Origin of the sequence: Enterococcus crotali, from assembly GCF_000633635.1 — a bacterium.
Taxonomy (GTDB): Bacteria; Bacillota; Bacilli; order Lactobacillales; family Enterococcaceae; genus Enterococcus_L; species Enterococcus_L crotali.
In genome coordinates this window covers 230,686-288,356 of the sequence record NZ_AYPQ01000007.1, presented here as the reverse complement: position 1 = coordinate 288,356, position 57,671 = coordinate 230,686, and the positions used below count along the sequence as shown (strand labels likewise).

The window sequence follows — 57,671 nt, the reverse complement described above, 5'->3', positions numbered from 1 at the left end:
TAAATGCCAAAGCTTGGAAAAATTCTTCTGTAAGCTCTGTATCAAAATCCCCAAGTTTCGGATTATCAAAAGCTGCATCAAACACTAAATAGGAGCGTCCGCTTAAATCCAATGAGGCCATCCCTAAAGACTCATCCATCGGTACAAAACTGGTCCCATAGCGGTTGATTCCAACTTTATCACCTAGTGCTTCTCGAATACATTGTCCTAAAACAATCCCAACATCTTCTACCGTATGATGACTGTCTACTTCTAAATCACCTTCTACTTTGACTTCTAAAGAAATACGACTGTGACGGGCAAACAAAATCAACATATGATCAAAAAAACCAACTCCCGTCTGAATAGTTACAGGCTCTTGATGATCTAAATCCAGCCGTAACTCAATTTTTGTTTCTGCAGTTTCTCTTTTTAAAGTAGCTGTTCTCATGATCTTTCTCCCTCCAATTTAAAACCTAATCAAGCTAACGAAACAACATAACTTAGGGAAACAATTTCTTTCCCTCACCTCGCACTAAGCCTACTCTTGCGATGAGTATCGTAGGAACAATAAATCTTAACCCATGGTTTCGTTATCTTTCTTGGTACCTTTCAAAGTAAAACGGCATTCAACTGCTCTGGCATGTGCTTCTAGCCCTTCTTTTCTCGCCAAAAGTGCAACTGCATCCTTAGCATCTGCCAACGCTTCTTTCGTATAGTAGGTGACTTGACTATACTTCACAAAATCATATACACCTAATGGAGAATAAAATTTGGCTGTCCCACTTGTGGGCAATACATGGTTGGTTCCAGAAAAATAATCTCCTACAGGTTCTGAGGCATATTCTCCTAAAAAAATAGATCCGGCATTTTTTATATCATGTAAATAGCTGATTGGATCATTTAGCTGTACTTCCAAATGTTCTGGTGCAATCTTATTCATGATCGTAAACATCTCGGTCACAGATGGAGCAATAATGATACGTCCATGATCTTCAATTGCTTTTGCTGCGATTTCCTTACGCGGCAAAGTCTCAAGTTGACTGTATAGTTCTTTTTCCACTTGCTCGGCGAGTACAACTGAATCGGTTACAACTATTGCTCTGGCAAGCGTATCATGTTCCGCTTGGGACAGCAAATCCGCTGCGATATAAACTGGATTTGCATCCTTATCCGCTAAGATCCCGATTTCAGAAGGCCCTGCAATCATATCAATGCCAACTAAACCAAATACTTGCTTCTTGGCTGTAGCCACAAAGATATTACCTGGTCCGACAATTTTATCAACTTTTGGAACCGTTTCTGTTCCTAATGCAAGTGCAGCGATTCCCTGAGCTCCACCGATTTGAAAAATCTTATCCACCCCTGAGATTTTAGCCGCTGCTAAAATCACATCAGGAATTCCAGTAACACAAGGCGGTGTGATCATAACTATCTCTTCGACTCCTGCGATTTTAGCTGGCAAAACGTTCATCAATACAGAAGAAGGATACGCAGCAGTTCCACCTGGAACATAAACGCCCACTCGAGCAAGCGGCAACACTAATTGTCCGCGTAACACACCTGATTTTTCTGTATCCATAAAATCATATTGCTTTTGCTTTTTATGATAACTTATAATATTTTCTTTAGCGGCTTCTAGAGCTTCGATGACTTCTTTTTCTACTCGCTGATACCCTGAATCGATCGTCTCCTTTGAAATAGCTAGATCCTCTAGTTCAACTTGATCAAATTTTTTAGAATAATCCCTCAATGCTTGGTCGCCATTTTTATTCACTTGCTGAATAATTTTTCGGACTTGTTCTTCTACCTCTTGATTGTCTTCAAGCGTAAGCTTACTATCTTCATCCAAAGCGGATAAAATTTCTGCAGTACTTCCTGTTAACCACTTCATATTTTTGCTCCTTCCTCAATCACAGACTCCAATGCATCAAACAATTGAAAAATCGCTTGGCGCTTACGCTTTAGCATTGCTTTATTTACAATGACCCGCGCTGAGACTGGACAAATATCTTCAAAAATTTCTAAGCCATTTTCTTTTAATGTCGTTCCTGTTTCAACAATATCAACAATGGCATCGGCTAAGCCTAAAACAGGCGCGATTTCAACAGAGCCTTCAATTTTAATGATTTCAACATCTTCCCCTTTTTTACGGAAATATTCGGAAGCAACTGTTGGGTATTTTGTTGCAATACGCTTTCGTTTATAATCATCCGGCTGGTAATTTTTAGTGGAGGCAACTGAAAATTTACATGAACCAATCTTTAAATCCAACATTTCATAATAGCCAAATGGATGCTCAAATAAAACGTCTTTGCCAACAATCCCAATATCCGCCACACCATGACGGACATATGTCGTCACATCAGCCGCTTTTACTAAAAGAAACGTAAATCGCTGATCAGGGCTAGTAAAGATCAGCTTTCGTTGTTTGTCCTGCATAAATGAAACATCGATTCCGGCTTGTTCAAATAAGGCTAATGTTTGTTTTTCTAAACGTCCTTTCGTCAATGCAATGGTTATTTGTGTCAAATTGGATCACCAACCTTTATCACCTGTATTTTATCTTGCGTTACTTCGATAATTTGCTGATACTGCCATTTTTCTCCATATTTTAGTGCTTCATCTAATGTTTCAAATAGTGATAATTGGTAAGTAGGATGCTCTTTTACTAGTGCTTCAGCTTTGGCAAGTTGGGTCAAAGAACTGTGAACTAATGTCGTTGGTTGATTTAAAGCTGCCAGATTATTGAGTTGATACTGCAAAGCGACCAATGTATCTAAATTGATTCCTAATCCAACTGCTGGAATCACCGGATGTCCGAATTGCTCTGCCAAATGGTCATAACGTCCACCTCGTAAAAAAATATCTGGAACTAAATCAGCATACCCACTAAACAAAACACCTGTATAATAATCCATCAATGCAACCAATCCCAAATCTACAGTTAGCGAAATTTTTTGATGATAGGTCTTAACAATTCCCATCAACATTTCTAATTCCTCGATGACCTGTATAATGGCTGATTCCTTCGGCAAAAGCGTTTTTGCAATTGAAAGTACCTCATCTGCCTCTCCAAATAGCTTTGGAATTGCACAGATGAATGCATCTAACTCACTTGGATATCTCTCTACAAATTGCTTGAGATCCGTTAAGCTTTTATGATTAAAATAAAGTTCAAGTTCTGTTTTTGCCGCTTCATCTAACCCAAGTGACCGCACAATCAAACGGAAAATTTGAGCATGGCCTAATTCAAAATGAAAATTAGGGATCTGCAGTTCTTCTAAAATTTCAACAGCACAGGTGATACATTCGACTTCTGCTTTTAAAGAAGAATACCCGACCAGTTCAATTCCAGCTTGAGTCAATTCATTTTGCTCTCCTAGCATGTCATCATTTGAGCGAAATACTTTGCCACTATAAGATAATTTGAGCGGAGGCTGAATACCAGTCGTTGCAATCACACGACCAATCGGCATTGTCATATCAGGTCGTAGCACCAATAGCCGACCTTGCTTGTCAAAAAAACGATAAAATTCTTTTTCATTTTTTTCTTCGCTGTAAAACACATCTTCAAATTCGATTACTGGTGTATCAATGCGTTGGTATCCTCTTTTTTTTACAATATCATTGACTTGTTTTTCTAGTTGATAAGCCCCATTTGCTTCTCGGAATAACTTATCTTTTGTTCCTGATGGTAAACTGCGATTCCATTTCATTCCATTCCCTCCTATAATTAAAAGATGAAAGAGCTGACTGAGCTTTGGTAGGTAAATTAAGAACCTGTAACGGAGGTATTTCCCCTCTATTCATTTTTTCCTTTTACCCAAAGTCTTCATTCCTTTGAGTTTTCACTCTTAGAAATTGAAGCAATCGGAAGAAAGCGTAGTGCTAGAGAACACCCAGCTTTCTTCCAACCAATAAAAAACGCCCCCTTGCAAATAAGCCAAGAGGACGAGAAAATTTTCACGTGGTCCCACCTCAGATTCGCTTTCACTTCACAGCAAAAGCCTCTGTTAGTTAGATAAACTAATGAGTGATAACGGACTCTCCGATTTTTCCTACTAGATTTAGAAAAGTGAACAAATCTCGTTACACTAAACTTCTTCGTTCAAAAAAACAACTTACAGGCGTGTTCGATGATGATTCGCTATTTCCTTGCAGCAACCGGAAACTCTCTAAAACGAATCCCTCCATCTACTCTTCTGATCATCGTTATTTCATTTCATTCTCATATATTTCTAAACAATTTATCACGAAAAACAAATATAGTCAATAGTTTTGAGGAAATTTTATATTGCGCACTAGAGGAAACCTTTTTCTTGTTAGAATCATGTATACTCTAATTATTCATGAAAAGAGAGGACAGCCTATGCCACCAGAAGTATTGACTTTGTTATTAAACGAGATTGAAAAAAAACTGCACACCCCACTTACAGCTGAACGTTTAGCGGAGCAAGCAGGTTATTCAGTTTACTATTTTTATCGCCAATTTTCTGCTGCTGTAGGGATGTCTTTATCAGCTTATATTTTAACTCGCAAATTAAAAAGAGGCATCTATGAGATAGCTTCTGGGAAAAAAGCGGTCGATGTTGCTTTTTCTTATGGATTTGATACCTATGCTGGCTTTTATAAAGCGTTTGTGAAAGAGTTTGGTTGTTCTCCTAAAAAATATTTAACCCTTTACAAAAATGAACTGGATAACTCAAAACAAAAGGAGATTTTCTTTATGCACTTAAATAAGCAAGAATTAAAAAACGTTTTAAGCAATTGGAAGCTTGATTGGGCCCCAACAATTGAACAAAGCTCAACAACAAATGGGCTTCACCAACCAAAAATGGTTTGGAAAGTGGGCTCAGATAATTATCTGCATCACACTATAGATCGAAATGGTGAGTTAAAAAACATTGCGATTGCTGAAGCTTTAGACAAACAAGGTTTAGCCTCATCCTTACCTATTCCGACAATTGATGGCCAGCAGTTTATTGAAAATGACGGGCTATTTATTTTAAAAAAAGGCATCAAAGGCGATCCATTAGCGATTCAAACTATTTTCGAAACAGATACCTATGCCTTAGCTTATGGTACCGCGATCGCTCAGCTTCATAATGCTTTTATAGCATTAGAAGAACGCATTTTATGTGATCCTTCTGATTTCTTTAAAACGGTTACACAATGGGCTCTACCTGATGTAAAAAAACAAGTCAAACAATGGTCCTTAGAAATTCCTACCGCTTTTTTTTCAGATTATCCTACTGCGTTTGGTCTGCTGTACTCAAAACTTCCTGTACAAATTATCCATCGTGATCCGAACTTCGAAAATATTTTGTTTTTAGAAAATAAAGTTAACGGTTTTATCGATTTTGATTTAGTTGAGAAAAACATTCGCTTGTTTGATCCTTGTTATTGTGCAACAAGTATCTTGAGCCAAACGCCAGTAGAAGATTATAATGACTGGTTGCCTGTACTCGCGATGATTTTAAAAGGCTATGACCAAAAAAATCCATTAACAAAAGCTGAAAAATCCGCTATTTTTTATGTTATTTGCGGTATCCAAATGATTTGTGTGGCCTATTTTGGTGATAGGGATAATGATGATCTTACGTTTAAAAAATTAGCTAAAGCAAATCGAGAAATGCTAGCGTTTATTATTCGAAAGCAAAAAGAAATTGAGGCTATTTTCACTCAGGATTAAATGACTCAACTACTATTAAGATGAAGTGGCACACTAAAAAAGCACCACTTCATCTTACGTTTTTTACTTTCTAATCAGTCGATTGGCACACAGAATTCACAATTGCCTAAAGCAACTTGCTTTACCGTATATCTTTCTAAAATCGGTCGCTTGAAATCAATCACAAACGAGTTTTCTTCTTGAAGTTTTTTCTTGCTAAACTCTGTCCAAAAATGTTGAACTGCTTCTTTAGTATGCTTCACTTCAAAAATAGCATATTTGCCATTTTCAAGCACGGTCTCCTTCATTCCTTCAATTGGCTTTTGTTCCGCTGCCACAACAACACAAACATCATATAGGCATTTTTCTTTTGGTGTAGCTAAATCACTCCAAGCAATTCCATAAATAATCGTCTCTTGGCCAAACATGTTTTCTTCCTTTAGTTTTTCCTTTAGCCTAATCATCAGCTCCTTATTGGCTTTTCCATAGGGACCGATTCGTCTTAAATAAAAAATTCGTTGGCAGGGTATTCTTTCAATGTTCATTATTTAGCTCCTCTTTTATTTTTTGAGAGGATATTGATCAACGTCGTTCTCAAATACAGCGTAAATCCTATTAAAATAATTTTCAAGGTCTATTTTAAAATTTTTTTAATTTGATGCTTACGAACAAGAAACAGCAATCCAACAGAAAAATTATCTGGCGAATTGCTGTTTTTTGTTACGACTTAATTTATTGCATTCAGAGTGCTACTGGAAAATAAATCTCCACTACGTTTTTATTAGGGTCTGTGGTATTTGGATCGGTTTGATAGATTTCAAAAGGTGCCCCGTTCATTGTATATCCTTGCTCTTCTATCCATTTTAAAATCTTACTGTAGACAGAAGACAATTCTTTGTATGGTCCGGTATACGTAGACATAGCACATAAACTTGCTGGAAAAACTCTTGTTTGTTCATTTTGTTCAGCAATTGGTACGGCTAATTCCATGTCACTATTTTCAGGATCAAAGTCAGGACTATGATAAATCGTTAATGGCGGGCCTGTTGGCGTAAATTTTTCTGTTGTGAGACGACCAAATAATTCCCCTATATATTTCCCGTACTCATTTACATTCATTTGTTTTCTAAAGTACAGAAGATTCATTTCAGGAACCTCCGTAAGTTTGACTTCGATTTCATTTAGATAAGACATTAGTTTGTTTCCCCCTTCTAGCGTTGTTAAATCATCGGTGATCCGCTTCAGCAATAGGGAATAATCATGCATTTTTTGTGAAATTTCGGCTTTTTTCTTATGGATTGTTACTTGAAGCAATGTTTGATCTTGCTCACTTTCCAGGACCTGTTTGATTTCATCTAAAGAAAATGTATATTCTTTTAATCGTTTGATCAAAAGAATCGTTTCAAGTTGTCCCACATCGTAGTAACGATACCCACTTTGGGCATCTATAAAATTTGGTTTCAGTAGATTGATTTCATCATAATAACGAAGCGTTTTAGGTGAAACTTGTGAAACCTTTGAAAAATCACCAATTGATAGCATAATTACCTCCTAAAGTTTGATCTGTATAGATAAATAGGTTGTTCTTTGTCTCGAGACATTCTTATCATATAGCTTCCAGTAAGGGGAGAGTCAACAACTGTTTTACATTCTTTATTTGCCTTTTTCTAAAGTGACAACAGCGTAATTGAACAATTCAATCACTCTTGAAACAAATAAAGCCTTTGTTAGCGGCTTATCCGCTTTAAACACACTATGAGCCTCTTTAAAACGTTTATCGATCGCTTTATAGTGGGGAGAAGCAACATGGAAATGCCCGTTCTTTTCAAGAATTTTATGATATTCACCTTCAAAATCAAGGCTTTTTGCTAGTTTCGTTAACATTTTTGCTGATAGCATGATTGTACTTTGCACGAATTCTTCTTCTACTTCTTCAATAAAATAACTTTGTTGAGCATCGATAAAATATAGGTCGCCATAGACGATGGGATAACTTGTTTCACCAATTTTCAAGAGACCATTTTCAGCAAACAGTTGAATGATCTTAACATTTTCTTGCTGTTCTTTTCGTGAAATCATAGGTGCTTCTGTTTTGTACTCGCACCAAATATCGTTTCTCATAAAAGTGTCCTTCTTTCTTTTAGCATTTATTACTTTTTTAACATAATTTTTTGATTTAAGCAATTAGCTCTGGAATATAAAAAAGGCTGAGATATAACTCTTCTAGTTATATCTCAGTCCCTAAAAGCTACTAAAATATTTGTGACTCAGTCACCTTACTCTGTCACATTAAAGGGTACTTATCTTCCCTTTAAACTCAATATAATCCGTCATAGGTGTAATGAATTTCACTTGATTTTCAGATAGATAGACATTAGGTTTATTTTGATCATCGTAAACGAGCAATTCCAATTCCATACTAATTGCAGCTGCCAAAGATAGATCTGCCGTAGCAAACATAAATGCTTTTGCTTGATCTTCAGTTAATTTACCTAGATCAAACTGAGCCTTGATCAGGTCCCATTCACTACCCTCAAGTCTTTCTCGAATCACTGCGGCATCTGTGATCACTTGACTCGGCTCGCCTAATTTACTGATTACTTGTTCTTTATTATATTGTGAATAGTCTGGAACAAACGCTGATATATTCCCTTCTCCTGATGATTGATAGCTTACTTCCTCGTCATCATCTTCTGGATTTGGTACAAATAGTTGCCCGTCAGTTTCCACTTTTTTAACTTCTTTTTTCTGACTACTTTCGCTCGTAGTAGATGGCTCCGATGTTTTCTTCGCTTTGCTCTTTTTTTTGACGGTTTCTTTCGTTGTGCTCTCAGTCGTACTACTAGAAACACTAGTCTCTGTCGATGTACTGCCAGATGTTGAATCTGCCCCATCTCTCGTTGTGCAGCCACTCATTAAAAGCACAAGCACCCCACAAAATAATACAGTTTTTTTCATTTTTTTCTCCTTTATTAAATAATTATCCAACCCTTAGTCAAGCTTATCATAACTCTAAAATAAAGGAAATAGACGATCACATATAATCAATTAAAAATACAAGACAAGGATCAGGTCGATTTGCCACACATTGAGATGCTTCATTCAAAATTGCTTAGAAATAAGATTGCCTAAGTATCTGCTCTTTTGTTACACTCTTCTTGTTAGATATTAAAAAGAAGGTGCATGTATGAACTATAACTTAATAAATGAGTATCATATTGCTGTCCCAACAGCATTCTATAACGATGAAACCTTAAACATACAAGATACGCTCGGACATATTCTCTATTTACAAGGTGTTGGTGTCCGTTCTGTTTTAGTTTGTGGATCAACTGGAGAGCAGCATAGCCTGACTTTACAAGAAAAAATATCCATGTTAAATGCTATAGAAAAAGAAACCAGAATCAAAAATGACTTTGAAATTATTTTTGGTGTAGCTAGTATCCGTCAAAAGGAAGCTATACTATTGGCAGAGAATATCAATTCCTCAACTAAAATTTCAGGTGTTCTATTAGGTTTCCCTCCTTATATCCTACCTAGTCAAAAAGAAGCTGTTATTTACGTAGAGAAAATTTCAGACATACTTGATAAGCCAATTATTATCTATAATAATCCAAAACGGACTGGATTCGATATATCGACAGATTCACTTGTAGAGGTCTTTCAAAAAGCGAATATCATCGGTCTCAAAGAAGCCGGAGACAGCACTCGTATTCGTGACTTACGTTCTGCAATCAATAAAGAGATTTATATCTATGCTGGTGGTGAGATCGATCTTAAACAAAAAATCGATCTAGGTTTCAACCGCTTATCTTCTATAGGCGGTAATTTATATCCTTTAGAGATAGAACAGTGGTTTAAATCACTTTTGAACGGCTTCAATCAAGAATTTGCTCGTCAAAATGAACTAGACAAACTATTTGAGACTAGTCCATTGGTTTATTTAAAGAAGGAAATATCAGAGAAAGAACACTTATCCATGGGGATTTCTCGCAGCCCTTTAGGAAACTAGTAACGTAAATAGCTGACTAAAACTAAAAATCAATGGAGGAAAATCTAAAAGGTAACTATCGTTTTGTGGTTTCAGTACTAATTTTTAATAGTGCTAGTGAACTACTTATCCAAAAACGCCAATCAACAAAAAAATCATGGGCAAATTACTGGGATTATACTGCCGGCGGTGCTGTTAGTACAGGAGAGGAATTATTTCAAGCAGCCGAACGTGAGCTACTAGAAGAAACTGGCCTCTTGATTGATTTAAAAGACACACCCAGCCGTTTGACCGTGTCATTTGAAGAGGGATGGGATGAGATTTACTTTGTTACAAAAGACGTAACACTTGAGGAGCTCCAGTTACAAGAAGAAGAAGTCTGTGAAATGAAATGGGTAACTGAGAACGAGTATTTGCTTATGCTTGCTCAAAATGAATTCATCCCGTATATTTACGCAAAATCGATTTATGATTTTTATCGTAGTCAGAATGAATACATTCATTAAACGATCATCTTACTACCTAATGTCATTTTTGTAAGGTTTTTGTTCGTTCATTCCCACGCCAAATAAGTTTATTTTTTTTATACTATAAAAAGTTAAAAAAATATATATTTAGGAGAATGAAATGAACGGAAATCAATTAAAACTTATTATGATGGGCTTAATGATGCTTGACCATCTTACACCACTTTTACCCCCACAATTCGATCTACCCATTCACATGTTAACCCGCTGTGTAGCTGTCTTTTTTGCTTTTACAGCAGTTGAAGGATTCCATTATACAAGAAATCGGAAAAACTATTTGCTCCGTCTTTATAGTTGGGCCGCTATCATGCTGATTGGCAATACATTGATCAATACATTGATGATCAAAGATCCAATGTACCAGATACGCAACAATATTTTCCTAACATTAGCGATTGGAGTGTCGATCTTAACACTGATTGATTTCGCTAAACAGAGGAAAGAAGGATTATCAAAAACCATAGCAACTATCCTAGCAATCGTTTTAACACTAGCGGCTTTTATAGGCTTGATCCCAACAGAAGGTGGACCGATCGTTATTCCATTTATGTTGCTGAGTTATTTTTTTAGAGATAATGCGAAAAAAAGAGACATTTCTTATCTCCTTTTTGCCATCCCTTCACTTATAATCCCGGTTCTTGGCTTACCGCACTACTCTTTTGAAATAATCAAGCTACAACTTGAAATGAACCCAGAATTTCTATTTATTACAGTAATTCCTTTTATCCATTTATATAATGGTAAAAAAGGAAGCAATCAGCCAATCTTTAAATATTTATTCTATGTATTTTATCCAGCACATCTATGGATCATCACCTTGGTCAATTTCTATTTAAATCATGCATAACACCTAAAAAAACGTCACTTTAGGACTCTTCTAAAGTGGCGTTTTTATCTTTGGTTAGATGTATTTTATTTGTACTTTTTTAGGTAGCTTTTTTAAGACTAACTCATAAGATCTCTTTAAAAAAATAGCTAGCTGTTCCTCTGTAAATGATGAGTTTTCCAATTTAAACGAGTTCCAATGCGTTTTATTAGCATAGTAACCTGGAACGACATCTGAATATTGTTCTCTTAACAATTCATTTTCCTCTGGATTGCCTTTGACTGTCATTATCTTTTCACCTGCTTTATTCGTTCCAAGCATGCAAAAACATTTCTGCTCGATCGCAAAATAATCACAATCCCAGTCTTCCCGGTATACAACAGTTGCACCTGGCCATTGTTGAGCTTTCTTTTTTAGATACTGAATTTTCTCTTCCATAACTGGATTCCTCCTGACTCGCTCAACTTCTTAATCAATAGCACAAAACAAGCTCAGCAAATTCCCGTTAGGATCTTTGATGATGGCATAATATTGTCCCCAAAAAGCTGCCCAAGGTTCTCTAAATAGTTCATAGCCAAAGTTTTTCATATTCTCACACAATTGATCGATTTCTGTAGCAGATTCACACAAAAAGGCTAATTCGATTTTATCCCCTTCATTTTTGGGTTGAAATCCATAAACCCCTTCGATCATTTTTTTAGTATTTAGTGAGATTCTTATTCCATCATTATTCAGCTCGACATAATCTGCCTCTTTTTCTCCTACAACTTCAAAGCCTAAGCGCTCATAAAATAAAATCGTTTGCTCCATTGATTCGACGATGATTCCTACCATATCTAATTTCATATCAATCTCCCCCAACTTGTTTTCTTTATTATAATCAACGAGTTACTTCATGTCTTGTAAAATACCGACATGTTGACGAATTTCTTGCGGAGTCAAGCCAGTCATTTTTTTCAGTTTCCGACTATAGTGTGCTTGATCAAAAAAACCATATTTTCCAACTAAGTCTAGATGTTTTTTCTGAGGAAAATTGATGAGCTCTTGATAAACCTTTTGAAATCTTAAAACATCAAACGCTTCATAAGGAGATAAACCTGTTTCTTCCCTGAATAAACGCTGCAAACTTCTTTCAGAAAGCGAGCTATTAGCGACAGATTCATTGTAGTTAAGGGAATAATCTTGTCTTGTGATAAATTCATATATAGGAGACGAAATTCTGTTGTCCTTCAAACGGTTTAATTTTTCTAAAAAATAATGATTAGCACTTTTAATGAGTTCGCTTTGCGTTGTTTTACCTGATAAATGATCGATTAGAGCTGCGGCCATCGACTTTTTAATCGACTCTAATTCAACTCGTTGATTCTTTAGCCCATTCAGCGAATGCTTCAGAAATGGGTACATTCCATTTAAATAAAAGCGGATGCCAAAGAACATGGTTGGACGATCCACACGAGAATAAAAAAAGCTTGTATTGGGTCCGCAAATAGTAGCTTCTAAAATATCAAATTCCGGGCTGATCAAAAAAATCAAATCTGAACATAAATCAGGAATGATTCGAGCTGGAGGGCTTAACTTTTCTGCATAAGAAAACCAATAACGATCAATATACAATTGTAAACGCTCATCCGGACAAATTTCTTGATATGATCCTACAAGTGCTTGCCAGCTTTTTGTTTTGTCATTCATCCCTTATCTCTTCCTTTTTTGGGTAAAACATCTATTCTTTTTTCTTATAAGCCATTGTTGCATGCACTGCTCGTTGCCACCCATCATATAATTCGTTTCGTTTTTCTTCAGTGATTCTGGCTTCAAAACGTTTACTACTATGTGCAAACGCACTTATTTCAGCTAAGTCCTTCCAAAAACCTATCGCCAAACCAGCTAAATATGCCACACCTAATGCGGTTGTTTCAGAAAAATCTGCCGCCTCAACAGGCTTATTGATGATATCCGCTTGAAATTGCATTAGCAAGTCATTTTTAGTAGCGCCGCCATCTGCTCTTAATAATTTAATTTCAATATTGGACTCTTTTTCCATCGTGTTGATTACATCTGCGCTTTGATAAGCAATCGATTCTAAAGTCGCACGAATCAGGTGTTCCTTCGTTGTCCCTCTGGTGATCCCGAAAACTGCGCCACGCGCTTCTTGATCCCAGTAAGGAGCGCCTAAGCCAGTAAAAGCCGGAACAACATAGACACCATCTGAATCAGTCACTTGTTCAGCCAACGCTTGTGAGTCACTAGCCTCTTTAAATAGTTTTAATCCGTCACGTAGCCATTGGATAGCAGAACCTGCTACAAATATACTGCCTTCTAAAGCATACGTGATCTGACCATTAATTCCATAGCCAATGGTAGTCAACAAACCCTTTTCAGACAAAATCGCAGACTCTCCGGTATTCATAACGATAAAGGCCCCAGTGCCATAGGTATTTTTGACCATTCCTTTTTCAAAAGCCGCCTGTCCAACTAAAGCAGCCTGTTGATCCCCCGCCATCGCTGCAATAGGAATATTTTCTCCATAAAAATGATAATCTTCAGTATATCCATAGATTTCTGCATTTGAACAAACCTCAGGCAACATCGCTCTAGGAATTCCTAGAATCGCTAAAATTTCTTGATCCCAATCTAGTTTGTGGATATTAAACAGCATCGTCCGACTGGCATTAGTATAATCGGTTTTATGTACCTTGCCACCAGTTAGCTTCCATAATAACCAAGTATCAATCGTACCAAATAAAAGCTGACCAGATTCTGCTTGTTCCTTAGCGCCTTCAACATGATCCAATAACCACTTTACCTTAGTCGCAGAAAAATAAGAGTCAATGATTAAACCCGTTCGTTTTTGAATAAATGCTAGATAGCCACTTGCTTTAAGTTGGTCTGCAATTTCATTGGTTTGTTTTGATTGCCAGACAATAGCACGATGAATGGGCTCTCCTGTTTTTTTATCCCAAACAATTGTGGTTTCACGCTGATTGGTGATCCCAATTGCTTTGATCTGATCTGGCTTTAACTTTGATTCAATCAACACATCTGCAATGACAGATTGGACAGAATTCCAAATCTCGTTTGCATCGTGCTCCACCCAGCCGGGATGTGGAAAGTACTGAGTAAACTCTTTTTGTGCTTTAGCCACTGCTTGCCCATCATGATTAAAAATAATGGCTCTTGAGCTTGTTGTTCCTTGATCTATCGATAAAATGTATTGGTTTTGTTTCACGTCTTGTCCGCTCCTTGAAAATGATACTTTCATTATAAAACAAAGTAGTATTAAAAGTCTCGTTCGATCATAAATAAAAAACATACCCAGACGTATAGTCGAAGCATGTTTTACAGGTAGCTATGCTATTTTCCTTTTCGCATTATGTCTTAACTCTGACAAATATAAATTTGTTTTCTTTGAATAAATCACCTGGGAAAGAACGATTATTCTAATTAGTAATGAATAGAAAGTAACTGGATCAAAATCAAAAATTAGTAATACTCCATTAAGAACACTTATTCCTATTAACACTTTGGTTAAATGATATCCCCAAATACTTCCTTTGAATAACAATACACCTACAATAACAGAAAAAATGACACTGAACAAACTAAGCCACATGATTGTGCCCAATGCCTCATAAACAATCCCGATTCCAAGCTCTGCACCTAATTTAACTAGTCCAAACAAGCCAATCAGAGGAACTACAACAAGAAAACAACCTAACACTTTCCACATTACTGGTACTTTCATTTAACTTCTCCTTTATTTTCGTTACTCTAATCAGTTTAGAGATACTTACTTGAATAGTCAATATCCTTTTAAAGAATAGAAACGATCACAATAAACAATTTTCAGCTTATTCAAAAAAATTCTAATTTATTTTTAACAATTCAACCTCTTGTCATTTAAAACTCGTTATACAAAAAAGCAATTTTGGTTAGCATACGCTAGAAAACGTTATCAATTAAGCGTTTGTTTCTTATTTTCTTCTTCAAATAATAAAACACACATTTTTTTTAAGATTAACATATTATTAAATGGTCAAAAAAACAATTTTCTGATAAACTTATCTTGATGGCTTCTTTGAAAGGATGAACAATATGACCCCCAATCGTGAAGACTACCTAAAGCTGATTTTTGAGCTAGGTGGCGATGAAAATAAAATCAACAATAAGCAAATCGTCTCAGGTTTAGATGTTTCAGCAGCATCTGTTAGTGAGATGATTTCAAAATTAGTAAAAGAAGAGCTGGTTGTACATTCTCCTTACCAAGGTGTCCAACTGACAGAGTTAGGACTGAAAAAAGCAAGTACACTTATTCGCAAGCATCGATTATGGGAAGTATTCTTAGTTGAACATTTAAATTACTCGTGGAACGAAGTTCATGATGATGCAGAGGTCTTAGAACATGTTACTTCCCAAACATTAGCAAATCGTTTATCCGCGTACTTAAATCAGCCCAAATTTTGTCCTCATGGCGGCGTTATCCCAGGAGATAATCAACCTGTCCACGAAGAAAAACGTCAAACATTAATAGACTATCCTGTCGGAACTAAGATTCGTATTGCTCGTGTCTTAGACGAAAAAGAGCTATTGGACTATCTCGTATCGATTGACTTACAGATTCATGAAGAATATACGATCAATGAAATTGCGGCCTATGAGGGGCCGATCAGGATTAGTAATAATAACAAAGAATTGGCGATCAGCTACAAAGCGGCAAGTACGATTTTTGTTGATCAATTATAATAAGAAAGCGGGGAATGAATATGAACGAAAAAATAGCTCTATTTACTATATTTGGCGGTACAGGTGACTTAGCAAAACGAAAACTCTATCCTTCTTTATTCCGTTTATATCGTAAAGGAAGTATAGCAGAACACTTTGCAGTTATTGGTACGGCAAGAAGAGACTGGTCTGATGAACATTACCGGGAAATAGTCCGCGAAACGATCAAGGACTTAAATCCGACAAAAGAAGAAGCAGATGCTTTTTCAAGCCACTTCTATTATCAATCCCACGATGTCAATGATTCTGAGCACTACGATACGCTCAAAGAATTATCTGATACTCTAAATGATAAATATGAATTAGGCGGCAACCACATTTATTATCTGGCAATGGCTCCGCAGTTTTTCGGTACAATCGTGCAGCACTTAAAATCACAGGCAATTTTAACTGATAATGGTTTTGATCGTTTGGTTATCGAGAAACCATTTGGTGCTGATTATGACTCAGCCTATCAATTGAATGAGGAAATTCGGGCAGTTTTCCCTGAAAAGGATATTTTCAGGATCGATCATTACTTAGGGAAAGAAATGATTCAAAATATTTCTGCTATTCGCTTTGCTAATAATATCTTTGAATCTCAATGGAATAATCGCTATATCGACAATGTTCAAATCACATTTGCTGAAAGTCTAGGTGTGGAAGATCGCGGTGGTTACTATGACCATAGCGGGGCATTAAAAGACATGGTTCAAAACCACATTTTACAAGTCGTCTCATTGTTAGCTATGGAACCTCCTGTTGCTTTTTCAGAAGCTGAAATTCGGGCTGAAAAAGTAAAAGCCTTACAAGCGATTCGCCTTTACTCTGAAGAAGAAGCTTTAGAAAACTTTGTCCGTGGCCAATATGGACAAGGGAAACTTGATAATCAAGAATTTGTTAGTTATCGTGAGGAGCCGAATGTCGATGAACATTCTCAAATTGAAACCTTTGTTGCTGGTAAATTTTTAATCGACAATTTCCGTTGGTCCGGCGTACCATTTTATATCCGTACTGGTAAACGTTTAACAGAAAAAGGCACACGTATCAATATTGTCTTTAAACAAGTTCCAGTCAATGTCTTCAAAGATGACATTGATAAATGCGGCGAAAAAACGGATTTGCCCCCAAATGTCTTAACAATCTATATTCAACCAACTGAGGGCTTCTCAATGACTCTCAATGGCAAGGAAATTGGGCAAGGGTTTACAACAACTCCGGTAAAACTAGATTACCGTCATAGCGCAGAGACAACCGGCAATAGTCCAGAAGCTTATGAAAAGCTATTATTGGATAGTTTGAACGGAGATGGCACAAACTTCTCTCATTGGGACGAAGTAGCTCAATCTTGGCGAATTGTTGATATTATTCGTCAGGCTTGGGATAAAACATCTGTAGACTTTCCTAATTACGCAGCAGGCTCAATGGGTCCTGAGGCAGCTTTTGATTTATTAGAAAAAGATGGATTCACCTGGGATTGGCAGCCTGATATCTGGTATCGTGAACGCGGTAAATTAGAATAAAAAAGGACTCTGGAATTTTTTCCAGAGTCCTTTTTTATTACGCTTCAAATCCTTCAGCAACAGCTTCTGGATAATTTTCTTCAACGATTGTGGCACAACGTCCACATAAGTGCGGAAGCTTTTCATCTTCACCAACATCTGTGCGTACCGCACGACAACGTTCACACGTTTCACCTGCTGCTTTTTCTACAAGAATCGACATATCATCGAATTTTTCAACATTTTCAGGAACGGCTGCAGTTACTGCCGCGACCTCAAAATCAGAAACAATCAATAATTGCGCGATATCTGCATCCACAGCTTTTAACAATTCACGGATTTGTTCATTAGGATAAACCGTTACTTTTGCTTCTAACGATTTACCGATCAATTTAGAATTACGCGCTTCTTCCAATGCTTTTAAGACGTTATCTCTAAAGTCCATGAACGCAGCCCACGTATCCAATAACTCTTCTTGGTTTGCAAATTCTTCATAACCTGGGAATTCAGCTAACTGAACATAGTCTTCGTCTTCTTTTAAGAAACTCCAGATTTCCTCAGAAGTATGTGGAATGATCGGTGTTAACAGTTTTGTTAAAGCTACAGCAATTTGATAAAATACTGTTTGCATGCAACGACGTTGGTAATTATCTTCTGCTTCGATATAGACAACATCTTTCGCAAAATCCAAATAAAATGACGATAGATCCACTGTTAAGAAATTCATTACTGAACGATAAATTTGCATGAAATTGTATTTTTCATACCCTTTTTCTCGAATTTCTTGAATCACTTGATTTAATCGAACAACCATGTATTTATCCACAGAACGCAACTCTTCATAAGCAACTGTGTGTTCTTTTGGTTCAAAATCACTTGTATTTGCTAATAAGAAACGCATTGTATTACGGATTTTACGATAAACTTCAGAAACTTGAGTTAAGATATCCATTGAAACACGTACATCTGCTTCATAATCCACACTACTTACCCACAAGCGTAAAATATCCGCACCCATTTGTTTGATCACTTTGTCAGGTAAAATCGTATTCCCCAATGATTTACTCATTTTACGGCCTTCACCATCTAATGTGAATCCTTGAGATAAAACGGCTTTATAAGGTGCCACACCATTGATGGCTACACTTGTTGTAATACTTGAATTAAACCAGCCACGGTATTGATCAGAGCCTTCTAGATACATATCAGCAGGGAAAGTCAGCTCTGGACGTTGGCGTAATACAGCCTCATGTGAAGAACCAGAATCAAACCAAACATCCATGATATCATTTTCTTTTGTAAATTCACCATTTGGAGAACCAGGATGTGTAAATCCATCTGGTAATAATTCTTTAGCCTCACGTTTAAACCAAACATTTGATCCATGCTCAGCAAATAAATTCGCTACATGCTCAATTGTTTCAGGTGTGATGATTGCTTCACCATTTTCAGCATAAAAAATAGGTAGTGGGACACCCCACGCACGTTGACGAGAAATTACCCAATCGCCACGATCACGAATCATATTGTAAAGACGTGTTTTCCCCCAAGGAAGGATCCAATCAACTTTTTCAACTTCATCTAAGATATTTTGGCGGAATTTATCGATTGATGCAAACCATTGCGGTGTTGCACGATAAATGACAGGTTTCTTTGTACGCCAGTCATGTGGATAACTATGTGTAAAGAAATCTAATTTTAACAACGCATCTTTTTCATCAAGCAATGCTGTGATCATCGGATTCGCTTTATCATAGAAGACTCCTTCAAATCCAGGCGCTTCATCTGTAAATACACCACGATTATCCACAGGTGAAAGAACATCTAAATTATATTTTTTCCCTACAATGTAGTCATCTTCACCATGTCCAGGAGCTGTATGAACTAGTCCAGTACCAGCATCTAATGTGACATGATCTCCTAACATAACTAATGATGTACGGTCGTAAAATGGATGTTGAGCTGTCATGTATTCCATGTCTTGACCAGAGATGGTTTCAAGAACTTCAACATCCTCCCAGCCGATTGCTTCTTTAACTGTGTCTAAAAGATCTTTAGCAACAACGTATTTTTTACCATATGCTTGAACAACCACATATTGATACGTAGGATTTACAGAAATCCCTAAGTTTGCTGGAAGTGTCCAAGGTGTTGTCGTCCAAATGATTAATGATGTATCTGTATCCAGGATTCCTTTACCATCAACTACTTTGAATGCAACATAAATAGATGGGGATTTAACATCTTTATATTCAATTTCAGCTTCTGCTAATGAAGACTCGCTAGATGGAGACCAGTAAATTGGTTTTAACCCTTTGTAGATATAGCCTTTTTCAGCCATTTTTCCAAACACACGAATTTCAGCTGCTTCATAAGTTGGATCTAATGTAATATAAGGATGATCCCAATCCCCAGCAACACCTAAACGTTTGAAGTCAGTCCGCTGAGTATCGACTTGTGAACGCGCGTATTCTTCACATTTTTCACGGTATTCAGCAAGCGTCATTTCTTTTCTTTTGATGCCTTTATTTGTCAATACTTGTTCGATTGGCAATCCATGTGTATCCCAGCCAGGAACATAAGGTGAGCGGAATCCAGACATAGATTTTGAACGGATAATGATATCTTTACTGATTTTATTTAACGAATGACCTAAATGGATATTTCCATTGGCATATGGCGGTCCATCATGAAGAACAAAGGTTGGTTTGCCTTCGTTTAATGCTTGACGTTTTTCATAGATTTTTTTCTCTTCCCAATCTTTTTGCCATTCTACCTCACGGTTTGGCAAATTCCCACGCATTGGAAAAGCTGTTTTTCCCAACTGTAATGTTTCTTTCATTTTCATTTTTATTTCCTCGCTTTCATTTGTAGGTCTTTATTAATAAGTAGGACTGTTAATACGTTTTATTCTTCAGCAGATATTTTGGTGATGAACTAGTATGGTCACTTCTCTCACTTACGTTCGCCAAGTACTGTTCATCATCCGCTCTGGAGGAGCCAGTCGCGGTCCTTCAATTCTTGGAGCTTTAGCTCTTAGAAATTGATGTGATCGAAACGGAGTGGAGTGATGAACTAGTATGGTCACTTCTCTCACTTTCGTTCGTCAAGTACTGTTCATCATCCGCTCTGGCGGAGCAAGTCGCGGTCCTTCAATTCTTAGAGCTTTAGCTCTTAGAAATTGATGTGATCGAAACGGAGTGGAGTGATGAACAGCAAAAAAGTACCTCCATCCCAAGGGACGAAAGTACTCGCGTTACCACCCAAATTTAAAATAATTGATACACTCAATTATTTCCTCTGTTAATTGTTAACGAAATTACTCGTCAAGTTTTACTACATTCAAACTTGAGTAAAATAGAGGATCTTTTCAATACCAGGGTCTGTCAATCTTTCACTATCATTGACTCGCTAAAAGAATGGTTATCGACTTTTCTGTTCTATTTATATACGAAATTATTTAGGATCTTTATTTAGTAAATCCAACATTGCTTTTGGATCCATTGCAGCTTGCTCGAGCGTTGGTTGTTCTTCCGTTACAGTTACAGCTTCATCTGCAACAACAACATCATCACTTTTATCAAGTTCTTGTGCTAAGACTTCCTTGATAACTGTATGAGAGTCGCTTACATAACTTGAGAATGGTTTTAACAGTTCATTCCACTCTTCACTCTTCACTTGCTCTAATTGTGCTTCTAACATCAAGCTTAAACGTTGATGGAAAACACGTGTTTTTTTCTTCAAATCATCTGTTTCAGCAGCTAATTGACGAGCACGATCTGTGGCATCTGTCAGAATTTCTTTTGCTTTTTCTTCTGCTGATGTAATCAGATTACTTGAACGTTTTTCAGCAGATGAAATCATTTCATTAGCTGTATTTTCAGCAGACGTAACGATTACTTCTGATTCTTTATTGGCACTCGTTTTTACTTTATCTGCAGTATCTTGTGCAACAATAATTGATTGGTTCAATGCATCTTTTAATTCATTGAAATATTGTAATTTTTCTTCTGCATGTTTTAATGATTTTTCAAGCTCACGTGTTTTTTGAAGAGAATCTTCATAATCTTTCGTTACTTGATCTAAGAAATCATCGACATCGTCTTGGTTGTATCCTCTCATTTTTGTAGAGAAGTTTTTATTTTGAATATCTAATGGAGTTAATGCCATATTCCTTCACCTCTTTGGATTATTTTCGTAGTACTCCCAGTAACAAACGAAACTTGTCCTTTTTCGTCTTCCCCTCTAACTCTTGAATTTGGATACGGCCAAACCCTCTAATAGACACAATATCTAAAAGGTCCACTAGGAAATCAGGTCTTGTATTCTCCGTCCAATTCACTTTGACTTTTCCAGATTCGATCAACTGCTTCGATCTCTGTCTAGATATATTATATACGCTAGAGATCAAATTATCCAGACGCAACGAACTTATTGTTGTTCGTTCATGCGTCCAATCATCTTTAGGCATAATGATCTCTGTATAATTTCTTTTTTCTAATCGTACAGTTATTTTCCCGATTTTTTCTACTTGAGCGACAACAAAATTGGCTATTTCTTTAGCAACAAACACTTGCCAGCGATCACCATCGGAAATAATATCGCCAAAATACTCACGTTTAATCCCAGTATTCACCAAGGTCCCCAAGACCTTTCCATGAGATAATGTTGAGAATTTTATAGGATAAATGATTTCTAGTAATTCTACTTCAAAATCTTCTTCCTTTGGTTGATAGTAATCAGGAAAAATCAGACAGCGTCTTCGCTCAGCATGTTCATACCCACCATAAAACTGAAACTCAAGTTCACTATTTTGCCGTATCAATGTTTCTAAAATATACGCCTGTCTAGGGTCTAAAAAATCAGATAAGTAAGGAGCATATTGGCTTTCGACTTGTTCCAACCAATCACCAACGGAATCAATAAAAGGATGCTCATCTTTTCGAAAATGTTGATACACATTTGCGTTCATAGACAAATCATCCTTTCTTTTATTAATACAATAGTGATTGTAAAATCCGTCCTAATCCACTTGCGGCTAAATTTAATACAATAATTGCAATCATTACATTAAAACCAATCATACCTATGTTCAAGTTTAATCGATCAAATAAGCTTAAATAAGGTTCCGAAATTCTTGAAATCAAACGACCAAACATAGAATCATATGCTCCTGGAAACCAAGATAATAATGCATATACGATTAAAACGCCTGAGTAGATTCGTGCACCTGTATATAATAGAAATATAAATAGAGCGATACTCATTACCTCCTAACTAAAAATCAAACATTTGTTTCTTAGCTAACGATTGAGCCGTAGCACTATCGATTTCAATGTTTGATGGTGTACAAAGAAAAATTTCATCGCCTACACGTTGAATATCTCCATCTAGCGCATAAACAGTCCCAGTAAGAAAGTCAACAATTCTTCTTGCTTGATTTTCTTCCACTAAATGAAAATTAATCAATACGGCGTCACTTGCAATAATGTGCTTTGCAATATTCATCGCCTCAGAATACACTCGTGGTTCAAGAATGGTAATTTTACCTGGTCTTCCTGGACTAGGTGTGTCTTGCGAACGTTTTGAATTTGAGTTATTAGAACTACGCATGGAGACAACCTTTTTCTCATTAAATGCTGTTTCCTGACGGCTTTCTTTTTTATCTTGATGCGTTTCTGTTGAACGATAACGAGCAGATGGTTTTTCGGTTAACGGCTCAGTTACAGTTGGTCTTTGTACCTGCGCTTGTGCTGGTGTTTGCCGAACCGTCTGTCTTGGCGGTTGTTCATTCACAACCTTTTGCTCTTCATATTCATCATAATTATCATATTCATCTTCACCAGATAATCCAAAAAAGCTCGATAACGCATTTTTACTAAAAATTGACATAGATTCCCCTCCTTTACGCACCTCTGAAAATTGCTGTTCCGATTCGTACAAAAGTTGCACCTTCTTCAATAGCGATTGGGAAGTCATTACTCATTCCCATGCTAAGCTCTGTACATGGTGCATATGACAGATGCTGATTATTTATTGCCTTTTGCAATTCTTTTAGCTTAGAAAACACTTCGTGAAGCACTTGCTCAGAAGCTTCTAACGGTGCCATAGTCATTAACCCTACGACTTTTATTCGATCAAACTCAGCTAATTGATGTATAAAATCAAGAACTTCATCTGATTTAAATCCGTGTTTGCTTTTTTCACCAGTGATATTCACTTCAACAAAACAGGAAATTTGCTTCTCTGCCCGCTTCTGGATTTCTTCCGCTAATTTTAAACTGTCTAAAGCGTGAAAATAATCTATCTCATTTATTATTGATTTTACCTTCCTACGCTGTAAATTACCAATCAAATGCCACTTAATAGATGAAAAATTTTTCAGTGCCTCTTTTTTGGCTAGTAATTTATCGACTCGGTTTTCAGCCATATTCTCAATACCAAGTTCAGCAAGCTCCTTGGTAAGCTCATTTCCCACTGATTTAGTCACGGCAATCATTGTTACATCATTGTCTGACCGTGCAGATTTTTGGCATGCTAGCTGAATTTCTTGATTTATATTTTCTAAGTTTTCAACTAGCATGATCAAAATCGCTCCTATCTTTTTCTGCGGAAAATGGTGGTGTGTTTAACTCATCGTCATTGTTTTGTGATGGTTCTTCACGATGAAATGTTTCAAAATCTTTTTTCTCAACATTTTCAAATGTCGTATCTTCAACTTTAGGTCTTACATTTTGCTCACGACGGATATCCCAATCTCCAAACGCACTTGTTTCTTCTTGCGGTTGTGGCTGTGATGGTTTTGATTGTTCCATATCCAGTACTGGCGCTTGCTGTACTGTTTGAATTTGAGTAGGTCTATTTTGACGCGCAGGTTTGCGGTCTTTTTTTGATGGATCGATACCAGTTGCAATAACTGTTACACGAATTTCATCACCTAAATCTTCATTGATAGATGTACCTAAAATAATATTTACATCGCCAGTTGCAGCACTTGTTACAATATCAGAAGCATCTTGTGCTTCAAATAATGTCATGTCCAAGCCACCAGTAATGTTTAATAATACTTGTTCAGCACCATCAATAGAAGTTTCTAATAATGGAGAAGAAATAGCTTTCTTAGTTGCCTCGATCACACGATCTTCACCACTAGCAACACCGATTCCCATCAAAGCAGTTCCTTGATTTTCCATAACAGTCTTCACATCAGCGAAGTCCAAGTTAACATAGCCTGGTGCTGTGATCAAATCTGAGATCCCTTGTACACCTTGACGTAAAACATTATCAGCTTCACGGAAGGCTTCAAGCATTGGTGTCTTCTTATCTACAACTTCTAATAGACGGTTATTTGAAATAATCAATAACGTATCAACGTTTTCTTTTAAAAGAGCAATTCCTTCTGCAGCAAAACGTCCACGTTTTGGTCCTTCAAAGCTAAATGGTCTCGTCACGACACCAACTGTTAAAGCACCTAATTCTTTAGCGATTTTAGCAACTACAGGCGCTGCTCCAGTTCCTGTTCCACCGCCCATACCAGCTGTGATAAAGATCATGTCTGCGCCTTGTAACGCATCTGAAAGTACTTGTTCACTTTCTTCCGCTGATTTTTGACCGACTTCTGGTTGAGATCCAGCACCTAAACCGCGTGTATATTTAGGTCCAAGTTGAATCACTGTTTCTGCTTTTGAGTTTTTAAGGGCTTGTACATCTGTATTTGCAGCGATGAATTCAACGCCTTTAACGTTTTCATCAATCATGCGGTTAACAGCATTACCACCGCCGCCGCCTACACCGATAACTTTGATGACAGCGCCATTGTTAATGTTATTATCTAAAGAAAATTCCATAGTATCGTTTCCTCCTGTTTTAATTGTTAGTCAAAAATGTTTGAGAAGAAGTCTTTGATCTTGCCTGTAACTTTTTCACCAGATTCATGAATTTCAGAATCGTCGTAATCATCTTGAGGTGTATCTGTATAAGTATCATATTGTACTTCTTGTTGAACTGCGATTGGCTGTGATGGTTTGATCTTTTCGCCTGGAATCGCACCTTTAGCAATATGATAAATGTCATTCAGTTGAGCAGAATATTCTACGATACTGATCACATTTGTAAAGACTGGGTTACGTAATCCCATGTGGTTAGGTACGTACAATTTCACACTTGCATCAAAAATTTCCTGTGCTAAATCAACAACACCCGGAAGACTTGCGCCACCGCCTGTTAAGATTACTCCACCTGGAAGTTCTAAAGCATCGATTTCATCCAATACTTCTTTAGATTTTTTAAAGATTTGTTCTACTCTAGCTTCAATCACTTCTGAAAGGTAACGTTCATCAACTTTTACAGGTTCAGACTTACCGATCACATCAACTGGAAATTCTTCACTTACTGATGTTCTTTCAGGATAAGCATCGCCATAATTGATTTTCAATGCTTCAGCGTTATTGAATGATGTATTCAATACGATAGAAACATCTTTCGTAACAAACTCTCCGCCTTCTTGATTTACATGAGTAAATTTCAATTGTTTATCATGCATCACAGAAGTCGTTGTTTGGCCGCCACCCATATCGATCACGATAGTTCCAAAATCTTTTTCACCATCTGAAAGTACTGTTTCTGTTAAAGCTAACGGCATAATTACTAATTCATTGACTGTTAAGCCAGCTTTTTCAACACATTTTCTAGTATTGTGAATAATTGTTTTCGGACCTGTGAAAACTACGCCGAACATTTCTAAACGAACGCCAATCATTCCTCTAGGATCTTTGATCCCTTCGAATCCATCTACTGTAAATTCTTGAGGCAAGATTGCTACGATTTGACGTTCAGGAGGAGTTGAACGAACCAGGGCTGCAGATGCTACGTTTCTAACATCTTCATCAGTGATTTCTTTTGACTCACTACTTACAGCGATCATTCCTTGGCAATTTTCCACTTCAAGTAAGTTTGCTGGTAACCCCACATTCACACTTTTAATTTGAATTCCCGCTTTTTCTTCTGCTTGTCTTACTGCTCTTTGAATCGCATTAACTGTTTTATCTATATCGACAATGATCCCTCGATTTAATCCATCAGATTTTGCGTTTCCTACGCCAATGATATTCATTTGACCTTCGATAAACTCAGCAACTACAACTTTTACTGATGTTGTACCAATATCAAGGCCTACATACATTCCTGTCTTTGCCATGAATGGGGTTCCTCCTCCTATTAATTCCAATATGTAAGCGGGCATAAAACACCCGTTTAAATATATATTTTTTTATGAATACTCACTTCTTTCAATTTTACCATAAACATAGGCTTTTTAGAAAGTAGATTCTACTATTTTATTCTTTTATTTTTCTTAACTTTATTCTAGGGCCTGTGAAGATTCTTCTACACTTTCTTCAGTCTCCTCATTATTAAAAGGATATGAGAAAATCCCGACTTCCATATCGATGATTCCTGGTTTCTCCATTTGGCTCGCTACCTTGCTATAATACGCCATTTTCTCCTCTAATTGAGAGATATTTACGATGACTTGATTGGCATCTTTCATATGAAGATTGATCAATTCTTTGTTTGCATTTGACGGCGCATAACGAATTTCTGAGATATTTTGTTTTATATCCTCAGGAAGTTTGTTATAAGAATTCATTAAATTTTTAATGATCGTCTGATCCTTGAAATTCAGAAAAATCGGCATACCGCTCACAGGTGCTTTCATTTCTTCAGGTAAAATCTTGCCATTTTCCAAAATAGGATGAAAAATATTGTTTACAGATTCTAAAGCAACGACTTTATACTCATCGACTTTTATGTTAAACGAGTTAACACCATTCAAAGAGATTATTGCTTTTTTGATCCGCGGCAATTGACGTTGGATTTTTTCTTCATAAATTTTCCGATCTCCAAATTGCTCCCATAAACTTTTCCCTTGCTCCAGTTTAGATTGAGCAATGATGCTTTGACTATCGACCGATTTATTACCTGAAACGCTGACCTTGCCTAACTTACTAAGTGGAGAAACAAAATAAAGGACAATCAATATCGCCACCAAAAATACTGACACAATTAAAGTTAAGCGACGATATAATCGTTTATTTCTGACTTCTTTTATTTTTGGTAAGCGGTCTGCAAAAGATTCGTAAGTAGTCTTTTGTTTTTCTGGTATTTCGGACTCTTCCAACGAAGATTCTTCTGTTTTTTCTGCTTGATCTTCACCCGAGTCTTCTTCCTGCTCTTCTTCAGTAGACAAAACTGAAGGACTCCAAACTGGCTGATCGCCTTGTGTTTTTAAGTATTCTAGGTTTTCTTTTTGCCAGGGAGTCAAATTTTGCTCGTCTATGTTTTCAGTCTTGTTTGTTTGTTGGTCTTCTGGACCCACTGGATCATCTTTTTTCTTACTAATCTTCCGCACCCCCCATCAAGTTATTTCTTTTACCACTTTGTAAAGTCGTTCACTAGCGTCCGGAATACCTTCTTTTTTAGACGCTGCAGCCATCGCTTGATGCCGTGTTTCGTCAAGTAAAATTGCATCGATCTCCGTTACTAATTTAAGACCTGTAAGCTCTTGGTCAGTGATCATTTCGACTGCTCCAGACTTAACTAAGCTTTGGGCATTCTTTGTCTGGTGATCATTTGTGACATATGGACTTGGAACTAAAATTGCGGGTAATCCTAATGCAGTAAACTCTGCAATAGAGGTTGCCCCAGCACGACCAACCATTAAGTCTGCTGCTGCTAAGACTTCTGCCATTTTATCAATATAAGGCTGAATGCTTATGTTTGTCAATTTCTTTTTGGAAAGATTTAATGTTTCTTGTAATTCTTTATAATATCGCTCTCCTGAAGCATAAAGAACTTGATAATTTCTCTGCTCAAAAAGAGGTAATGCCTCAATAAATGCTTGATTGATTTTTAATGCACCACGGCTCCCGCCGAAAATGACGACCGTTTTCTGCTCAGGATCTAGGCCATATTCTCTTAACACATCTGTTTTTTTGATCATCACAACTTCTTGTGCTCGCGGATTTCCAGTCAAGACTACCTTTTCTTTTGGAAAATACTCAGCAACATCAGGAAAACAAATGGCGATTTTTGTCACATACCTGCTTAAAAATTTATTCGTTATTCCAGGTATACTATTTTGTTCATGGATAATTGTGGGAATTTTTAGCTGCTTTGCAGCATAAACAACTGACCCTGATACATAGCCACCTGTCCCGATCACAACATCTGGTTGAAATTCCTTAATAATTTTTTTGGCTTTTCCAATACTATTTAGGAAAAGATACACGGTTTTGATATTTTGAGGACTAAGCGACCGTTTAAAGCCTTGGATTTTGATTGTCTTAAACGGAATTTTATATTTTGGAACAATTTTACTTTCCAGACCTATTTTGGTTCCCACATACATAAATTCAGTATCGGGCTCTATTTGTTTTACATAGTTAACAAAGGCCAAAGCTGGATAAATGTGTCCACCTGTTCCGCCGCCGGTTATTAATATTTTCATAATTCTCTCACTTTTCTATGTCTTTTAGCTGGTGCATCGCTTGTATAAAAGCATCTCCGCGCAGTTCAAAATTAGGATATTGGTCCCAACTAGCACACGCAGGCGATAATAGAATAGTATCATTTTTTTCAGAAAAATCATAGGCATCCCTTACGGCAGTCTGGACATTTTCTGTCAATTGTATGTTCTTGATACCAGCTTCGATTGCCGCTTTGTGTAACTTATCTTTGGTCTCTCCAAAAAGAATAATTGCTTTGACCCCTCTTAGTGAAGGGATTAACTCATCAAAGCTGTTTCCTCGGTCTAAACCACCAGCTAACAAGATAAGCGAAGAATGATCAAAACCACTTAAAGCCATCTCAGTGGCCAATATATTGGTTGCTTTGGAATCGTTATAAAATTTGCGTCCAGCAACTTCCCCCACATATTGTGTACGATGTGGCACTCCAGTGAAGATCATCAATGACTTTCTGATCGACTCAGTTGAGACACCTTTTAATTTAGCCACAGCAATTGCTGCTAAAGCATTCTCAATATTATGACTGCCGGGCACTCCTAGTTCTACTGCTAACATAATGTACTCATTTTTGTAGTATAATTTTCCTTCTGAGAGATAGGCGCCAGCAACTTCTTCTTTTGTTGAAAAAGGAATAATTGTGGCTTTCGTTGTTTTGCTTAATTCTTGTAGTTCTTGTTGGTTCCAGTTCAACACAAGAAAGTCACTTCGCTCCATGTTTTCTTGAACTGACCACTTTGCTTTTACATATTCTTCTCTTGAACCATGATAATCTAAATGTGCTTCATAAATATTCGTGATAACAGCGATTTGAGGGTGAAACGTTTTAATTCCCATCAATTGGAAACTGGACAACTCCATGACTATATCATCCTCAGCAGCTGCTTTTTCAGCGACTTCACTAGCAGGGTAACCAATATTTCCAGCTAAACGAGCCGTTCCAGTTTTACGATCAGCATTTAGCAGCAACCCGATCATCGTTGTTGTCGTCGTTTTACCGTTAGTTCCAGTAATTCCAATAATAGGACATTCAGCAATTTGATAAGCCAATTCAACTTCTGTCAAGACAGGAAATTTCATGCTCAATGCTTTTTCTACTAGTGGATTTGTATAAGGAATTCCTGGATTTTTTACGATCAGAGAAAAGTCTTCATCTAGTAGTTCAATCGGGTGTCCACCTGTAACAACACGAATACCCAAGGTTAATAAATCTTGGGCTTCCGGGTTCTGATCAAATTGTTTAAAGTCATTAACTGTCACTAATGCGCCTAACTCATGCAGCAACTTTGCAGCACTAACACCGCTTTTAGCAAGTCCAAGAACAAGGACTTTTTTATTTTCATAATCTGTAATTTTTTTCATTATCATTTCCCCTTATCTTAGAAAAGCTGAAAGAAGCGATTAACCTTGCAGAAAATTAGGTCTCTAAAACTGGAACACTATTCGTTCCAGTTTCAGATTATTCATTTTCTAAAAAAAATACTTCCGAAGGCTAGGGCTTAGTTAAATCTCTACTCTTTTTAAAGTACGATCCATAATGTAATAGCCGAACAAATAGCACCTGTCAGCCAAAAGACAATATCGATCTTCCATTCCGACCAGCCACACATCTCAAAATGATGATGGATCGGCGACATTTTAAAAATTCGTTTACCAAACAATTTAAATGAAGTAACTTGCAAAATAACACTTGCTGTTTCACATACATAAACAAGTCCAATCAACAATAACGTCCATTCCTGACGCAAAATGATCGAAATAGCGGCCAACAAACCGCCTAATGCCAGTGAACCAACATCTCCCATGAAAATTTTCGCTGGTTTCTTATTATAAGGAAAGAATCCTAATAAACCACCAATCACACTTAAACAAATGATCACTACATCAAATTGCTGTTGTTTCCAGGCGATGATTGCATAGGTACCAAAGGAAATCGTGCCTAATCCTGCTACTAATCCATCGATTCCATCCGTCAAATTCACTGCATTTGAAAAACCAACTAACCAAAAAATGACAAATACACCATAAAAAATGCCTAATGGTATTGTCACAACACCAAACAAATCAAGCGTATCAGGCAAGCCTTCAGAACGATAAACAAAATAAAATACTAAGCCGCCAATGATTTGACCAATCAATTTTTGACGGGAATTCAGTCCCATATTTCGCTTTTTAAACACTTTGATAAAGTCATCTAAAAAGCCTAACAACCCATAAAGAACTAAAATGAACAAAATAATCAGTAAAGAAGGAGTGAGCTCTTGTTTCCATAACCCTACTAATAATGACGTGATAAAACTTGCAACTAAAAATACTAAACCACCCATCGTTGGCGTACCTGTTTTTACATTATGCCAAGTCGGACCATCTTCGCGCGTTGTTTGTCCTTGTTTCTTCATTTGAAAATAACCGATAAACATCGGCATCACTGCCACTGTTATAGCAAAACTACATACTATGGGAATAAAAATTTGTGTCCACTCCATGATATCTCTCCTAATTGTTTAACTCGTATTGATTTACTTTTCCATTTATTTAGCAGGTTCTACTGTTGGATCAGACTCACTATCGATTGAATCCATCACCAATTGCATCAATGGATTGGCAATTTTAGCAAGTGCCTCTCTTGTATATGTCTGAGGTTTCTTCATTGTAAGATACAAAATGTATTCTGGATTATCTGCTGGCATCATCTCCACAACAGAATAGGTATAATCAGTAAGACCTGCCATATATCCGTTTTCCCCAGTGATTTGAGCTGTACCAGTTTTAGCTGCTATATGATAACCCGGCACTTTATATACGTCATAAGCAATCCCATAATTTGGATCTTCTACAGTGTCGACCATATATGTGCGAATATCACTGGCCGCTTGTGGAGTTATGATTGGTTGTCCTACTTTTTCTGGTTGGGTTACTTTTTCTTCACCAGTATTTTTATCAACGATTTTGCTGATATATTGTGGTTTCAGCATCGATCCGTCATTAGCGATCGCTGTGTAAGCCTGCATCATTTGAAAGTTCGTTACTGAAATAGCTTGTCCAAATGATGACATTGCCAAATCGACCCAGTTATCTACTGGTAGCTCACCAGCAGATTCTCCTGCCAAACCTGAATCTGTCGATTTTCCAAAACCAAATTTTTCTAAATAACTTTTCCAAACTTGACCAGTTTGTCCATAGCTTGCTCTAACGTAAGCATTCCGACATTACTAGACCAAGAAATTGCTTGACGGAATGTCAATGGTCCAACTGCACCGTAATCATGATCATTTACCGTACGGTCGTCAAGCTTATAGCCACCAGCTGGGTAATTAAAGGTTGTGTTGGGGCTGAATTTGCCTTCTTGCATTGCCGCCGCAGCAGTAAAGAGTTTCATAGTGGAACCTGGCTCAAAATTATCTTCTACTAGTATATTACGCCAGACTGTATCTTTTCCTAGACCTTCTTTTGTTTCTGGATTAAAGGATGGGCGTTGAGACATAGCAAGGATTTCACCCGTCTTCGCTTTCATCAGCATCGCCGTCATGTCTTCTGGCTTGTATTCTTCAACAACGGGATCTAATAATGTTTCCAGCTGACTTTGTATGCGACTATCTATTGTTGTATAGATATCTTTACCGTCAACAGCTTGCTTTTCATTTGCAACTGTCCCTGGTAATGGATTTCCGTACACGTCTTTTTCATAATCAATCTTGCCGTCTTGACCTTTTAAAATATCATTATAAGATTTTTCTATCCCCATTTTTCCTACTAAACCTTTTGAATCATCCTCTGCATCAGCAGAATCTGTATAGCCGATGAAATGAGAAGCAAAAACACCATTTGGATAAATTCTTGCTGGATGACCTTCGAAATAGAGTCCTGAAACTTTGTTTTTCTTTAGCTCGTCTTCGATTTTTTGTTTTGTTTCCAGAGTAATATTTTTTCCTTTAGAACCAAACTCAACTTGAAATTTTACAGTGCCGTCTTCATTGACACCATTATTCAGAAAACTTAACGCTTCATTTTTAGTAAGCTCTGTATTTCTATCTAATATTTCTGCTAATGTTTGAAAATCTTTTTTCTGTGCATAAAGCTTTTTATTTTCTTCACCTAAATAGGTCTCAGACAAAATGGCATACACAGAATAAGATGTAGCATCTTCTGCAATCACTACGCCATTGCGGTCTAAAATAGCTCCTCTTTTTGCCTTGACCACACTGCTCCCTTGATAAAGAGCAGCTGTCTTTTCTGGTAAAGAGACACCTGCGACTTTTCCTACAGCCACTATGTACGTTAATCTAAAAGCAAATAAAAAGAACAATCCAATACTCGTAGCAAATAAAATAATGCCTACTTTTTTACGATTGTTCATTGGATTTAAGTTCTTCTTTTTGACAAAATTCTTTATTTTATTTTTTATGCTCATCTATTTCACTCTCTTTATATTTTCAATGTTATCAGATAGACCTTTACTTTTCGCAACATCTTTGATCCGGTCTGCTTTTGATAATTCATTTTTTTGTTGTTCCAATTTCAATGCAGATTCTTCTTTCTCTTGAATCGTCGCTTGCGTTTCAGTAATTTCATTTGTCATTTGTGTAATAGAAGTGCGGACTTGAATGGTGAGAACAGCTATTCCAATAATCGCCACTAACAATAAAAAGCCGATCGTCTTTTCTAAAAGTGAGATATTTCTCAACTTCCTTTTTGGAGATTGGGGTAAGTTACTATTTTTTTGAACTTTAGGTTCATTTTCATGGTCAATGACTGGTTCATCCATCACTGGAATATCGTATTGAAAATCTTCGACTTTTTTTAACTCAGCCATGTCGTTACCCCTTTCTTTATAAGTTTAATTTGACTTTTTCGGCAATTCTTAATTTAGCACTTCGTGAGCGATTATTCTCAGCCAACTCAGTCTCACCTGGTAAAATTGGCTTTCTAGTAATTACTTTTAATTCTGGTTGGAATTCTTCTGGTACTACTGGCAATCCTGGAGGCAAATCCTGGATACTGCTATATTCTTTAAACATGCTTTTCACGATTCGGTCTTCTAATGAATGAAAAGTGATCACACTGATTCGACCGTTTTTGTTTAATAAAGCAATGGCTTGTTCTAAAGATTCTTCTACAACTCGCAGTTCATCATTCACTGCAATTCGAATGGCTTGAAAAATTCGTTTTGCTGGATGTCCGCCTTTGCGTCTAGCAGGCGCTGGAATTGCTGATTTTATAATTTCTACTAATTCACCAGTTGTTTCAATCGGCGCTTTCGCACGTACCCGTTCGATTTCCCTAGCAACTTGTTTAGAGAATTTTTCCTCACCGTAACGAAAGAAAATCTTCACTAATTCATGATAGCTATAGTCGTTAACGACTTGGTAAGCAGATAACTCTGCATCTTGATCCATCCGCATATCAAGCGGTGCATCTTGGTGATAACTAAATCCGCGCTCAGCTTCATCCAACTGAGGCGAAGAAACACCTAAGTCATATAAAATACCATCGACATGATGAATCTCGTGATTTGCTAATTCTTCTTTTAAATGTCGAAAATTCGACTTGATAAAGGTCACCATGCCTTGATCAACATATTTTTTTAATCGTTGCGCTGCAAAATCCAATGCTTTTTGGTCTTGATCGAACGCGTATAAGTGCCCTTGCTCACTCAATTGTGAGAGTAGGTACTCACTATGACCTGCGCCGCCCAATGTGCAATCGACATAGATGCCATCTTCTTTCACATGTAAGCCGTCAACTGTCTCTTTCAGTAAAACAGTATAATGCTGAAACTCCTCTGTCATAATGCTCCTCTTTCTAAAAACCAAAATCAATCATTGTTTCTGCAATTTCATCAAAATTCTCTTCAGCTTCTGTAGAAAATTCTTGCCAACGGGCTTCATCCCAAATCTCGATTCGATTTGAAACACCGATGATCACACAAGCCTTCTCCAAACTACCATGTGTTCTTAAAGCAGCAGGAATATTGATCCTACCTTGTTTATCGATTTCACATTCTGTAGCGGCCGAATAAAAAAAGCGGACAAATGTACGGGCATCCTTCTTAGCTAAGGGCATTTCTTTCAGCTTTTCTTCTAGCTGTTCCCATTCGGACATTGGATAGCCAAATAAACAACCATCCATTCCCCTAGTCACCACAAATTTCTCACCTAATTGGTCACGAAATTTGGCGGGTACGATAAGTCGGCCTTTGGCATCAATATTATGTTGAAATTCACCCATAAACATCGCCAATTCCCCCTACTTTTCCACTTGATAAAAACAGTCTACCACATCCCGCCACTTTCTACCACCAAAAACAGTGAAACTTCTTTCTTTTAATGGTTATTTAAAAAGTTTGTAATATTTCAACGTGTAGACCAATTTCAAAAAAAAGCGGTATCAATAGCTATATAAAGGATTTTGTAATGAATCTTTCGACGAATTTCCATCCTATATTTCTCATAAAAATATTACAAATAAAAATGGTGGGGAGAAGTGGGGAGATTTCTACCGCAACCATTTCAACTCTATGAAAAATAATGAATGATATTCAACAAAATAAGTACGCCATATAAAACTAGACTGAAAAGAAAGACCAAACGCCAAAACATTTTGAAATATCTGCCATACAGAATCTCACCGTAATAATACGCTTGAAAAACCGCTACACAGATTCCCAATAATAAGACTGAGATGACCATATAAGGAACAATCGATTGTCCATAACTATCTTTTGACAATTCATTTAATCCTATAAATAAAAATGGGATCGAGATATCTGGTGCTTTCACTTTAAAACGCTCTGTCAAAGAGAACGTTGAAATAATAAAATTACACGCAAATAAGACGATAACAGGAAAAACATACCAAAAAAGCATAATGACTGAAAACGACACCATTTACTAACAATTCCTTTCGTAACACACTGTGTTAACTATACTTTATTTTCTTTACATTGATGTTTCATTTCGTTTAAATGTTCATGCCTAAATAATACTAAAGCAAAAGAGCTTTCTTTCCCAAAAATTCTTCAACTCTATTATAATAAAGTTAAGTCATTTTATAAAAAGAGGTGGTATTTTGATCAATTATTTAAAAATAGAAAATAGTCAGCTCGTTACTTCCCAAATAGATACAGATGAAACCGTCTGGCTCGCTGTTGAGAAACCGACTGAAGAAGAGATCGACCAGTTAGTCACGACTTATAAACTTCCTAAAGATTATATCACAGGTGTACTAGATGATAACGAAAATTCTCGTTTTGAAGGACTCCACCAAAATACGTTAGAAGAACCTGCACTGATGTTACTTCAGTATCCACATGCAACGATCAGCCCTAGCGGATATACCCAACTGGATACCTTTCCTTTCGCCATTATTTTAACAACAGATGGCAAGGTGATTACTGTGATCAATAATTCAGCAGATTTTTTAAAACAAACATTTACCACCCCGATCCCTGATAGTGAATTGCCGATTCAAGAAATGCTGATTTTATACTTATCCTGGCAAATATCGACTTGTTATAATCGCTTTTTAAAAGAGTTGATCAAACAGACGAATAAACTAGAAGGTGAATTAAAAGTGTCAACTGAAAATAGTCAACTTTATCAAATGATGGACATTCAAAAAAGTTTAGTCTATTTTGAGTCTGCCATAAATTCTAATTTAGCTGTTTTAAATATGCTCTACAATGCTAGAATATTCACAGACCCTAGAGCTCATTTGCCAAGGCTTCATGACATTCTGGTCGAAACAAAACAAGCGGCAACCACGACCTCGATTCAGCTAAAACTTGTAGATAAAGTCAGCGATACCTTTTCAGCAATTGTTTCGAATAATCTGAATAACGTAATGAAGATTTTAACTTCTTTAACGATCGTGTTGACCATCCCAACGATCATCGGTGGAATCTTCGGTATGAATGTAAAATTACCCTTTGCTAATCGGGAAGATGCCTTTTTTTGGATCTTTGTTGTGACAACTGCAACATGTATTCTTGTGATTCGCCGGCTAAAAAAACGAAACCTTTTGTAAAATTTCTAGTTGCTGATTCTAGCAAAACGATGTAAACTAGAGAAAGTAAAGAATAAGGATGTGTACTGATCAATGAACAATAAAAAGACAAGCACTTTTTCAAAAGTCACTAAAGTCGTTGTTTGGTTGATGTTAATTGCCATTGCTGGCTCAACAATATTGACAGCTATAATGAGTTTAAGATAGTCAATAGTTTACAAGTTGAACAACAGAATCTAGATACTGATTCAGAGAAATTTCACTGAGTTATTATCTAAGTTCTGTTGTTTTTTTATGCTCCAAAAAATGATGCGTTATCCCCCGTAATTTCCATGTGCCCAGGCAGTTCTCAAATTCAAATCAATAAATAAATCTTTTTCTTGATTTTGAATTGCGGAATGTAATAGTTCCATTTGCATAGGATGAGAGATGTAAATCAAATAATGATTTGAACTTAGCCATTGATTAATTTGCTCATACACTAAAGAACGTTGCTCATAACTTTCTTCAAGCTTCATCTTTTCAATTTTCTTGTTTAAACTTGAACGTATCCTTTTGGAGAAAAAGCGTTGACACAAAAGATTAGGATTACTACAAAAATCCAGAAAAGCCAACTCTTTATCCCCTACAGGAATATCTCTTAAAATCAACATATCTGTCTGTTCTTCAAATTCTTTCGTATAAAAGGCGGTATCAATCGGCATTTCTCTTATTTTTACAGAAATACCAAATTTCGCCGCTCGCTGTTGGAGCCAATAGGCTTTCTTCTTAGCCGCAGAATAAGTAAAAGTCCCTAGAACAATCGTTTCCCCTTGATAGTTTGCGGCTCTTAGCAAAGACTCTATTTTTTCACTGTCTTTTTTCTCATATCGCGACTTTTCAACATAGTAGCTTGATGCTGTTTCTCCAATCTCCAACGTTTTCTGCATTTCAGCTGAATCCAAGAGATGATAAATCGCTTCACGGAATTGAGCTTGCTTTATACACCTATGCCGATTAAAGTTGAATATCAAAAATTCAACTCCAACATTTTTTATCGGCTGCTTGATGTAATCATCTTCTTCACGATATTCCGAATGGGTAGTCACTGTGGTTGCTGGCAGCTTTTGATTTTCAAGCACCCAAAACTCTACACGATCCATGAGTGGACGCTCCCCATAATATTCTTCAAAGGCTTCTAACACAAGACACTGCTCCGAATAACTTTTAATTTTAAAAGGCCCTGTTGAAACCCAAATATGCTCATCAAAAGGAACATCATAAGGTAAAATTGTAAGATTTCCTGTTGACATATATTTACCAAAAAGCGGCTCCCCAATTTTCAATTTCACGGTGACCATGAAGTCATTGATACAAGCTATTTCCTCAATATTTTCTAGCTGCCAAGCAACAACAGAAGATTGTTCTTTTGCTCTTAGCAAGGTGAATTTAACATCTTCACTTGTTAAAGTTCTCCCATGATGGAATCGAACTCCTTTCCGTAAAAAGAATGTCCAACAACTATAGTCAGCAGATACTTGCCAATGGTGAGCTAATCCTGCGTTTAGTTGGTTTCTTTTTCCATCACTGGTTACAAGCGTATCTCCTAATTGACGGATCATGAATGCCTCTCTTGAGACAGCCGTTTTAAGCGGATCAAGAGAAGTAATGGAACGACGAAGTATATAACGAATCGTATCTTGATTTTCAATAGTCTGCTGAATCCCAAACATTCCTTGAATTTCTTTGAATACTTGACCAAACCACTCTTTCGGAATATCTAGCTGTAATAATTCAATCACTTCGTCGATTGAATTTGTCTGGATTGCTCTTTCACTAATTTTTTGGATTTCGACTTGAAAATTTTCACTAAACAATAGTTCAGAGTAATTTCCTCGACCTTTTCCAGGTGTGTAGATACATTTGTCTTCTGATTGATATTTTTGCAACCTTCGCTTACTTTGTTTCGATGTACACTGCCAGAGCTCTGATAGCTCTGAGAGTTTAAATTTGACCCGATTTTTTTCTTCACGTTTAAATAAATAAGAACGTAACTGACAATAATGAATGTCCAACCTGATCCCTCCTTTAAAAGGGGACATCTTTTCTTGATTTAATCTCTTTTTAATCTTATCTTACTCTTTTATAATCATATCAAATCATCTAGTTATTTCAATAAAAAAAGAGTGATTCTTTGTGGGACGTTCTCACACAAAAATTTTAAAGGAGTGAAAATTATGTTTAAATCTTTGCACCCTAATATTCGAGCTCGGATATTTATTCAATTTTTAAGTAAGGTTGTTGGTTCTATGATTTTTCCATTTATGGCGATTTATTTTACAAACACACTAAGTAGCGGAATTGCTGGAGTGTTGGTTACAATAAACGTCATTGTACAATTTCTCGCCGGAATCTACGGTGGTCATCTAACAGATATTTTTGGCAGACGACAACTGATGATTGTTGGGGAATGGCTAAAATCTGCTGCCTATTTAGGAATGTTTCTGGTAAATTCACCTGTTTTTAATTCCGTTTGGTTGACATTTTTTATGATTCTTGTTGTCAGTATTTCTCAAGGGATCATCAATCCGGCCGCTGATGCTATGTTGATCGATGTCAGTACTGCTGAAAATAGGACGTTTATGTACTCAATCAGCTATTGGGCCAATAATTTATCTATTTTAATCGGAGTCATGGTAGGCGGCTGGTTTTTTCAATCTCATTTTTTCTTTCTACTCATCGCCTTATTTCTATTGTCACTATTAACAACCGCTCTAACAATAAAGTTACTGACTGAAACCAAAAGCGCTTCTTCAAAACAGGAACAAAAAATAGGAGTAGCCGCCGTTTTCCAAAGCTATCGAAGGGTTATGATCGATCATCGTTTTCTATTGTTCACTTTAGGAGGAATCGCTCTGATGTCGATTGAATTTCAAAGAAATAATTTTATTTCAGTACGATTGGCAGAAGACTTAAAAAACGTAACCTTAAACTTGGGTATTATCGGAAATATAGCGCTCGATGGGGTAAAAATACTAAGCATACTCACTGCGGTAAATACAATCATGATCGTCTTATTTACTGCTCCTATTGCGAGTTGGGCCAGTAATCGATCGCAAAAAAAGATCATGTATGTTGGTTTTTTCCTGTTTAGTTTAGGTTTTGCGATAACTGCCTTTTCAAATCAGCTTTTAGTACTCTTTATAGCTACCATTATTTACTCTGTCGGCGAACTTCTCTATGTACCAACCCGCCAAACGATTCTGGCAGATCTTGTTGATGAAAGCCATCGTGGCTCTTATGTTGCCTTTAACGGAATTATTTATCAAGTCGGTAAAATCATCGCTTCGGTTTCACTAATGTTTTCTCCCACTATGGGTAAATATGGTATGGCGGCTTTATTACTTTTATTTGGTTTACTTGCTATCATTCTAACCAAAAGAGCTCTAGCAATCAGTCCAATAAAAAAAAGCCAAGTACTATTCGATGACTAGCTAACGGTAGGAAACAAAAAGAGCGTGAACAAAACGAAAAAATAGTTTTGTTCACGCTTTATAAATCTTTAATACTCATGATTTAACTTAAATGGCCATTTCGCTCATTTCCTGCCATATTCAACAGCTCTTTTGCATGTTCAATCGTCAGCTTAGTGATTTCACTACCTGAAAGCATTCTAGCGATTTCCGCCACTCGTTCCTCTTGGTTCAATTTTCTAACTTTGGTCTCTGTCCGTTCACCAATGATCTCTTTTTCAATGAAGTATTGATAATCGGCGACAGCTGCTACTTGAGGAAGGTGAGTAATACATAGTACCTGTGAATTTTCAGAAATTTGATAAATTTTATCGGCGATTGCTTGAGCAACTCGTCCACTGACACCTGTATCTACTTCATCAAAAACAATACTGGTAATCCCTTGTGATTTAGAAAAAATTGTTTTCAACGCCAACATCACACGAGATAATTCTCCACCTGAAGCGACTCTTACTAATGGCTTCAGTGGTTCTCCTGGATTTGTTGTAATATAAAACTCAACTTGATCCAAACCATCTTCCATAAACTGGCCATCCGCTAATTCAGTAAAACGAATATCGAATACCGTTCTTTCCATATATAACTCTTTTAATTCTTTTAAAATATTTTTTTCTAGTTTTTTCGCAACTTTTTTTCGAATGTCCCGTAGTTTCTCCCCTTCTTCAATCACTTGGTTTTTCTTTTCCACCAATAATGTTTCCAGTTCGCCCGTTCGTCCTTCTAGAAAATCGGCATCAGCCAACTCTTGTGTGATTTCCTGATAATAAGCAAGAATGGATTCGATTGAATCCCCATACTTTCTTCTCATTTGTCGGATCAGTTCAAGTCTATTCTCTACTTCATTCAATCGATTTTCATCTAACTCCAAGCTATCAATATGTCGAGATAGATCCCCACTTGCTTCTTGTAAAAGATAATAACTATTTTGGACTGCTTCAGATATCGCTTTGTACTCTGGATCAAGCATTTCGATCGACAATAGCTCATTCATCGCATAACCAATTTTATCTAAGCTGCTATCGCCATCACCATTGATTGCTTCATAGCTCGTTGCCAAAGCATCAGCAATTTTTTGAAAATTACCTAACTTATTTCGCTCTTCGATCAATTGCTCCTCTTCACCTAAAACCAGTTCAGCCGCTGCAATTTCATCACTTTGAAACTGCAACATATCCATGCGTTGCGCAAATTCTTTTTCGTTTTTTTGTCTGTTTCTAACCTTACCTTCGATCATGCGATATTCTGAGTAAATGCCTTCATATTGCTCTTTTATCTTAAACAGCTCTTTACCGCCAAAGTCATCAAGCATCCCTAAATGTTTTTCACTTTGCATCAATTCTTGGTGTTCATTTTGGCCATGGATATCAACTAAAAATTCACCGACTTTTCGTAAATTAGCAATATTGATGATTCTGCCATTCACTCGACAAACATTCTTACCAGATGTCGAAATATCTCGCTGGATCACAATTGACTCGTCGTCTGTCTCAATTCCCAATTCCTCCAAAAGATTAATCAACTCTTGGCTTTTAGGCATTGTAAACAGTCCTTCTAAGGTACACTTAGAAGCTCCTTGACGAATATAATCACTTGATCCTCGACCACCCGTCAACAAGCCCATTGCGTCGATAATAATTGATTTACCCGCACCAGTTTCTCCTGTTAAAACGGTCATTCCCATTTGAAATTCTAATTGTAAAGAGGAAATAATCGCAAAATTCTTTACAGAAGTTCCTGTAGCATTTCTATTCACCTCGATTTTATAAATATCGGAAAAATTCATTTTTTAAATATTCAGCATCTTTTTCAGTTCTTGCAATGATCAGAACACTATCATCATCGTTGATTGCTGCAAAAACAATGTTCTTGTACTGTTTCTCTATAAGATTAGCTGCAGCTGCAGCATTACCTGGTATAGTATGCAAGATCACTTGTTTTTCCATTTGATCGACCGAAACAAAAGCATCTCTCAGCAATTTTTCTAATTTTAGCGAGGTATCTTCTTTGGTTTCAGCAGGTACGCTATAGCGGTAGCCGCCATCTATAGAAGGAACCTTGATCAGTTTCATTTCTTTAATATCACGAGAAATCGTTGCTTGAGTGACTTCTATCCCTCTTTCTTGTAAGTAGGCGACAAAATCTTCTTGTTTTTGAATATTTTTATCAGCTAATAAACGAGTAATCAGACGATGCCGATCTTTTTTTCTCATAATATTTTACTCCTTTTCCTAATGGTCCATTATCCGTTCGCTCGGTTTGACTGTGCTTCTTAGAATAAAGGTACTCCTTTTTGATTCATTTCCATTTTATCATAGCGTATTTTTATTCATTTTAAAAGCGTAAAAGCTAATAAACCCTCTAGATAAGCAATTCTTTACATAATCGATCATAAATCCGAACAAGTGATAGAGCAATGACTGAGACCTCCACTTCATTATTTAGTGAATTAAATTCACTATTCTATTGATAATACATCAAAAAAGCGCTAACATTAAAATTAACCAAAGAAAGGAAGAGAGTATTATGAAGAAAAAAAGAGTGTTTGTTACAGGAACCACTGGCACAATGGGCGGCGAGGCAATGAAGCAACTTTTACATCGATCTGAGCGCTTTCAAGTCGTCACCCTTGCAAGAGATTCAGAGAAAAATCGCCTCTTTATGCAGCAATTTGAAAATGAACCAAACTTAGAAGTCCACTGGGGCGATTTGGTGAATTACGATGATGTCTTAAACTGTGTAACCAACTGTGATTATGTCGTTCATTGTGCAGCCTTTGTCTCACCATCTGCTGATCGTTATCCTGCTGAAGCCATGAAAATCAATTATGGCGGGACTTTAAATCTGATTCAAGCGATTTTAGCTCAACCAAATAAAGACGAAATCAAATTAATCAATATTGGTACTGTAGCAGAAACTGGAGATCGAACTGCACCTATTCATTGGGGACGTATCGGTGACCCTTTAAAGCCCAGTGTTCATGATTATTACGCCGTTTCAAAAATTGCAGCTGAACGGGCAGTTATCGAATCTGGGATCAAGCATTGGGTATCTTTACGTCAAACAGGAATCATGTCGATCAAAGAATTCAGTTTAAATGAAGGGATCGCTTTCCATCAGCCACTAAATAACGTCCTTGAATGGGTCACAGATCATGATTCTGGTGTCCTTTGTGCCAACGCTTGTGAGGAGTGGGTCGATGCTGATTTTTGGGGGCATGTTTATAATATCGGCGGTGGTGAAGAATGCCGAAATACAAACTATGAACTGATGTCAGCGATGATGAAAGAAATCGGTGTTGAACAATTCAAAGATGTCTGTGAGCCAAATTGGTATGCTACACACAACTTCCACGGCCAATGGTATTTGGACTCTGATAAATTAAACGACTTTCTTCATTTCCGTTCTCAAACAACTAAAGACTTTGTTCGTTATTATGGTAAAGTAATGCGTGAACAAACTGCCCAACAAACACCTGTTGATGCGCCTATTATGACTAGTCAACAAATTGCGGCAATGATCAAACAAAGCAACGAACAGGTTGCACTGACAGATACAGGAACCTTGCACTGGCTTGTTCATAATCAAGATGAACAATTGAACCCATTCTTTATCTCAAAAGAGCACTGGGCTAAGATTCCTGGTTGGGACCGTTTCATTCTTTATCGTCCAGAAGGAGATCCTATCCTACTTGATCACGGCTATGACGAATCGAAGGCTGAAACAGAACTAGCAATAAGCGATATGCAGCAAGCAGCACAATTCAGAGGAGGCACTTGTCTTTCAGAGACAATGGAAACGGGTGATTGGACAACAAAATTGTCATTCACCTGTCACTGTGGACATCACTTTTTAGCTAGTCCTCGCTTGATTTTAGAAGCTGGTCACTGGTGTGATGAATGTGAAAGAACCAGCTGGAACTATCATGAGCTAGCAAAATATAGTCCATTTTTCGCTCAAGTCTGGTATCCTCTTCATGAAAAAGACGAACACGTTCATGAATACAAAAAACATGTAAAGGATACTGACGTAGTAACTCCATCATAAGTATCAAAAAAACGCCTTGGCTATTGATTAGATTCACAGCCAGAGCGTTTTTCATTATTTATTTTTTTAATTGCTGATGTGCTGTCGCTACAGTCTCATCTATATTTACTGTGTCTTCAATGGTCCCTTCACCTTCTGTGGAGGTTAAGTAAGCTAGAAATTCAATATTTCCTTCTCCACCAGTAATCGGTGAATAATCCAACCCACTGACAGAATATCCGTGCTCTTGCGCAAATGAAAGAATCTCATTTAGTACAAACACATGAGTTTCCGGTTCACGAACGATTCCCTTTTTACCAACCAGTTCTTTGCCTGCTTCAAATTGTGGTTTAATCAACGCAACCACTTTTCCACCAGGTTTTAAAATTTTGTGCAGTGGTGGCAAGATCAATTTAAGCGAAATAAAGGATACATCGATCGTTGCGATGTCTGGTACCCCTTCCTGGAAATCTTCCGGTGTACTGTAACGAAAATTGGTCCGTTCCATCACAACAACTCGTTCATCTTGGCGGATTTTCCATGCCAACTGATTATAGCCAACATCCAGCGCATAACTTAATCGCGCACCATTTTGTAAAGCCACATCTGTAAAGCCGCCAGTTGAAGAACCAATATCCAACATCGTTTTCCCTGTCACGTCTAGTTTAAATACAGCTAGTGCTTTTTCCAGCTTCAGTCCACCACGCGAAACATACTGCAAGGTTTGACCTTTCACTTGAAGGGGTGTCTCAATCAAAATTTTCTCCCCAGGCTTATCTAACCGTTCATTCTTATCATTATAAACCAGACCAGCCATCACTGCGCGTTTGGCTTTTTCTCTTGTTTCAAATAATCCTTGAGTAAACGCTAAAATATCTACGCGCTCTTTTTTCATAAGTGCCTTCTTTCTATCATAACTGCAATTGTTTTAAAAAATCTTGTAGCAGTTCTACATGGAATTCACTGCTTGTTTGTCTCAAAGTCTCTAATGTCTGAAGCCCTAAAGACAACTGCTCATTCAGTGCGTCTTTCGCTCCTTTTAAACCAAGTAAACCTGGATAGGTACTTTTATTCAACGCTTCGTCTCGGCCAACTTTTTTTCCCAGTTCTGCTTCTGAACTAGTGGCATCCAGTAAATCATCCTTAATTTGAAAAGCCAAACCCAAATGTTGGGCAAACGTCCCTAACAAGTCTACGATTTCTGCCGGCTGTTCCGCTAAAATACCGCCAGCCAAAAGAGCAAATTCGATCAAAGCACCTGTTTTCTTTTCATGAACATCTGCTAGTTCAGTCAATGATAACTCGCGTGCTTCTCCTTGTAGATCTCCCGCTTGTCCAGCAACCATTCCTTGTATGCCAGAGGCTTTACTCAATAGTTGGATCAGCAAGACTTTTTGATGCACCTCGGTTTGACTGATCGCTATTAATTGAAAAGCGGCAGTCAATAGCCCATCTCCAGCCAATATCGCCTGTGCTTCCCCAAATACTTTGTGTTGGTCGGTTTACCACGGCGCAAATCATCATCATCCATCGCTGGTAGATCATCGTGAATCAATGAATAGGTATGAATCATTTCTAACGCTGCCGCAACTTGATGATCCCACGTCTGGGGTTCTTTATTAAATGAACGAATAGTCGCCAAAACTAACAACGGCCGAAATCTTTTACCACCAGCATGAATCGAATATAGCATTGCCTCTTTTAGTTGGTCATTTGCCGTGTGATCGTTGATGAAAGTTTCCATTTCTTTTTCAATGAGCGGTAAACTTTGCTCACGAAAATCAGCGAAATTTCCCATCAATTTTCCTCACTTTCTTCAAACAAAACTTCTTCATTGTTTTCGGTCATTACTTTTGTTAATGTTTTTTCAGCTTTTTCTAATGTATCTTGACACTGTTTACTCAAAACCATCCCTTCTTGAAAAGCGGCTAACGCTTCTTCTAAAGGCACATCCCCACGCTCTAAGCGTTGAACGATTGCTTCTAATTCAGTTAATGATTCTTCGAATGTTTTTTCGACTGCTTTTTCTTTGGCCATCTTATTACTCCTCTTCAGCAGGTGATACTTTTTCGATCACCGTATCTACCACACCATCTACATAATGGATTTGAATTTTTTCTTTTACTTGCAGTTCATTGACTGACTTGATTACTTGTTGTTCTTTGGTCGTGTAGCTATATCCTCGACCCATGATTTTTAACGGGCTTAACAAATCTAGTTGTTGGACAGCAGAAGTAAATTGTTTTTCTTTATCTTTCATATATCGTTCCATCCGATCATGAAGCGATTGGTCCAAAAATTTTAGTTGCTGTTGCCCTTCTCTGATTTGTCCAAGCGGCGTTTGCTGCCTAAATTTGGCGATAATTTCTTGGGCTGTTCGTTGTTTTTGATGATAGACCGTTTCCATTGATTGAATCAAGCGTTGGTTGATTCGATCTAATTTGATCGTTTGTCCTTCATATAAACGATCTGGTTGTTTGAATACATAAGAATTTTTTAAACGCTGATAGCGATCATTCTTCTGTTGTAATTGATAAAGAAAGCTTTGTTCTAAACGAGTTTGCCGTTCTTTGATTTTTAATAGCTCTTCATTCAGTACAGGAACTGCTAATTCAGCAGCTGCAGTTGGTGTGGCTGCTCTGACATCAGCTACCATATCGGCAATCGTCACATCTGTTTCATGCCCCACTGAAGAAATCACTGGTGTTTGTGCCTGATAAATGGCTCGAGCCACTTTTTCTTCATTAAAAGGCCATAAATCCTCTATCGAACCTCCGCCACGACCAATGATCATCGTATCAAAAGAACCTAATGCTTCGATGTGCTGAATGTTACGAACAATATCATCCGCTGCCTGATCTCCTTGGACTAATGTAGGAAACAACACAAGCTGAGCAATTGGATATCTTCGTTTTACTGTCGTAATAATATCTCGGATAACAGCTCCACTTGGACTTGTAACTACAGCGATTCGTTTGGGGTATCTTGGTAGTATTTTTTTAGGTCCTTCAAATAATCCTTCTTTGCCTAATTTTTCACGTAATTCAGCTAATGCTTGATATAACGCACCCACACCGTCCGGCTCCATATGCTCCACATAAATTTGATATGAGCCTCCGCTTTCATATAATGAAATACGACCGACAAGAAGGACCTTCATCCCTTCTTTCGGTTGAAATTTCAACTTTTGGAAAGCTGATTTAAACATGATTGCTGAAATCTTCGCCCCGTCATCTTTTAAACTAAAATACTGATGGGCGTTTGGACGCAGACGAAAGTTAGAAATTTCTCCTGTCAAATAAACCCGCTCCAAGTATGGATCAGCATCAAATTTACGTTTTAAATATTTGGTTAAGGCAGTAACTGTTAAATATTGCTGCTCCATCTTCTCACCTTACTTTTGTTTTTTAGCGGCCTCAACTGTTTGGTACATCAACATCGTGATTGTCATCGGGCCAACACCTTTTGGTACTGGCGTGATGAAGCTCGCAATAGGTGACACTTCATCAAATTTTACATCACCGATCAACTTGCCATTTTCATCGCGATTCATTCCGACATCGATCACAACAGCACCTGGTTTGACAAAGTCTTTTGTCACAAAATGACCTCGACCGATCGCAACCACTAAAATATCTGCTTCTCTAGCAACCGCTGGTAAATCGACTGTTCTTGAATGCGCAATCGTAACCGTCGCATTTTTCATCATCATCAGTTGAGCCATTGGTTTACCAACAATGTTACTTCGTCCGATCACAACTGCCCGTTTACCTTCCAAATCGATATCATAAGCTTCAAACATTTTCATAATACCATAAGGAGTACAAGGGATCATCGTCGACTCACCAATAAATAATTGCCCCATATTCATCGGATGAAAACCATCGACATCTTTTTTAGGATCGACAGCTAATAATACCTTTTCTTCATCAATGTGTTTTGGCAATGGTAATTGAACTAAAATTCCATGATAATCCGGATCTTGATTGTATTGTTCAATCACGGCTAAAAGATCTGCTTCTGAAATCGTTTCAGGCAGGCGCTCGATTTTCGAGCGAATACCGATTTTAGCTGCAGCTAAATCTTTGTTCTTTACATAGGTTTGACTTGCTTGATTTTCACCAACTAATAAAACAACTAATCCTGGACGAATGCCTTTTTTTTCAAGTTGTTGCACTTCTTCTTTGATTTGCGCCTGCATTTTATCTGCTAGTTCGCGGCCGTTGATTAACTCTCCCATTAAGATCACTCCTTATTTTTGTTTGTATTCTTTTATTTTAGCATAATTTAGCTGGTCTTAACACTCTATAATCCCTATCTCCTTGAATTGTATATCGATGAAACTTCTCTCCGTTTGAACACATCATCTACTCTGGCTGAGCCTATCCCAGTTCTTCAATTCTTAGTGCTTTAGCTCTTAGAAATTGACGAGATCGAAGTGCAGCGTAATGATTCACTAGTAAGGTTACTTCTCTCCCTTCGCTCGCCAAGTATTGTTCATCATCTACTCTGGCTGAGCCAGTCGTAGTCCTTCAATTCTTAGTGCTTTAGCTCTTAGAAATTGATGTGATCGAAGCGCAGCGTAGTGATTCACTAGTAAGGTTACTTCTCTCCCTTCGCTCGCCAAGTATTGTTCATCATCTACTCTGGCTGAGCCAGTCGTAGTGATTCACAACAAAAAAGATTCAAAGTATTTCTACTTTGAATCAATATCTTTCATTACATTGGCTAACACACCATTAACAAATTTTCTTGAACGGTCATCACTGTATTTTTTAGCTAATTCGATTGCTTCATCTAATGCAACTGTATTAGGCACATCGCCAACATAAAGCATTTCAAAAATAGCCATTCGCAAAATGATCAAATCCATCTTAGCGATACGCGTAATCGACCAGTTATTTCCTAAATGTTTTTTGATAATCTCGTCTAGCTCTACTTTTCGATCACAAACGCCGCCTACCAATAAATCCAAATAAGTTGGGACAAATTCTTCCCCATCTTCACTGATGATTTCTTGATTATCTAACTCCAATGCATAGGAAATTGCATCTTGTTTTGTTAAGTCAACATTAAAATCTAAAGGAAATAACGCTTGAAGCGCCTTTTCACGAATCTCATGACGAGTGAAACTTGGCTTACTCATTTTCTCCCTCATCTTCCGGGAATAATTCATCGAAATCTGGTTCAGGTAGTTTTTCAGGAACTACTGCTACTACGTGAATATTGACTTCCACTAAATCAATGTCTGTCATGAACAAGACTTGCTGTTTCACACGATCTTGCATTTCTAATGCTACTTTAGGTACTGAAATACCATAATTTAAGTAGCAATAGATATCGACCTTCAAACCTTCTTCTTCGGCTCTTAAATAAACCCCTTTACCGTGAGCAGCACGGCCAAGAAATTCTGTTACATTATTAGCAAATGTTCCACGCATACCATATACGCCATCTACTTTAGATGCTGCAATACCGATAATGACTTCAATTACTTCTGGTGCGATAACGATCTCACCTAAAGAATCTTTTGTATTGATCACTAGATTTTTTTCGTCAGTCATTTTAATCCTCCTTATAATAAAAGCGTAGCGAACTCGTTTAGCTCTGACAGGAAAATAGGAGTGAAGTGTTTTTTACCTCATTCATATTTTATCTTTGAGCTAGTCCGCGAAGCTAGATAACACACGGTAACAACGTTCTGCTTCGCTCTGTTTGAAACCTAGGCAACTATGATCGAGATACTTTTTCCCTCTTACTATAGTTTATCTTTTTTTCCGAAGAACCAGCTCACGAAGCTAGTTAACACAAACGAGTGTTCATCAAAACTTCTGTTCATTTACCTATATGTTTACATTCACACTTAGTTTATCATTAATCAGCGTGTTTCGCTACCAAAAAAACTATGAGAAATTAAGTCGAAAACAATTTATATATAAATAATTGTCTGCTCTAACCGAACCACTATTTTTTATAAGATGATCAATTCTTTAGGCGAATGGGTCAACACTCGATTGCCATCCTCAGTAATTAATAAATCATCCTCGATTCTGACACCACCCAAACCAGGTAGGTAAATTCCAGGTTCATCCGTAATCACATTCCCAGGGACAAATTGTTGGTCCGCTCTAAAGGAAACATTCGGTCCTTCATGGATTTCCAACCCGATTCCGTGACCCGTACTATGACCAAATGCCTCACCATATCCATAAGAAGCAATATGATCACGAGCAATCGCATCCAACTGAATACCTGTTAATCCCGGTTTTGCTTCATCCAACACTTTTAATTGCGCCTCTAAAACGATTTGGTAGATGTCTTTCAATTTACTATTTGGTTCGCCAATTGAGAACGTTCTGGTCATATCTGAAACATAGCCTTCGTAATAGCAACCAAAATCTAGTGTAATCAAATCCCCTTTTTCAATAACCTTTTGACTCGCAACCCCATGAGGCATCGCTGAACGAACACCACTTGCAACGATCGTTTCAAAAGAAACCCCTGAAGCTCCTAAAGAGCGCATATAAAAGTCTAATTGATTGGCGATTTCAATTTCTGTCATACCTGGTTTAATCACAGTTAAAATATGCTTAAACCCTAGATCAGCAATGCTACAAGCTTTTTCAATGATCGCAATTTCTTCTTCATCTTTAACTTCACGCAACTCTTCAATTAGACCTGCTACTGGAATAAGATCACATGGCGTGATTTCTTCTAGTAAACTATATTCCGCAAAGCTGACAAATGTCTCTTCAAATGCTAAATTAGCTAATTGTTCCTTTTCGGCAATTGAGACAACCTCATCATAAATTGGTCCAGCATTTTGAATGATCTCAAAACCTTGTGCTTGAGCCGCTGCTTGCTCTGTATAACGAAAATCAGTTACAAAAAAAGCTTTATCTAATGTGATCACGGCTAACCCAGTTGTTCCGGTAAAATTTGTTAAGTAGCGTAAATTGTACGGACTTGTAATTAGAAAGCCTGAAAGATCATTTTTTTTCATTAACTCTCTTAATTTATTTACTCTTACCATCATTTTTTTCATCCTTCTTTCCAAAATAAGTTCCTCTCTATTATAGCAAATAATGATTTTGAAAAACACCGAAGACACACAACCTCTAAATTATTCTAAAGTTTCGACATAATAATCATCGTTTTATCTTTTTTTAACTTCTTTTCGTTATAATACATGGTGAAAGTGAGGTTCAAAATGAAAAAAAGATACTTCTTTTATTTATTGTTACTAGCCATTATCGGCATGGTTGTTTATGCCTTTTTTATAGAACCAAAAAGAATTGTTACGCATCACTACACAGTTGGAAGCAATGAAGGGCAAAAAACAATCAAAGTCGTTCACCTTTCAGACATTCATATCCAAGAGAAGTATCCAGCTTCACAGTTAGAAAAAATTGTGACCAAAGTCAATAATGAAAAACCAGATATTATTTTGTTTACTGGTGATTTATTTGATAACTATGCTAAATACGGACCAACGGAAGAAGTCATAGCCGCCTTAGGTCGACTAACGGCGTCTTTAGGAAAATACGCTGTTTGGGGCAACCATGATTATGGTGGCGGAGCTGCTCGTGTTTATCCAGAAATTTTGGCAGCAGCAGACTTTCAATTACTAGAAAATTCTGGTGTCAATCTTCCAATTTCTAATGAAAAATCAATCTATATCAGCGGTTTAGATGATTCTATGCTTGGAAATCCATCTATTGATGATGCATTGGCAAATCGTCAAAGCGACTATACTATTTTAATGAGTCACGAACCGGATAAAGCCGATGAAGTACTTGATCACAATATTCAACTGATTTTGTCTGGTCACAGCCATGGTGGCCAGGTCCGTCTCCCTTTTACTGTGATTAAAAATGTCATGGCCGAAAAATATTTTGACGGATTTTACGATTTAGCAAACGATACAACTTTATATGTCAATACAGGTTTAGGTACCACAAAAATCCCAGTACGTTTTATGGTTCCTCCAGAAATCGCTGTTTTTGATCTTTACATTTAACTTGTACTACAAACAAGTAGAGCCCTGGACAAAACTAAAAAATCAGTTTTGTTTCGGGCTCTGAATCTGAATAAACGGTGGTAGCAGAAGCAACCTCTACTCGTTTCCTGTCAGTTATCTATTTATCCAATTACTTTAACTCGACCGCCGATTTTATCAGCGAATTTTTCTGCATAATTTTTATTTGGAAAGAGCCGAACACGATTTTTATCTCTTGTACGTTGTCCGTCTTTACCAATATACCCATGTAATACTTTTACAGCGTACATCATCATTCCCCCTTTCTTCATTATATTCTAGTTATTCATTTTAGCTCTACCATTTGCCCATAACTAACTATACCTATCAGAACTTAATTCAAACATAAAAATATTCGAATAATTGATAGAGCCTTTCTTTTCCCCTACACGATAATATCTTTGGTTTTTTTGTCCATATGTATCCTAGCGGTCCACGTTTCAAAATTAACTAAAACGGGCTCCGGGTGATTTAACTCTTTTTGATAAGAGGATAACTTTGGTTTGAGTGCTTCGCGCGACTCAATTTGTTCAATTGTAAATTTTCCTTTTAAAAGTAGACTTTCATGTTCAATTTCCTCATAGCAACAAACAGATCCATTCGGGTTACATTGAATATTTTTAACAGTTTCACCATTGCCATCTAGATAAAACTGTAACTTCAATAACCCCTCTCTCCATAGCGGTTCAGAAACAGTAATAACCGTTGGGAAATCACGTTTATCAATTGTTGAAATCAAAAATACTGTACTAGAATTTAATAACCTGACAATTCGCTCATGTATTTCCATCTTTGAAGGCCTCCTGTTAATCAAAATTCTACTAATTATAACAATTTTATACTGCATTTGAAAAGCTAGATCCTTTTTTGATTCGATTTTCTTTTAAAGAATAAATCAAAACGAGTACAGAATCCCCAGTTCATTGGTTCCTGCACTCGTTTTGATTTAGTTAATTGTTTGTTTCTTTTAACCAACTAGTTTGTCGGCTCATCCTTAAAATCATTCGACAGACTGGACCTACAATCAATAATTGCAATGGCAATGCCATAATTAGGTTTTTCGTAAATGCCCCGAGGTAGTAGCTCAAAAAATTTTCTGTGAACCCAAATTGCATAATAACCCCATACATCGACATAAAGAAGACCATTCCTAAAACCATACAGCTAGAAACCGCAATGATCATCTGAATTTTTTTCTCTTTATTTACAGGTAAAGCAAAAGCAATTTTCTTGGCTGGTGATGAAACTACTATGACATCAAATAAAAATGCCACGATAAATCCTGGTATTAAGCCTCCAAATAAATTACCTAATGAAAATTGTCCGTGTAATAAAAGGTTATAGGCACTCATTGAAATCACCATGGAAAAACAGACGATTGTTGTGAAAAATATTCCTTCTTTTTTGTTTTGCGGCATAAAATACTCTCCTTTAATTTTTGTAGCAGAGTTTATGCTACCATAAAAAAAATTTCGTGTAAGTTTTTTTTGTGTTTAATTGAAAATTTGTTTCATTTGATATAAATGAAGAAAGTGGCATCCTTCATTATGAGTCACTCCCTAAAGGTTACAAAAAAAGCCCGATCCCTCATTAAACGAAGGATGGAGCCATTCATTGAGCTGCTAAGTATAGAGTGTCACAATAACATGAATAGCGTGATTATATTGATAATGAATCAAATATCCACTTAATTCTATCACTGAATACCATTCACTATTTTGCTAATGGCATTCGCTTAAATTCCTATTAACGTGGCGTGCTATACATAAAATTACTCAATAATTCGTTTAACTTTAAACTCTCTTGAAAATTCTGATTGCGTTTCTTGATCGGATAAATCAAATAAAATATGCTCCCCATCTACATCCTCCACAATAATTAGCTTACCAGGTAACTTACGATTGTCTTGCAAAATCTGTGCTTCTTTGATTAATTCTTTAGGATCACGTTTTGATGATAAAGCATTGCCTAGATTAAAGAATACTGTTTCTTCCATTTTTATCAACTTCCCTTCATCATAATATAAATTTCCTTGTTTGAAAAATCCCACTACGTTTTTTATTTAATTATACCAATATAAATACAAAAACAGCAATAAATGACCTGTAATGATCTAAAATTTTCTTATAAAGAATAGCCATCTCAAACGAGACAGCTTCTTAATAACAGTATAGTCAGGTACTAGCTACTTTTTCTAACATTTCCACATTCGAACGCTCCTACTGTGAACCACTACGAAACATATTTCCGTATTCAAAAACGGATTCACTAAAAATCTCAATTACCACGGGCAAGTCAATTTTTTCGTTATCTATCTCCTAATACACCTACATATTTATTTATTTTGAACCTCAAAAAAGCCGACTTCTTTGACAATCGTGCCATATATATCTGACTCTTCAATTTTAACTTTATAAGTTGATATTTTATCTAAAGCACTTAAATCCAGTTCGATTTCTAACTCTTCCTGATCTAATTGCTTAAAATTAATATTTGAATTAGAAATCTCTATATCATTCTTATATACTGTAATCTCGGGAGAATTCGGATACTCTATTGGAGCATTAAATGTTATTGTTGTCTGTAGTGCATCGCTTTTAGATACAATATTTGTAACATTATTTGAATCAAGAACCTTTGTAACAGCTGTTTGATTGAGTGGTCGATAAGCAATATCAAAGCTCCAATCTCCCGTATATTCTAAAGATGTAGGAACACTAAATGGTTGAGGATTATCGGGATCAGCAAATGCCTTAGATTCTGCTACTTCATACTCGTCACGATCCATCCAAGCTAATCTATAAATATGAAGATTCAGTTCTGCATTTTCAGGAATACTTTCTGTATCGAAAGTCGATATCACTGATCCATAAAAAACATCTCCATCTAATCTAAATGTTGAATAGGAATGTACACCTTGAAATAAATCTTTAGTATCTCCTTTGACAAAGAGACCCATTTGAATATCTTGATGATCTGATTTAGCTACCATATCCTTTCCTAGTAATGTTTTCAATTTTTCATCGTCTACCTTAAACTGATAGTCAAAAGCAAATTTTTTCCTTGTGGAAACAAATTTAGTCAACTTTATTTCTCGATTATTTTGAATACTTGTTAAATTGAGTTCAGTAGGTATAGCATTTTTCTCTACTGTCTCCACTCCAGAATCTCTCCCAATCCCCAACACATTCTCTATTGCTACCCCTACTGGTGTTTTGGTTACTATTAGTAAAAGTGCTATAGCAGCAACTAACACTGCAATGATATTATTTCTAGAAAAAACTCCAAAATTTTTCTCTTGTTTGATTTTTTTATTTAGGATGTTTTCTCTGTTAGATTCTAGTTTAGTTAATACTTCATCTGGGATTTTTCTTTCATTCTTAATTTTATCGATTATTTTTTTATCCATCATTTGATTCCTCCAATAAAATTTTCAATTTCATTTTTCCTCTGGCTAATCTTGTCTTTACAGTATTTACAGATATTTTCAATTGTTCAGATATTTCTTTGATACTAAATCCTGCATAATAATATAGTATAAGCGGGATTCTGTAGATTTCTTCCAATCCATTCAATTCTTGCTCTACATCAAAGGTGTTGTGCCTCTCTACTTTATCAGACATATACCTTTCTTCAGATTCTGCATTTGCTGTTTTTCTCTTCAAGATATCTTTTGCAATATTAGTCATTATTTTAAAAATCCAAGAATTAAACGCTTCTTCACTTTTTAATTTAGTTATTTTCGTCCATGCACGTATCTCTGTTTCTTGCATACAATCAGCTACATCTTCATCATTCAAAAGCATCTTATAAGCTGAATTATATAAAATGTCCTGATAAGCTGTACATAGCTCAATAAAAGCTTGAGCATTCCCTTTTTTAGCTTTTCTAACTAAGTATATATCTACATTTTTTTGCACTTTTAATCCTCCCTTCATAATATAAGACTGTAAATCTTCCCTAAAAGTTTCATTGGAAATAGGAAATATTTTTCTTCTATATGTACTTTGATTATCAGAAAAAAGACCAGAATATACAGTATGAAATATTCTGGTCCTCTATATTAATAATTTAGATTACTTCTCATGTAATAGAAATGAACATGATTAGTATATATAGTATCGGCTTCCTTTGACAGGATTGTATGTCGCAAAATATCCTTGTAATTTTGCTGATCCACTTTTTGAAGGAAAATATACCCAGTCCATATTTGCGTTAACCGTATGCCGACGTAAGAAACTATTATTTCCTGGAATCACAGTATAAAAATAGAAAGAATCTTTTGTAGCTCTTACACCAAATTTAGGGTTTGCATTGTAGTCCTTAAATTTAAATTGATATCCGCTGTATCTCCAACCCGATCCAGAAAATTCTTGTGAATTATATGGAATCCACGCAGTTTGATTATCCCTAGGTGCCCCAGCAGCAAATGTCATGAATGGAGGTAAGCTTTTTTCAGCAGTCTCTATTACTTCTACATTTTTTATTGAGCTAAAGACTTCATCATAAATCTCCTGCGTAGGTTCTTCAATATTTAAATCTCGTATTTCCTCTTCAATAGCCTCAATTACTTCAAGGGAACCTTCTTGAGTCATTATTCCATCTATCTCTGGATTATAAATTAAACCAGTTCCCTCTTCAACATTCTTTTTCATACTTTCATATGAAGCCGCTTCAGATGTTTGTACGCTCAAAACTAATCCCATACACCCAGCAGCACCAAATAAAAGTGCTTTTTCTAACATTTTTTTCATTATATAATCTCCTTTATTATTTTTTCACAAACATTTGATAATTATTTTTATCTTAATGCCTGCAATAAACATTATATAACATTATATTTAGAACACAAAGACACGTTTTATCGATCTATATGTTCGATAGTTCAGACACCATTATGAACCGTTACGCCTTGTATAGCCATTTACACAACCAAAATCACTAATAACATGTTACTAAACACCACTATAAACAATTTTTTCTTAGTCAAAATCTTAGTCAACAAAAACCTTAATTACCACGGGCAAGTTTTTTTAGTTAGTACCTTTCAAAACTAATGTATCACCATTTATACTCATACCCTCTAAACTTTGAAAATATCCATCTTCATATCCGAAATCTTTCATTGCATCTTCTTTGTATTCCTGAAACGATACACGAACCTCAATATCATCATCTAACGATGATAACAAATTTCTTAATTGTTCTAGTTTCATTACATTCTCCTTATTTCAAACATTTATTACGTCTCTAGGATTGATACGACTATTTGCACTTGATCCACCTTGCCTTACTTCAAAATGTAAATGGATACC

Annotated in this window: 58 protein-coding genes, 3 pseudogenes and 1 other annotated feature (2 of these 62 only partly in view); of the genes and pseudogenes, 11 read left to right on the top strand and 50 right to left on the bottom strand. The window is 36.7% G+C overall.

The features are described 5' to 3' along the window. From hisB to hisZ, 4 genes are all read right to left on the bottom strand, one after another. Positions 1–430, bottom strand: the 5' portion of a protein-coding gene (gene hisB / locus V192_RS0116315; RefSeq protein ID WP_025873377.1) for an imidazoleglycerol-phosphate dehydratase HisB. The gene continues 155 nt to the left of window position 1, outside the view; 430 of the gene's 585 nt are visible here — the first part of the coding sequence; it begins with the start codon at positions 428–430; its stop codon lies off the left edge, out of view. Between the two features lie 126 nt (positions 431–556). Then, complete coding sequence (gene hisD, locus V192_RS0116310; RefSeq protein WP_025873376.1) at positions 557–1,873, bottom strand: histidinol dehydrogenase; 1,317 nt, start codon at positions 1,871–1,873, stop codon at positions 557–559. Continuing rightward, positions 1,870–2,511, bottom strand: a complete 642-nt coding sequence (hisG, locus tag V192_RS0116305; protein ID WP_025873375.1) for an ATP phosphoribosyltransferase — start codon at positions 2,509–2,511, stop codon at positions 1,870–1,872. Before hisG ends, hisD begins: the two co-directional genes overlap by 4 nt. Further along, positions 2,508–3,698: an ATP phosphoribosyltransferase regulatory subunit gene (gene hisZ / locus V192_RS0116300; RefSeq protein ID WP_025873374.1), complete on the bottom strand. Its 1,191-nt coding sequence runs from the start codon at positions 3,696–3,698 to the stop codon at positions 2,508–2,510. The genes hisG and hisZ overlap by 4 nt, the downstream gene beginning before the upstream one ends. A gap of 228 nt (positions 3,699–3,926) precedes the next feature. Then, positions 3,927–4,201 (bottom strand) — a binding site (T-box leader). A 150-nt stretch (positions 4,202–4,351) separates the two neighbouring features. On the opposite strand from hisZ, the gene V192_RS21005 reads away from it, so the two are divergent. Continuing rightward, positions 4,352–5,674 carry a helix-turn-helix domain-containing protein gene (locus V192_RS21005; RefSeq protein ID WP_051581973.1) on the top strand — a complete coding sequence of 441 codons (1,323 nt, stop codon included), beginning with the start codon at positions 4,352–4,354 and terminating at the stop codon, positions 5,672–5,674. A 74-nt stretch (positions 5,675–5,748) separates the two neighbouring features. Here the strand turns inward: V192_RS21005 and V192_RS0116285 are convergent, their stop codons facing one another. The 4 genes from V192_RS0116285 to V192_RS0116270 form a co-directional block, all read right to left on the bottom strand. Then, positions 5,749–6,198, bottom strand: a complete 450-nt coding sequence (locus V192_RS0116285) for an AraC family transcriptional regulator (protein WP_025873373.1) — start codon at positions 6,196–6,198, stop codon at positions 5,749–5,751. Positions 6,199–6,394: 196 nt separating this feature from the next. After that, entirely contained in the window at positions 6,395–7,195 is an 801-nt protein-coding gene (locus V192_RS0116280; RefSeq protein WP_025873372.1) for a MerR family transcriptional regulator, read from the bottom strand. Positions 7,196–7,306: 111 nt separating this feature from the next. Further along, positions 7,307–7,774, bottom strand: coding sequence for a hypothetical protein (locus V192_RS0116275; protein ID WP_025873371.1), 468 nt, complete (start codon positions 7,772–7,774; stop codon positions 7,307–7,309). A gap of 168 nt (positions 7,775–7,942) precedes the next feature. After that, positions 7,943–8,611, bottom strand: a complete 669-nt coding sequence (locus V192_RS0116270) for a DUF4947 domain-containing protein (RefSeq protein WP_025873370.1) — start codon at positions 8,609–8,611, stop codon at positions 7,943–7,945. Between the two features lie 229 nt (positions 8,612–8,840). On the opposite strand from V192_RS0116270, the gene V192_RS0116265 reads away from it, so the two are divergent. The 3 genes from V192_RS0116265 to V192_RS0116255 all read left to right on the top strand — a co-directional run bounded on the left by V192_RS0116265 (position 8,841) and on the right by V192_RS0116255 (position 11,018). Beyond that, positions 8,841–9,665, top strand: a complete 825-nt coding sequence (locus V192_RS0116265; protein WP_025873369.1) for a dihydrodipicolinate synthase family protein — start codon at positions 8,841–8,843, stop codon at positions 9,663–9,665. 65 nt (positions 9,666–9,730) lie between these two features. Beyond that, positions 9,731–10,150: an NUDIX domain-containing protein gene (locus tag V192_RS0116260; protein WP_025873368.1), complete on the top strand. Its 420-nt coding sequence runs from the start codon at positions 9,731–9,733 to the stop codon at positions 10,148–10,150. 121 nt (positions 10,151–10,271) lie between these two features. Further along, entirely contained in the window at positions 10,272–11,018 is a 747-nt protein-coding gene (locus V192_RS0116255) for a TraX family protein (RefSeq protein ID WP_025873367.1), read from the top strand. Between the two features lie 54 nt (positions 11,019–11,072). Here V192_RS0116255 and V192_RS0116250 read toward each other — a convergent pair whose 3' ends face one another. From V192_RS0116250 to V192_RS0116230, 5 genes are all read right to left on the bottom strand, one after another. Continuing rightward, positions 11,073–11,435 (bottom strand): MmcQ/YjbR family DNA-binding protein, encoded by a 363-nt coding sequence (locus V192_RS0116250; RefSeq protein ID WP_025873366.1) that lies wholly within the window; start codon positions 11,433–11,435, stop codon positions 11,073–11,075. A 30-nt stretch (positions 11,436–11,465) separates the two neighbouring features. Then, the gene (locus tag V192_RS0116245; RefSeq protein ID WP_025873365.1) at positions 11,466–11,843 is read right to left on the bottom strand and encodes a VOC family protein; all 378 of its coding nucleotides are present in this window, start codon (positions 11,841–11,843) and stop codon (positions 11,466–11,468) included. 42 nt (positions 11,844–11,885) lie between these two features. After that, the gene (locus V192_RS0116240; protein WP_025873364.1) at positions 11,886–12,686 is read right to left on the bottom strand and encodes an AraC family transcriptional regulator; all 801 of its coding nucleotides are present in this window, start codon (positions 12,684–12,686) and stop codon (positions 11,886–11,888) included. Between the two features lie 31 nt (positions 12,687–12,717). Then, on the bottom strand, positions 12,718–14,256 hold the full coding sequence (glpK, locus tag V192_RS0116235) for a glycerol kinase GlpK (protein WP_051581971.1): 1,539 nt from the start codon (positions 14,254–14,256) through the stop codon (positions 12,718–12,720). A gap of 87 nt (positions 14,257–14,343) precedes the next feature. Then, positions 14,344–14,739, bottom strand: a complete 396-nt coding sequence (locus tag V192_RS0116230; protein ID WP_025873362.1) for a hypothetical protein — start codon at positions 14,737–14,739, stop codon at positions 14,344–14,346. Positions 14,740–15,089: 350 nt separating this feature from the next. Here V192_RS0116230 and efaR point away from each other — a divergent pair, with 350 nt between their 5' ends. Beyond that, a complete protein-coding gene (gene efaR, locus V192_RS0116225) occupies positions 15,090–15,737 on the top strand; it encodes a transcriptional regulator EfaR (protein ID WP_025873361.1) in 648 nt (215 codons plus the stop codon). 20 nt (positions 15,738–15,757) lie between these two features. Continuing rightward, positions 15,758–17,278: a glucose-6-phosphate dehydrogenase gene (gene zwf / locus V192_RS0116220; protein ID WP_025873360.1), complete on the top strand. Its 1,521-nt coding sequence runs from the start codon at positions 15,758–15,760 to the stop codon at positions 17,276–17,278. 37 nt (positions 17,279–17,315) lie between these two features. Here the strand turns inward: zwf and ileS are convergent, their stop codons facing one another. The 17 genes and pseudogenes from ileS to V192_RS0116135 all read right to left on the bottom strand — a co-directional run bounded on the left by ileS (position 17,316) and on the right by V192_RS0116135 (position 35,666). Then, complete coding sequence (ileS, locus tag V192_RS0116215; protein ID WP_025873359.1) at positions 17,316–20,105, bottom strand: isoleucine--tRNA ligase; 2,790 nt, start codon at positions 20,103–20,105, stop codon at positions 17,316–17,318. 608 nt (positions 20,106–20,713) lie between these two features. Beyond that, positions 20,714–21,427 carry a DivIVA domain-containing protein gene (locus V192_RS0116210; RefSeq protein WP_025873358.1) on the bottom strand — a complete coding sequence of 238 codons (714 nt, stop codon included), beginning with the start codon at positions 21,425–21,427 and terminating at the stop codon, positions 20,714–20,716. A 19-nt stretch (positions 21,428–21,446) separates the two neighbouring features. Further along, a complete protein-coding gene (locus V192_RS0116205) occupies positions 21,447–22,229 on the bottom strand; it encodes a YlmH family RNA-binding protein (protein WP_025873357.1) in 783 nt (260 codons plus the stop codon). Positions 22,230–22,251: 22 nt separating this feature from the next. Continuing rightward, complete coding sequence (locus tag V192_RS20510) at positions 22,252–22,524, bottom strand: YggT family protein (RefSeq protein ID WP_035011519.1); 273 nt, start codon at positions 22,522–22,524, stop codon at positions 22,252–22,254. A gap of 10 nt (positions 22,525–22,534) precedes the next feature. Beyond that, the gene (locus V192_RS0116195) at positions 22,535–23,149 is read right to left on the bottom strand and encodes a cell division protein SepF (protein WP_035011517.1); all 615 of its coding nucleotides are present in this window, start codon (positions 23,147–23,149) and stop codon (positions 22,535–22,537) included. 13 nt (positions 23,150–23,162) lie between these two features. After that, positions 23,163–23,840, bottom strand: coding sequence for a YggS family pyridoxal phosphate-dependent enzyme (locus V192_RS0116190; RefSeq protein WP_025873354.1), 678 nt, complete (start codon positions 23,838–23,840; stop codon positions 23,163–23,165). Further along, positions 23,830–25,104 carry a cell division protein FtsZ gene (gene ftsZ / locus V192_RS0116185; protein ID WP_025873353.1) on the bottom strand — a complete coding sequence of 425 codons (1,275 nt, stop codon included), beginning with the start codon at positions 25,102–25,104 and terminating at the stop codon, positions 23,830–23,832. The genes V192_RS0116190 and ftsZ overlap by 11 nt, the downstream gene beginning before the upstream one ends. A 26-nt stretch (positions 25,105–25,130) precedes the next feature. Beyond that, the gene (gene ftsA, locus V192_RS0116180) at positions 25,131–26,453 is read right to left on the bottom strand and encodes a cell division protein FtsA (RefSeq protein WP_025873352.1); all 1,323 of its coding nucleotides are present in this window, start codon (positions 26,451–26,453) and stop codon (positions 25,131–25,133) included. 162 nt (positions 26,454–26,615) lie between these two features. Then, positions 26,616–27,665 carry a cell division protein FtsQ/DivIB gene (locus V192_RS0116175; protein WP_029948311.1) on the bottom strand — a complete coding sequence of 350 codons (1,050 nt, stop codon included), beginning with the start codon at positions 27,663–27,665 and terminating at the stop codon, positions 26,616–26,618. A gap of 6 nt (positions 27,666–27,671) precedes the next feature. After that, positions 27,672–28,763 (bottom strand): undecaprenyldiphospho-muramoylpentapeptide beta-N-acetylglucosaminyltransferase, encoded by a 1,092-nt coding sequence (gene murG / locus V192_RS0116170; RefSeq protein WP_025873350.1) that lies wholly within the window; start codon positions 28,761–28,763, stop codon positions 27,672–27,674. A gap of 7 nt (positions 28,764–28,770) precedes the next feature. Next, entirely contained in the window at positions 28,771–30,141 is a 1,371-nt protein-coding gene (murD, locus tag V192_RS0116165) for a UDP-N-acetylmuramoyl-L-alanine--D-glutamate ligase (protein WP_025873349.1), read from the bottom strand. Positions 30,142–30,299: 158 nt separating this feature from the next. After that, positions 30,300–31,265 (bottom strand): phospho-N-acetylmuramoyl-pentapeptide-transferase, encoded by a 966-nt coding sequence (gene mraY, locus V192_RS0116160; RefSeq protein WP_025873348.1) that lies wholly within the window; start codon positions 31,263–31,265, stop codon positions 30,300–30,302. A 45-nt stretch (positions 31,266–31,310) separates the two neighbouring features. Continuing rightward, a pseudogene (locus V192_RS20505) lies at positions 31,311–33,190 on the bottom strand (peptidoglycan D,D-transpeptidase FtsI family protein). Continuing rightward, the gene (gene ftsL / locus V192_RS0116150; protein WP_025873347.1) at positions 33,191–33,592 is read right to left on the bottom strand and encodes a cell division protein FtsL; all 402 of its coding nucleotides are present in this window, start codon (positions 33,590–33,592) and stop codon (positions 33,191–33,193) included. It abuts the pseudogene before it with no gap. Positions 33,593–33,608: 16 nt separating this feature from the next. Further along, positions 33,609–34,568 (bottom strand): 16S rRNA (cytosine(1402)-N(4))-methyltransferase RsmH, encoded by a 960-nt coding sequence (gene rsmH, locus V192_RS0116145; protein ID WP_025873346.1) that lies wholly within the window; start codon positions 34,566–34,568, stop codon positions 33,609–33,611. Positions 34,569–34,581: 13 nt separating this feature from the next. Continuing rightward, positions 34,582–35,013 carry a division/cell wall cluster transcriptional repressor MraZ gene (gene mraZ, locus V192_RS0116140; protein WP_010762855.1) on the bottom strand — a complete coding sequence of 144 codons (432 nt, stop codon included), beginning with the start codon at positions 35,011–35,013 and terminating at the stop codon, positions 34,582–34,584. A 281-nt stretch (positions 35,014–35,294) separates the two neighbouring features. Further along, on the bottom strand, positions 35,295–35,666 hold the full coding sequence (locus V192_RS0116135) for a DUF3397 domain-containing protein (protein ID WP_025873345.1): 372 nt from the start codon (positions 35,664–35,666) through the stop codon (positions 35,295–35,297). Positions 35,667–35,847: 181 nt separating this feature from the next. Between V192_RS0116135 and V192_RS0116130 the strand changes: the two genes are divergently transcribed. Continuing rightward, positions 35,848–36,804 (top strand): magnesium transporter CorA family protein, encoded by a 957-nt coding sequence (locus tag V192_RS0116130; RefSeq protein WP_025873344.1) that lies wholly within the window; start codon positions 35,848–35,850, stop codon positions 36,802–36,804. 72 nt (positions 36,805–36,876) lie between these two features. Beyond that, the gene (locus tag V192_RS21350; RefSeq protein ID WP_029948310.1) at positions 36,877–36,990 is read left to right on the top strand and encodes a DUF4044 domain-containing protein; all 114 of its coding nucleotides are present in this window, start codon (positions 36,877–36,879) and stop codon (positions 36,988–36,990) included. 107 nt (positions 36,991–37,097) lie between these two features. Here V192_RS21350 and V192_RS0116120 read toward each other — a convergent pair whose 3' ends face one another. Next, entirely contained in the window at positions 37,098–38,837 is a 1,740-nt protein-coding gene (locus V192_RS0116120) for an ABC transporter substrate-binding protein (protein ID WP_025873343.1), read from the bottom strand. A 162-nt stretch (positions 38,838–38,999) separates the two neighbouring features. Here V192_RS0116120 and V192_RS0116115 point away from each other — a divergent pair, with 162 nt between their 5' ends. Beyond that, on the top strand, positions 39,000–40,256 hold the full coding sequence (locus V192_RS0116115; RefSeq protein WP_025873342.1) for an MDR family MFS transporter: 1,257 nt from the start codon (positions 39,000–39,002) through the stop codon (positions 40,254–40,256). Between the two features lie 82 nt (positions 40,257–40,338). On the opposite strand, the pseudogene recN reads toward V192_RS0116115, so the two are convergent. Both recN and V192_RS0116105 read right to left on the bottom strand, forming a co-directional pair. Next, positions 40,339–42,038, bottom strand: a pseudogene (recN, locus tag V192_RS0116110) (DNA repair protein RecN). 17 nt (positions 42,039–42,055) lie between these two features. Then, positions 42,056–42,505, bottom strand: coding sequence for an arginine repressor (locus V192_RS0116105; protein ID WP_025873340.1), 450 nt, complete (start codon positions 42,503–42,505; stop codon positions 42,056–42,058). Positions 42,506–42,818: 313 nt separating this feature from the next. Between V192_RS0116105 and V192_RS0116100 the strand changes: the two genes are divergently transcribed. Then, a complete protein-coding gene (locus V192_RS0116100) occupies positions 42,819–44,339 on the top strand; it encodes an NAD-dependent epimerase/dehydratase family protein (protein WP_025873339.1) in 1,521 nt (506 codons plus the stop codon). A 58-nt stretch (positions 44,340–44,397) separates the two neighbouring features. On the opposite strand, the gene V192_RS0116095 is transcribed toward V192_RS0116100, so the two are convergent. The 8 genes and pseudogenes from V192_RS0116095 to V192_RS0116060 form a co-directional block, all read right to left on the bottom strand. After that, on the bottom strand, positions 44,398–45,213 hold the full coding sequence (locus V192_RS0116095) for a TlyA family RNA methyltransferase (protein ID WP_025873338.1): 816 nt from the start codon (positions 45,211–45,213) through the stop codon (positions 44,398–44,400). 16 nt (positions 45,214–45,229) lie between these two features. After that, positions 45,230–46,116, bottom strand: a pseudogene (locus V192_RS20500) (polyprenyl synthetase family protein). Continuing rightward, complete coding sequence (locus V192_RS0116085) at positions 46,116–46,355, bottom strand: exodeoxyribonuclease VII small subunit (protein WP_025873337.1); 240 nt, start codon at positions 46,353–46,355, stop codon at positions 46,116–46,118. Before V192_RS0116085 ends, V192_RS20500 begins: the two are co-directional and overlap by 1 nt. A gap of 4 nt (positions 46,356–46,359) precedes the next feature. Beyond that, a complete protein-coding gene (xseA, locus tag V192_RS0116080; protein ID WP_025873336.1) occupies positions 46,360–47,703 on the bottom strand; it encodes an exodeoxyribonuclease VII large subunit in 1,344 nt (447 codons plus the stop codon). 9 nt (positions 47,704–47,712) lie between these two features. After that, positions 47,713–48,558, bottom strand: coding sequence for a bifunctional methylenetetrahydrofolate dehydrogenase/methenyltetrahydrofolate cyclohydrolase (locus tag V192_RS0116075; RefSeq protein WP_025873335.1), 846 nt, complete (start codon positions 48,556–48,558; stop codon positions 47,713–47,715). Between the two features lie 456 nt (positions 48,559–49,014). After that, positions 49,015–49,464: a transcription antitermination factor NusB gene (gene nusB / locus V192_RS0116070; RefSeq protein WP_025873334.1), complete on the bottom strand. Its 450-nt coding sequence runs from the start codon at positions 49,462–49,464 to the stop codon at positions 49,015–49,017. Continuing rightward, positions 49,457–49,882, bottom strand: coding sequence for an Asp23/Gls24 family envelope stress response protein (locus tag V192_RS0116065; RefSeq protein WP_025873333.1), 426 nt, complete (start codon positions 49,880–49,882; stop codon positions 49,457–49,459). Before V192_RS0116065 ends, nusB begins: the two co-directional genes overlap by 8 nt. A 407-nt stretch (positions 49,883–50,289) precedes the next feature. Further along, complete coding sequence (locus V192_RS0116060) at positions 50,290–51,354, bottom strand: M24 family metallopeptidase (RefSeq protein ID WP_025873332.1); 1,065 nt, start codon at positions 51,352–51,354, stop codon at positions 50,290–50,292. 174 nt (positions 51,355–51,528) lie between these two features. Here V192_RS0116060 and V192_RS0116055 point away from each other — a divergent pair, with 174 nt between their 5' ends. Next, complete coding sequence (locus tag V192_RS0116055) at positions 51,529–52,338, top strand: metallophosphoesterase (protein ID WP_025873331.1); 810 nt, start codon at positions 51,529–51,531, stop codon at positions 52,336–52,338. Between the two features lie 122 nt (positions 52,339–52,460). On the opposite strand, the gene V192_RS21670 is transcribed toward V192_RS0116055, so the two are convergent. The 9 genes from V192_RS21670 to V192_RS0116010 all read right to left on the bottom strand — a co-directional run. Further along, entirely contained in the window at positions 52,461–52,607 is a 147-nt protein-coding gene (locus tag V192_RS21670) for a hypothetical protein (RefSeq protein WP_086346271.1), read from the bottom strand. A 134-nt stretch (positions 52,608–52,741) separates the two neighbouring features. Beyond that, on the bottom strand, positions 52,742–53,146 hold the full coding sequence (locus tag V192_RS0116045; protein ID WP_025873330.1) for a pyridoxamine 5'-phosphate oxidase family protein: 405 nt from the start codon (positions 53,144–53,146) through the stop codon (positions 52,742–52,744). A 160-nt stretch (positions 53,147–53,306) separates the two neighbouring features. Further along, positions 53,307–53,774 carry a DUF2798 domain-containing protein gene (locus V192_RS0116040; RefSeq protein ID WP_025873329.1) on the bottom strand — a complete coding sequence of 156 codons (468 nt, stop codon included), beginning with the start codon at positions 53,772–53,774 and terminating at the stop codon, positions 53,307–53,309. A gap of 353 nt (positions 53,775–54,127) precedes the next feature. Further along, positions 54,128–54,352 carry a hypothetical protein gene (locus tag V192_RS0116035; RefSeq protein WP_025873328.1) on the bottom strand — a complete coding sequence of 75 codons (225 nt, stop codon included), beginning with the start codon at positions 54,350–54,352 and terminating at the stop codon, positions 54,128–54,130. A 339-nt stretch (positions 54,353–54,691) separates the two neighbouring features. Next, positions 54,692–55,768: a hypothetical protein gene (locus V192_RS0116030; RefSeq protein WP_239644714.1), complete on the bottom strand. Its 1,077-nt coding sequence runs from the start codon at positions 55,766–55,768 to the stop codon at positions 54,692–54,694. Next, positions 55,758–56,276: an RNA polymerase sigma factor gene (locus tag V192_RS0116025; RefSeq protein ID WP_025873326.1), complete on the bottom strand. Its 519-nt coding sequence runs from the start codon at positions 56,274–56,276 to the stop codon at positions 55,758–55,760. The genes V192_RS0116030 and V192_RS0116025 overlap by 11 nt, the downstream gene beginning before the upstream one ends. A gap of 186 nt (positions 56,277–56,462) precedes the next feature. After that, positions 56,463–57,110, bottom strand: coding sequence for a hypothetical protein (locus V192_RS0116020; RefSeq protein WP_025873325.1), 648 nt, complete (start codon positions 57,108–57,110; stop codon positions 56,463–56,465). 279 nt (positions 57,111–57,389) lie between these two features. Then, entirely contained in the window at positions 57,390–57,572 is a 183-nt protein-coding gene (locus tag V192_RS0116015) for a hypothetical protein (RefSeq protein WP_025873324.1), read from the bottom strand. Positions 57,573–57,587: 15 nt separating this feature from the next. Next, positions 57,588–57,671 carry the 3' end of a M23 family metallopeptidase gene (locus V192_RS0116010; protein WP_082266056.1) on the bottom strand. The gene runs 234 nt beyond the window's last position, so 84 of the gene's 318 nt are visible here — the last part of the coding sequence; its start codon lies beyond the right edge, outside the window; it ends in the stop codon at positions 57,588–57,590.

Excerpts from the sequence above, each read along its gene's own strand:
- hisD (WP_025873376.1), bottom strand. The coding sequence starts at position 1,873 with ATGAAGTGGTTAACAGGAAGTACTGCAGAAATTTTATCCGCTTTGGAT.
- hisZ (WP_025873374.1), bottom strand. The coding sequence starts at position 3,698 with ATGAAATGGAATCGCAGTTTACCATCAGGAACAAAAGATAAGTTATTC.
- V192_RS21005 (WP_051581973.1), top strand. The coding sequence starts at position 4,352 with ATGCCACCAGAAGTATTGACTTTGTTATTAAACGAGATTGAAAAAAAA.
- V192_RS0116285 (WP_025873373.1), bottom strand. The coding sequence starts at position 6,198 with ATGAACATTGAAAGAATACCCTGCCAACGAATTTTTTATTTAAGACGA.
- V192_RS0116280 (WP_025873372.1), bottom strand. The coding sequence starts at position 7,195 with ATGCTATCAATTGGTGATTTTTCAAAGGTTTCACAAGTTTCACCTAAA.
- V192_RS0116275 (WP_025873371.1), bottom strand. The coding sequence starts at position 7,774 with ATGAGAAACGATATTTGGTGCGAGTACAAAACAGAAGCACCTATGATT.
- V192_RS0116270 (WP_025873370.1), bottom strand. The coding sequence starts at position 8,611 with ATGAAAAAAACTGTATTATTTTGTGGGGTGCTTGTGCTTTTAATGAGT.
- V192_RS0116265 (WP_025873369.1), top strand. The coding sequence starts at position 8,841 with ATGAACTATAACTTAATAAATGAGTATCATATTGCTGTCCCAACAGCA.
- V192_RS0116255 (WP_025873367.1), top strand. The coding sequence starts at position 10,272 with ATGAACGGAAATCAATTAAAACTTATTATGATGGGCTTAATGATGCTT.
- V192_RS0116250 (WP_025873366.1), bottom strand. The coding sequence starts at position 11,435 with ATGGAAGAGAAAATTCAGTATCTAAAAAAGAAAGCTCAACAATGGCCA.
- V192_RS0116245 (WP_025873365.1), bottom strand. The coding sequence starts at position 11,843 with ATGAAATTAGATATGGTAGGAATCATCGTCGAATCAATGGAGCAAACG.
- V192_RS0116240 (WP_025873364.1), bottom strand. The coding sequence starts at position 12,686 with ATGAATGACAAAACAAAAAGCTGGCAAGCACTTGTAGGATCATATCAA.
- glpK (WP_051581971.1), bottom strand. The coding sequence starts at position 14,256 with ATGAAAGTATCATTTTCAAGGAGCGGACAAGACGTGAAACAAAACCAA.
- V192_RS0116230 (WP_025873362.1), bottom strand. The coding sequence starts at position 14,739 with ATGAAAGTACCAGTAATGTGGAAAGTGTTAGGTTGTTTTCTTGTTGTA.
- efaR (WP_025873361.1), top strand. The coding sequence starts at position 15,090 with ATGACCCCCAATCGTGAAGACTACCTAAAGCTGATTTTTGAGCTAGGT.
- zwf (WP_025873360.1), top strand. The coding sequence starts at position 15,758 with ATGAACGAAAAAATAGCTCTATTTACTATATTTGGCGGTACAGGTGAC.
- ileS (WP_025873359.1), bottom strand. The coding sequence starts at position 20,105 with ATGAAAATGAAAGAAACATTACAGTTGGGAAAAACAGCTTTTCCAATG.
- V192_RS0116210 (WP_025873358.1), bottom strand. The coding sequence starts at position 21,427 with ATGGCATTAACTCCATTAGATATTCAAAATAAAAACTTCTCTACAAAA.
- V192_RS0116205 (WP_025873357.1), bottom strand. The coding sequence starts at position 22,229 with ATGAACGCAAATGTGTATCAACATTTTCGAAAAGATGAGCATCCTTTT.
- V192_RS20510 (WP_035011519.1), bottom strand. The coding sequence starts at position 22,524 with ATGAGTATCGCTCTATTTATATTTCTATTATATACAGGTGCACGAATC.
- V192_RS0116195 (WP_035011517.1), bottom strand. The coding sequence starts at position 23,149 with ATGTCAATTTTTAGTAAAAATGCGTTATCGAGCTTTTTTGGATTATCT.
- V192_RS0116190 (WP_025873354.1), bottom strand. The coding sequence starts at position 23,840 with ATGCTAGTTGAAAACTTAGAAAATATAAATCAAGAAATTCAGCTAGCA.
- ftsZ (WP_025873353.1), bottom strand. The coding sequence starts at position 25,104 with ATGGAATTTTCTTTAGATAATAACATTAACAATGGCGCTGTCATCAAA.
- ftsA (WP_025873352.1), bottom strand. The coding sequence starts at position 26,453 with ATGGCAAAGACAGGAATGTATGTAGGCCTTGATATTGGTACAACATCA.
- murG (WP_025873350.1), bottom strand. The coding sequence starts at position 28,763 with ATGAAAATATTAATAACCGGCGGCGGAACAGGTGGACACATTTATCCA.
- murD (WP_025873349.1), bottom strand. The coding sequence starts at position 30,141 with ATGAAAAAAATTACAGATTATGAAAATAAAAAAGTCCTTGTTCTTGGA.
- mraY (WP_025873348.1), bottom strand. The coding sequence starts at position 31,265 with ATGGAGTGGACACAAATTTTTATTCCCATAGTATGTAGTTTTGCTATA.
- ftsL (WP_025873347.1), bottom strand. The coding sequence starts at position 33,592 with ATGGCTGAGTTAAAAAAAGTCGAAGATTTTCAATACGATATTCCAGTG.
- rsmH (WP_025873346.1), bottom strand. The coding sequence starts at position 34,568 with ATGACAGAGGAGTTTCAGCATTATACTGTTTTACTGAAAGAGACAGTT.
- mraZ (WP_010762855.1), bottom strand. The coding sequence starts at position 35,013 with ATGTTTATGGGTGAATTTCAACATAATATTGATGCCAAAGGCCGACTT.
- V192_RS0116135 (WP_025873345.1), bottom strand. The coding sequence starts at position 35,666 with ATGGTGTCGTTTTCAGTCATTATGCTTTTTTGGTATGTTTTTCCTGTT.
- V192_RS21350 (WP_029948310.1), top strand. The coding sequence starts at position 36,877 with ATGAACAATAAAAAGACAAGCACTTTTTCAAAAGTCACTAAAGTCGTT.
- V192_RS0116115 (WP_025873342.1), top strand. The coding sequence starts at position 39,000 with ATGTTTAAATCTTTGCACCCTAATATTCGAGCTCGGATATTTATTCAA.
- V192_RS0116105 (WP_025873340.1), bottom strand. The coding sequence starts at position 42,505 with ATGAGAAAAAAAGATCGGCATCGTCTGATTACTCGTTTATTAGCTGAT.
- V192_RS0116100 (WP_025873339.1), top strand. The coding sequence starts at position 42,819 with ATGAAGAAAAAAAGAGTGTTTGTTACAGGAACCACTGGCACAATGGGC.
- V192_RS0116095 (WP_025873338.1), bottom strand. The coding sequence starts at position 45,213 with ATGAAAAAAGAGCGCGTAGATATTTTAGCGTTTACTCAAGGATTATTT.
- V192_RS0116085 (WP_025873337.1), bottom strand. The coding sequence starts at position 46,355 with ATGGCCAAAGAAAAAGCAGTCGAAAAAACATTCGAAGAATCATTAACT.
- xseA (WP_025873336.1), bottom strand. The coding sequence starts at position 47,703 with ATGGAGCAGCAATATTTAACAGTTACTGCCTTAACCAAATATTTAAAA.
- V192_RS0116075 (WP_025873335.1), bottom strand. The coding sequence starts at position 48,558 with ATGGGAGAGTTAATCAACGGCCGCGAACTAGCAGATAAAATGCAGGCG.
- nusB (WP_025873334.1), bottom strand. The coding sequence starts at position 49,464 with ATGAGTAAGCCAAGTTTCACTCGTCATGAGATTCGTGAAAAGGCGCTT.
- V192_RS0116065 (WP_025873333.1), bottom strand. The coding sequence starts at position 49,882 with ATGACTGACGAAAAAAATCTAGTGATCAATACAAAAGATTCTTTAGGT.
- V192_RS0116060 (WP_025873332.1), bottom strand. The coding sequence starts at position 51,354 with ATGATGGTAAGAGTAAATAAATTAAGAGAGTTAATGAAAAAAAATGAT.
- V192_RS0116055 (WP_025873331.1), top strand. The coding sequence starts at position 51,529 with ATGAAAAAAAGATACTTCTTTTATTTATTGTTACTAGCCATTATCGGC.
- V192_RS21670 (WP_086346271.1), bottom strand. The coding sequence starts at position 52,607 with ATGTACGCTGTAAAAGTATTACATGGGTATATTGGTAAAGACGGACAA.
- V192_RS0116045 (WP_025873330.1), bottom strand. The coding sequence starts at position 53,146 with ATGGAAATACATGAGCGAATTGTCAGGTTATTAAATTCTAGTACAGTA.
- V192_RS0116040 (WP_025873329.1), bottom strand. The coding sequence starts at position 53,774 with ATGCCGCAAAACAAAAAAGAAGGAATATTTTTCACAACAATCGTCTGT.
- V192_RS0116035 (WP_025873328.1), bottom strand. The coding sequence starts at position 54,352 with ATGGAAGAAACAGTATTCTTTAATCTAGGCAATGCTTTATCATCAAAA.
- V192_RS0116030 (WP_239644714.1), bottom strand. The coding sequence starts at position 55,768 with ATGATGGATAAAAAAATAATCGATAAAATTAAGAATGAAAGAAAAATC.
- V192_RS0116020 (WP_025873325.1), bottom strand. The coding sequence starts at position 57,110 with ATGAAAAAAATGTTAGAAAAAGCACTTTTATTTGGTGCTGCTGGGTGT.
- V192_RS0116015 (WP_025873324.1), bottom strand. The coding sequence starts at position 57,572 with ATGAAACTAGAACAATTAAGAAATTTGTTATCATCGTTAGATGATGAT.